Genomic DNA, 57,171 nt, shown 5'->3' on the forward strand with positions numbered 1-57,171 from the left:
TGGCGATGTACCAGCTGGCGGTGGCCGAGGGCCTGCTGCCCGCGGGCGACGAGCCCGGGGGCGCGCGGCTGGTCTACCTCGGCAAGACGGGGGCCGCGGGTGTCACCGTGCGCGAGCAGGATCCACTGACGCCGGCCGCCGGGGACGAATGGCGCACGCTGGTGCGCCAGGCGGCCGACGCGACGGCCGGCCCGCGGTTCGTCGCCCGGCGCAATGACGGGTGCACGCATTGCCCGATACGGCCCTGCTGTCCCGCCCACGCCGACGGGTCGGCGCCGTGAACCCGCGCTACGGCCCGGTCGAATTGGCTGGCGTGCTAGGGCTTTTCCCGCCCACCGACGAGCAGGCCGCCGTCATCGCCGCGCCGCCGGGGCCGCTGGTGGTCATCGCGGGGGCCGGCGCCGGGAAAACCGAGACCATGGCCGCGCGGGTGGTGTGGCTGGTCGCCAACGGCTACGCCGAACCCGGGCAGGTGCTCGGTTTGACGTTCACCCGCAAGGCGGCCGGCCAGCTGCTGCGCCGGGTGAGGACCCGGCTGGCCCGGTTGGCCGGTATCGGGTTAGGGGAAGGACGCGCGCCGGCCGCCGAACCGGGCGCGCCGACCGTCAGCACCTACCACGCTTTCGCGGGCTCGCTGCTGCGCGACTACGGGCTGTTGCTGCCGGTCGAGCCCGACGCCCGGCTGCTCGGCGAAACCGAGCTGTGGCAGCTGGCATTCGACGTCGTCAACGGGTACCGCGGCGAGCTGCACACCGACAAGACCCCCGCCGCGGTCACCTCGATGGTGCTGCGGCTGTGGGGTCAGCTGGCCGAGCACCTGGTCGACACCCGCCAGCTCCGCGACACCCACCTCGAGCTGGAACGGCTGATCCATACCCTGCCCGCGGGTCCGTATCAGCGCGACCGCGGGCCCAACCAGTGGCTGCTGCGGCTGCTGGCCACCCAGACCGAGCGCGCCGAACTGGTGCCGCTGCTGGACGCGCTGCACGACCGCATGCGCGCCGCGAAGGTGATGGACTTCGGTGCCCAAATGGCGTCGGCGGCGCGGCTGGCGGCGTCCTTCCCACAGGTCGGTCAGGATCTGCGGAGCCGCTACCGGGTGGTGCTGCTCGACGAGTACCAGGACACCGGGCACGCCCAGCGCATCGCGTTGACCGCGCTGTTCGGGGGCGGTGTCGACGACGGGTTGGCGCTGACCGCCGTCGGCGATCCGATTCAGTCGATCTACGGCTGGCGCGGCGCCTCGGCGACCAACCTGCCGCGGTTCACCACCGACTTCCCTCGCTCCGACGGCACCCCGGCGCCCGTCCTCGAGCTGCGGACCAGCTGGCGAAACCCGCCCCGCACCCTGCAGGTGGCCAACGCCATCTCCGCGGAGGCGCGGCGGCGGTCGGTCGCGGTGCACGCGCTGCGCCCGCGCCCGGACGCGCCACCCGGTACCGTCCGCTGCGCCTTGCTCGCCGACGTGCGGGCCGAACGGGACTGGATCGCCGACCAGCTCTCCGGGCACTACCGGCGAGCCCAAGCCGACGGCGTCAGCCCGCCGACCGCCGCGGTGCTGGTCCGCCGCAACGCCGACGCCGCCCCCATCGCCGACGCGCTTCGCGCGCGCGGAATCCCGGTCGAGGTGGTGGGCCTGGCCGGCCTGTTGTCGGTCCCCGAGGTCGCCGACATCGTGGCCATGCTGCGGCTGGTCGCCGACCCGACGGCCGGTGCCGCCGCGATGCGGGTGCTCACCGGCCCGCGGTGGCGCCTCGGCGGTCGCGACATCGCCGCGTTGTGGCGGCGGGCGGTCGCGCTCGGTGCGGACGGACGCGTCGGCGAGGCGTCCTCGCCCGAGTCGATCGTGATGGCCGCCGCTGGCGAGGCCGACACCGCGTGCCTGGCCGACGCGATCAGCGATCCCGGCCCGGCCGGCTCGTATTCTGCCGCCGGGTATCGGCGGATCACCGCGCTGGCGGCCGAACTGCGCACGCTGCGCGGCCACCTCGGGCATTCCCTGTCCGACCTGGTCGCCGAGGTGCGCCGCGCGCTGGGTGTCGATTGCGAAGCCCGTGCCGCGGCGGGGGTCTCGGCCGGCTGGACCGGCGCCGAGCATCTCGACGCGTTCGCCGACGTCGTCGCGGGCTACGCCGAACGAACGGGCGCTGGGGCCACCTCGGCGGGCGTGCAGGCGACCGCCACGGTCACCGGCCTGCTGGGCTACCTGGACGCCGCCGAGGCCGTCGAGAACGGTTTGCCACCCGCCGCGACGACGGTCGCGCGGGACCGGGTCCAGGTCCTCACCGTGCACTCGGCGAAGGGTCTGGAGTGGCAAGTGGTGGCGGTGGCGCACCTGTCGGGCGGAATCTTCCCGTCGACCGCGTCGCGCAGCACCTGGCTCACCGACGCCGCCGAGCTGCCGCCGCTGCTGCGCGGCGATCGCGCGTCGGCGGGCGCGCTGGGCATCCCGGTGCTGGACACCTCGGACGTCACCCACCGAAAGCAGCTGTCGGACAAGATCTTCGAGCATCGACGGCAGCTGGAGCAGCGGCGCGTCGACGAGGAACGCCGTTTGCTGTACGTGGCCATCACCCGCGCCGAGGACACCCTGCTGGTGTCCGGCCATCATTGGGGCACCACCGGCATCAAACCACGCGGCCCGTCGGATTTCCTGTGTGAACTCAAGGACATCATCGACCGTTCGGCCGCCGCGGGCGACCCCTGTGGGGTGGTGGACCGGTGGGCCCCCACGCCCCCCGACGGTGAGCGAAACCCGATGCGCGACAGCGTCGTCGAGGCGATGTGGCCCGCCGACTCGCTGGCGGCGCGCCGCGGTGACGTCGAGCGGGGCGCGACGCTGGTGGCCGCGGCCATGTCGGCCGACACCGCCGAGCACGGCGCCGACATCGAGGGCTGGGCCGCCGACGTCGATGCGTTGCTGGCCGAGCGGGCCCCTTCCGAGCGCCCGGCGGCGCGCGGCCTGCCCAGCCAGCTGTCGGTCAGCGGCCTGGTCGATCTGGCGCGTGACCGGGCGGGCGCGGCGCAGCGGTTGATCTATCGGTTGCCGACGCGTCCGGACCCGCATGCCCTGCTCGGCAACGCTTTTCACGCCTGGGTCCAGCGGTTCTACGGTGCCGACTCACTGTTCGACCTCGGCGACCTGCCGGGCGCGGCGGACTCCGACGTGGACGACACCCAGGAACTGGCGGCATTGAAGGCGGCATTCGCCGAATCGCCGTGGGCCGCCCGCACGCCCGTGGCCGTCGAAGTGCCCTTCGAGATGCCGATCGGCGACACCGTGGTGCGTGGCCGCATCGACGCGGTGTTCGCCGACCCCGATGGCGGCGCCACCGTCGTGGACTGGAAGACCGGCGAGCCGCCGCGCGGGGCGGAGGCCATGCGGCAGGCCGCGGTCCAGCTCGCCGTCTACCGCTCGGCGTGGGCCGCCTTGTCCGGGGTCCCGGAATCGTCGGTGCGCACCGCCTTCTATTACGTGCGCACCGGCGCCACGGTCATGCCCGACGAACTGCCCGATCCCGCCGCGCTGGCCGGGCTGTCCCCCGCAGGCGCCGGCCCGTGATCGTGGTTACATTGAGTCGTGCGTGTCTCGTGCGCGGGGATTGAGCCGGTGACGGAGCGCGGTGGGCAACGGTAGGTCGCGCAAGCTGAGCGGTCTGGACGAACGGCTGACCGCCCAGCCGGGACACCAGTTGGTCGGTGTGCTGCGCATTCCCGAAGACCACCCCGGCCCCATCCGGGTCATCACCCGCCGGGTGGCCATCGCGTTGGTGGTGCTCTTCGGCGCCGCCGTCATCGTCTACCTGGACCCCAACGGCTACCGCGACGTGCGGGGCGAGCCGCTGACCTTCCTGGACTGCCTGTATTTCGCGGCGGTATCGCTGTCAACGACCGGCTACGGCGACATCACCCCGTATACCGAAACCGCGCGTCTGGTCCACACCGTGGTCTTCACGCCGCTGCGGATCGCATTCTTGGCCGTGTTGGTCGGCACGACGCTCGAGGTGCTCTCGGAGCGGTCCCGGCAGGCGTGGAAGATCCAGCGTTGGAGGAACAAAGTGCGCAACCACACCGTCGTGATCGGCTACGGCACCAAGGGCAAGACGGCGGTCGCCGCCATCCTCGGCGACGAGGCCGCCCAGGGGGAGGTCGTCATCGTCGACACCGACCGGTCCGCCCTCGAACACGCGGCCACGGCCGGTCTGGTCACCGTGCACGGTGATGCCACCCGGTCCGATGTGCTGCGGCTGGCCGGGGCGCAACACGCGGCGTCGATCGTCGTCGCCACCAGCCGCGACGACACCGCCGTGCTGGTCACGCTGACGGCGCGCGAGATCGCGCCCAAGGCCAAGATCGTGGCGTCCATCAGGGAGGCCGAGAACCAGCACCTGTTGCAGCAGTCGGGCGCGAACTCGGTGGTGGTCTCGTCTGAAACCGCCGGACGGCTGCTGGGCCTGGCCACCACCACCCCCAGCGTCGTGGAGATGATCGAGGACCTGCTGACTCCGGACGAGGGGCTGGCGATCGCCGAACGCGAGGTCGAGCAGACCGAAGTCGGCGGGTCTCCGCGGCATCTGCGCGACATCGTGCTCGGTGTGGTCCGCGACGGCCACCTGCTGCGCATCGGCGCCCCCGAGGTGGACGCCATCGAGGCCAGCGACCGGCTGCTCTACATCCGAAACGCCGGACACTAGTGGCGATCGCGAGCGCGGCGGAGCCGGGCGAAGCGGGTCGCCGCGAAGCGGACTCGGTGGCGATCGCGAGCGCGGCGGAGCCGGGCGAAGCGGGTCGCCACGATGCGGACTCGGTGGCGATCGCGAGCGCGGCGGAGCCGGGCGAAGCGGGTCGCCGCGAGAACAGGATGCGAAGCGTTGATTTTCAGCTGCGGGAGGTTCCGTTGCTGTCGCGCATCGGCGCTGACCGGGCCGATCAGCTGCGCACCGACGTCGAAGCGGCCACCGCGGGATGGGCGGAAGCGGCGCTGTTGCGGGTGGATTCGCGCAACCAGGTGCTGGTCGCCGACGGCCGGGTGGTACTCGGCGCCGCGGCCGCGTTGGCCGACAAGCCGCCGCCCGACGCGGTGTTCCTGGGCCGCATCGATGGCGGCCGCCACGTCTGGGCCATCCGCGGCGCGCTGCAGGCACCCGAGGACCCGGACCTAAAAACCGAGGTACTCAACCTGCGCAGCCTCGGCCCGATCTTCGACGACACCAGCAGCCAACTGGTGTCCTCGGCCATCGCCCTGCTGAATTGGCATGACAGGTCACGATTTAGCGCGGTGGACGGCTCGCCGACGAGGCCGGCCCGGGCGGGCTGGTCACGGGTCAACCCGGTCACCGGTCACCAGGAGTTCCCGCGTATCGACCCGGCGGTGATCTGCCTGGTGCACGACGGCGCTGACCGGGCGGTGCTGGCCCGTCAGGCGGTGTGGCCGGAGCGGATGTTCTCCCTGCTGGCCGGATTCGTCGAGGCCGGCGAATCTTTCGAAGTCTGCGTCGCGCGAGAGATCCGTGAGGAAATCGGCCTGACCGTGCGCGACGTGCGCTACCTGGGCAGCCAGCCGTGGCCCTTCCCGCGCTCGCTGATGGTCGGCTTCCACGCGCTGGGCGACCCGGCCGAGGAGTTCTCGTTCAACGACGGTGAGATCGCCGAGGCGAAATGGTTCACCCGCGACGAGGTGCGCGCGGCGCTGGAAGCCGGTGACTGGAGCAGTGCTTCAGAGTCCAACGACTCAAAACTGCTGTTGCCCGGGTCGATTTCGATCGCGCGCGTCATCATCGAATCCTGGGCCGCGCTGGACTGACGCGCCGCGGCTACTTGATCCGGTCGGTGATCGTCTGAAGAACGGTGTTGGCGATCTGCTCGGTGGGCTCAATCCCGAGCACGCCCACCGACACCAACATCGCCGATTTCACGTGATAGACGTGGCTCCATCCCGCCGACCTCAGCCGCAGCGTCGAGGGGTCCGGCTTGTCCAGCGAAAAGTCGTATGCGCTGTCGTGCAGCGAAGCGCAGTCGTTCAATGTCGATTCCAGCCGGTCGAGGGCGCCGCGTGCGGCACCGGCGTCCCGGTACACGGCGACGGCATGGCTGACTTGGTTCATCGGGGACACCCCGCCCGGCTCCAGGTCGTCGGTCGTGCCGCTATAGGCCACACCGCGAAACTGCTTCCAGCCCGCCGCGAAGGTCACCTCGCTGCTTCCCACCGCCCGGCACGGAGCCGGGGCCCTCACGTCCGCCTGCGACGGAAGGTGCCGGTCCGCGTATGCATACGGTGACAGCCCCTCGAAATTGGCGATATGGCGCATGTCTTCGATGCTGACGATCAGTGACTCCACGTCAGCATCGTGGGTGGGCGTGGCGCCAGGGTGCACCGGTGCCGGCGAGCATGCCGACACCACTGCGACAGCAGCGGTAATGGCAAAAGCCTTGCTAGCGAGCGATACTCGGCTGAAAATCCGGGTTGATCGGTTCACGTGTGAACTCGATGCCATGGTCGATATCGTAAGCGAGGCTCGACGCCTTCGCAGACGCCAAAATCAGCCGCCGACCTCGGCCAGCTTCGCCTTGACCTGCGCCGCGCTCGGATTGGTCAGGGTCGACCCGTCGGCGAACTTCACCGTCGGCACCGTCCTGTTGCCGCCGTTGACCGAGCCGACGAACTCCGCCGAGGCCGGATCCCGTTCGATGTCGACCTCGTCGTAGGGGATTCCTGCGGACTTGAGCACCGTCTTGAGCCGGTGGCAGTAACCGCACCACGACGTCGTGTAGACGGTGAGCGAAGGATTGGCCATGGTGCAATTAACGTACCCCGGCGGCGACGCATTCCGCGCACGGCCAAGGTGTGGCGCTGCACCACCTTTGTCGGCGACCGCTGCGAAGATGGACGCCATGCCGTTGGCCGTTGACGCACTGACCGCCGAGCTGGACGACGAGCAGCGCGAAGCGGTGCTGGCCCCGCGCGGACCGGTCTGCGTGCTCGCCGGCGCCGGCACGGGCAAGACCCGCACCATCACGCACCGGATCGCCCAGCTCGTCGCGGGTGGCCATGTCGCGCCGGGTCAGGTCCTGGCGGTCACCTTTACCCAGCGCGCGGCGGGGGAGATGCGGTCGCGGCTGCGGGCGCTGGCGGCGAGCGGGCACACCGGCTCCGGGGTCGGCGCGGTGCAGGCGCTGACCTTCCACGCGGCCGCGCACCGGCAGCTGCGCTACTTCTGGCCGCGCGTGGTCGGCGGCACCGGCTGGCAGCTGCTCGACACCAAGTTCGCCGTCGTGGCCAGGGCCGCCAACCGCTGCCGGCTGAACGCCAGCACCGACGACGTGCGCGACCTGGCCGGGGAAATCGAGTGGGCCAAGGCGTCGCTGATCGGCCCCGAGCAGTACCCGTCCGCCGTGGCCGCCGCCGGCCGGGACGTTCCGATGGACGCCGCGCAGATCGCGGCCGTCTATGACGCCTACGAGGCCCTCAAAGTTCGCGATGAATCGGTCACGCTCCTGGACTTCGACGACCTGCTGCTGCACACCGCCGCCGCGATCGAGAACGACGCCGCCGTGGCCGAGGAGTTCCGCGACCGCTACCGCTGCTTCGTCGTCGACGAATATCAGGACGTCACGCCGCTGCAGCAGCGCGTGCTGGCGGCCTGGACAGGCGACCGCGACGACCTGACCGTCGTCGGCGACGCCAACCAGACCATCTACTCGTTCACCGGGGCCACGCCCCGCTTCCTGCTGGACTTCTCGCGGCGGTTTCCCGACGCCACGGTGGTGCGCCTGGAGCGCGACTACCGGTCCACGCCGCAGGTGGTGTCGCTGGCCAATCAGGTGATCGCCGCCGCCCGCGGCCGGGTCGCGGGCAGCAAGCTGCAGCTGTCCGGCCAGCGGGCCCCGGGCCCGGTCCCGACGTTCGACGAACATCCCGACGAGACCGCCGAGGCCGCCGCCGTCGCCGCATCGATCGCTCGGCTGATCGAATCCGGCACGCCGCCCTCGGAGATCGCGGTGCTCTACCGGGTCAACGCGCAATCCGAGGTGTACGAGGAGGCCCTGACCGAGGCCGGCATCACCTACCAGATCCGCGGCGGTGAGGGCTTTTTCAACCGCCAGGAGATCAAGCAGGCGCTGCTGGCCCTGCAGCGCGCGGCCGAGCGAGGGGCCGACGAGCCACCGGGCTCTCTGCCCGATGTCGTGCGCGCGGTCCTCGAGCCGCTGGGTCTTACGGCCGAGGAGCCCGCCGGCAGCCGGGCCCGGGATCGCTGGGAGGCGCTGACCGCGCTGGCCGAACTGGTCGACGACGAGGTCGCGCAGCGCCCGCAGCTCGACCTTCCGGGGCTGCTGGCCGAGCTGAGGATGCGCGCCGACTCGCGCCACCCGCCGGTCGTGCAGGGCGTCACGCTGGCGTCCCTGCACGCCGCCAAGGGGCTCGAGTGGGACGCGGTGTTCTTGGTCGGATTGGCCGACGGCACGCTCCCCATCTCGCACGCGCTGGCGCACGGCCCAGAGAGCGAGGCCGTCGAGGAGGAGCGTCGGCTTCTTTACGTCGGGATCACCAGGGCCCGAATCCATTTAGCGCTCAGCTGGGCGCTGGCGCGCAGTCCGGGCGGTCGGCAGGGCCGCAAGCCGTCGCGGTTCCTCAACGGGATCGCACCGCAAACACGCGCCGACACCGCGCCCGCCAGGGCCCGGCGCAACCGCGGCGTCGCTACCCGCTGCCGGATCTGCAACAACAGCCTGACCACCCCGGCGGCCATCATGCTGCGGCGCTGCGAAACGTGCGCGGCCGACATCGACGAGGACTTGCTGCTGCGGCTCAAAGCGTGGCGGCTCGACGTCGCCAAGGAACAAAAGGTGCCGGCCTATGTCGTCTTCTCCGACAACACGCTGATCGCCATCGCCGAGCTGCTGCCCGACGACGAAACGGCCCTGATCGCGATCCCGGGCATCGGCGCACGCAAGCTCGAACAGTACGGGCCGGACGTGCTGGAGTTGGTCCGGCAGGCCCGCTGAAGGGACAAAGGCGCAGGTCAGAAAATCGGTTGTGGACAGCTACCGGTAGCATCTACCCTCGAAACCGCATTCTGCTGCCGCCTGAGGTCGCGGACGGGCAAGTCGAGAGGAGGGTCGCCACGATGATCATCACCAATGCGTTCGGTGCAGGCGTGGCTGCCGCGGCGAAGGCCGCGGCGACCCTCCATGCCGCCGTGCCGGCGGCCGCGGTCAAGCACCGTTTTGCCGCCGCGACCGACGCGTCCGTGGATTGGGGCCATACCTAACTAGCCCGAATCTCCCCAGATGGCCACGGACCCGAAGTCACCAGGATCCGTGGCCATAGTTGTCAGGTCGACAGCCTGCCTGGTCCGGATCCCCGCAAGAGGACAGTTACCCCGACCAGGAAGCAGGTGAACAGGACATGACGGCACTGCCAGTCCCCAGACCGACCTTGCCTTGTCATGCCGACGACCCCGACCTTTGGTTCGCCGAGGCCCCCGCGGACCTGGAGCGCGCCAAGACGCTGTGCGCGGACTGCCCCGTTCGGCGCCAGTGCCTTTCGGCGGCGCTGGAACGGGCCGAACCCTGGGGCGTGTGGGGCGGCGAGATTTTCGAGCGGGGTTCGATCGTGGGCCGCAAGCGTCCGCGCGGCCGTCCCCGCAAGGACGCCGTGGCCGCCTAGCGCAAAGGAGGCGCTAGACGACCACGGTGTCGGGCTCGGCGAAACCGGGGATCAGTTCTTCCGACAGCGCCTTGATCGGCACATGCGCGTCCAGCTGGCACAGGATCGCGGCCACCGACGAGATCACCCGCATCGGGATGGCCAGCTTGACCGGCAGGTCCATCTGCCGCGCCGTCTTGATCTGCGAGACCGACCGGTCGATCTGGACGGCGGTCATCTTCTGCAGCCACTTGCGGGTGTAGTGGAAGACGTCGACCTGAATGGGCTCGACGTACTGGCGCAGCATTTCGTCGATGTCCCGCACCGATACCTGTTGGCCCTTCTGGATGAAGCCGGCCTTCTCCATCGTCGGCAACAGCAGGTCGTAGTTCTTCTCCCGGGCCAGCCGCATGATCATCCCCAGCTCGATGGGGAAGCCGCCGGGCAGTGGTGCCACGGCACCGAAGTCGATGACGCCCATCCGGTCGTCGGGCAGCAGCATGAAGTTTCCCGGGTGCGCGTCGCCGTGCATCATGCCCAGTCGGCGGGGCGCGTCGAAGGTGAGCTCTAGCAGGCGGGTGCCCATTAGGTCGCGCTGGTCGGGGGTTCCGTTGCGGATGATCTCGGCCAACGGCACGCCGTCGATCCACTCCTGGATCACCACCTTGGGCGAGCTGGCCACGATGCGCGGCACCGCGAAGTGCGGGTGGTCGTGATACGCCTTGGCGAAGGCGCGCTGGTTGTCGGCCTCCAGCCGGTAGTCCAGTTCCATCTCGGTGCGCTGGATCAGCTCGTCCACCACGCCCTGCACGTCGGCGCCCGGCGACAGCTGCTTGAGCACCCCGACCATCCGCTGCATCGTCTTGAGGTCGGCGCGCAGCGCCTCGTCGGCGCCCGGGTACTGGATCTTGACGGCCACCTCGCGGCCGTCGGACCACACCGCCTTGTGCACCTGGCCGATGCTGGCCGAGGCGACCGGGGTGTCGTCGAACGAACTGAACCGCTCCCGCCACTTGGTGCCCAGCTGGGCGTCGAGCACCCGGTGCACCTTGGCGGCGGGCAGTGGCGGGGCGTCCTTCTGCAGCTTGGTCAACGCTTCGCGGTAGGGCTCGCCGTACTCCTCGGGGATGGCGGCTTCCATCACCGACAGGGCCTGGCCGACCTTCATCGCCCCGCCCTTGAGCTCACCGAGCACGGTGAACAGCTGGTTGGCGGCCTTCTCCAACATCTCGGCCTGGACTTCGTCCCTCGACTTACCCGTCAACCGCTTGCCGAAGCCCAGCGCCGCCCGGCCGGCGAATCCGACCGGAATGCTGGCCAGCTTCGCATTGCGCGCAGCGCGGCCGCGTTTGATGTCTGCCACGCATCCATCATCCATGACGGTCGGTGCGAGGTGCTGTTGATCCGGCCACACCCGATTTCCGTGGTGTGGGCCGTAGGTTGTGTGCGGCCCGCCGAACGCGCAGCCAAAAGGTGGTAGCGGTCATCGAAACCGTTGACAAGAACCGCCAAGAACCGCAAGGAGGGCACCGTGACCGGAGACATCCTGGAGACCCTTGCCAGGGCATACGCAACAGCGTCGACGAAGGTCCCAGATCAGGGGCGGCTGGGCTAGCCGCACGAGCACAATGTGCACAGTGGGTGCTTTGCCCACCGGCGCGCGACGATGGAGCCCGCGTTGACGTCGAACTCCAGCGTCGCGTTGAGCGCGGCGGGCGGCGCCGGATCGGGCACCGCTTGCTGCCCGCGCACCGCCGCGATCACCCGGTTCACCTGGCTGAGCGCCAGCGCTGCGGTGGCCAGCAGGGTGGCCCGGTCGGCGACCCCAACGGTGTCGCGTAGCTGGGCGGCGATGGCCGGCCACGCGGCGTCGCGGTCGCTGCGATGCAGGTCGGCACAGCCGAGGCAGCTGGTGACCCCGGGGATCACCAGCGGGCCCACCAGGCCGGTGCCGTCTCGCACCCGGACCGGGAGGTGCGGCACGCCCTGGCGGTGCAGGTCGCGGACCATGCGCGGGTCGGCGATCAGGTAGTCCGACAGCACCACCAGGTCCACGGCGGCCGGCGACACGGCGGCGTGCGGCTGGCTGCTGTGCGCGACCCGGGCCCCCGAGCAGCGCAGCGCCTCCACCAGCAGTTGCGACAGCGGCCCGCGGCCGTGGATGCGGATCGACGCGGCCCGGCCCCGTGGGCGCCGGCATTCGGTCGCGACGCCGGCGCCGACGAGTTGCGCGACGAGGTTTGCCAGGCCGTCCGTGTCCGTCAAGCCGCGGTCGGTGGCCTGCCGCTGCAAATCGGCTATCGGTGTCGGCGAGCGCATGGAGCGCAGCAGTTTGGCCAGCTCGGCGGCGGCCAGGCCGCGCGGCGGACGGACCAGGACGGCGCGGCGCGGATCCCAGCCGACCTGCACGGCACCGTCGGGTCGCAGCAGCACGGGCAGCGCCGGGTCCAGCGCGTACAGCGAAACCACGGCCTTGGACAGGACCTGAGACATGGATTGACACTGTGCCAGGCCGACGGGGCGCGGCGCGCTCAGTGATCCACAGGATCGCCGGCAGGGTCTTCAGCCTTCTTCTGACCCTGGCGACAGCCTCGTCGATGCGGCGACTGCGTTTCACGCCACGGGTTGAGCCGGCACGACGGCGTCCTCGTGTGGCCGCGGTGAAGGGGCCTTCGTTGGACCTGCGGTCGAGGCATGGTGGACATGGCGACAGGCGTCGACACCAGGGGGGGAAGCGAAGGCCGAGCGGGTCTCAGCTGCCATAGGTGAAGTCGATGACGACCGAGTTCGCCATCGGCTTAGGCGATGTGCCCTAGCGCCGTTCTTTGAAGCGTCTTCGGCGATTCGCTAGCACCAGCAGCTCCAGCCGTTCTGCTTCGTTGCGGGTGGAGCCCGCCCTTCGTTTGGTGGTCGTCGTATAGGTCAAGCAGTGTCACGCGGAACCACCATGACGTGACTTGGAGGTGCAGCCAGTCGCGCAGTTCTTCTACGGTCATGTCGCGCCAGTCGCCGTAGCGGTGGCGTTGGTTGGGGTGTGTGTTCATCGGTGGTCATGTCCTTTCATTTGGGTTAGGCGTGCGAGACACCCGGAGTACCGGAGCACGTCGACGTAGCACGCGGCCGCCCCAGGTGCATAGAGCTTCAATGCCAGACTAGAAGTCTGGTATTTCGCATTAGACAATCGTTTAGTATCTAGAACGTTAATTTAAACGATTGTTGGTATGTTCGCACTCAAGAGCCGCCGCGTCAGCGCCGCGTCGGCGCGCACCCGGCTAAGGACCGGGTAGTTGTGCGACTGGTGTGACTTACAGCACGGTTGGGCACGTTGGGTGCACGAGGCTCAGCTCGAGCCTCAAAAACATGCTCTGCGCTGCGAGGATGCTTGTGCGATATTGGGATTGAACCAGCGGCAGATAGCTACTTGCGCACCGTCGGACCGCAGCAGTACCGGCATGGCCGGGTCTAGCGCGTAGGTGGAAAGCAGGGCCGGTGACACGGGTGCGCTGTGCCACGCGGCAGGCAGCCGCCTCGGTCAGTTATCCACAGGACCAGGCGCCGGGGCCTCGGGGTTTTCTCGAGCTTGGCGATCGCCTCGTCGATCCCGCTGGTGTCCCCGCCGATTGGCCCGGTCGATGAAACCGGCCGGGCTCGTCGCGGGCGTCGACACCGGCCTGGGTCACGCCGTCCTCGGCGATTGCACCGGGTATCTGAACGCCGTCGAGGACCATGAGCCTGGACGTTGCCGCCAATCTGGAACTCGAGGAACCGTTAGTGTTGTTCAGCCGGTGCGGGCGGCGGTGGGCATGGCTTGCCGCCGCGTATTCCAATGATCGTTCCCGTCGTCGTGGTTACCGGTCCGACCGTCACGCCACAGGGCCAGTTGGCCTGGTTGCCGGGATCATTCGGGTCCGGATCAGCTTGGGCGACCCCGGCGCTGAACGCCAGGGCGACTAGCGCCAGCCCCGCAGCGATGATTGGTGGTTTCCGCATTTTCTTCACCTCTAGCTATCCTCCGTAGCCAGTAGCCAGCATTCGCGTTCCTAGGCTAGTGCATCCTGGCCGGTGCGAGCGACCTCTGCCGGGCGTCGCCCACGCTGCTCGTAGACTTCGGAACGACGCCGTGCACTATGCGCGAATTGCGTTGTGCGCGTGTGCTTCGTTGTATGGGCTGGCCGTGAAAGCGGCAGCCTGCTCGCCCGGGGTGAAGGTGTAACCGCGTCGGGATTCCCGGTTGCGGTTGACGTCCCGCCGGTCGGTTGGCTGCTTCATGCGGTCCGCCGAATGCGGTAGTCGCGTGCTGGGCGTCACTTCACTAAACGTGGTCCCACTCAAGCGCAGCCCAGGCAACTGGTCACCGCGGGGATCACCAGCCGGGCCCACCAGGCCGGTGCCGTCTCGCACCCGGACCGGGAGGTGCGGCACGCCCTGGCGGTGCAGGTCGCGGACCATGCGCGGGTCGGCGATCAGGTAGTCCGCCAGCACCACCAGGTCCACGGCGGCCGGCGACAACACGGCGTGCGGCTGGCTGCTGTGCGCGACGCGGGCCCCCGCAGGCGGCGCAAGGAGTAAGCGCCGCACGTTTCCCGCCTCGCGACATCCCAAAATGATCGCCGTTGGGCGGTGGCAGAAGTGGGTAAGCAACGCAGTAGCGCGGCGTCATGTTATTTAGGTCACTGGTCGGAAGGCGGCATCGGATGGTTAGTCATGAGGGGGGCCGGTGGGACGTCGGCACCGAGGGCAACGCGGTTTACCTTGAGCGCATCTCCGAGAGCGACAAGCAGTTGTTCGAGGATTCGTTGTCACCCGAGGAGGCCCGTGCACTGGCTGGTCTCTTGACGAAGTACGCAGACAAGGCCGAAGAGTCCGAGGACTCCGAGACATCCGACAAGGACTCCAAGAAGTCCGACAAGGACTCCGACAAGTCCGACAAGGACTCCAAGAAATCCGACAAGGACTCCAAGAAATCCGACAAGGACTCCGACAAGTCCGACAAGGACTCCAAGAAATCCGACGAGGACTCCGACAAGTCCGACAAGGACTCCGAGAAATCCGACGAGGACTCCGAGAAATCCGACAAGGACTCCGAGAAATCCGACGAGGAGTCAGACAAGTCCGAGGACGACGAAGACGAGGACAAGGCGGATTAGACCGCGGAACCGGGGTTAGGCGGTGCGACGCCGCCGCCCCGATCAGTTATCCGCTGAACCGCCGGGGCCGGGGTGGTCCCGGTTGCCCTCATCTTCCAGCTTGGCGATCGCCTCGTCGATGCCGCTGGTGTCCCCGCCGATGACGCGGTCGATGAAGCCGGCCGGCTCGTCGAGGTCCTCGGCGCCGGGCAGCAGGTCGGGGTGTTGCCAGATGGCGTCGCGGGCGTCGGCGCCGGCGGCCTCGGTCAGCCGGTCCCACAGCGCCGCGGCTTCGCGCAGTTTGCGGGGCCGCAGCTCGAGGCCGACGAGCGTCGCGAATGTCTGCTCGGCCGGGCCGCCGCTGGCCCGGCGCCGGCGCAGCGTCTCGCTGAGCGCGGCCGTGCCCGGAAGCCGGTCGCCCAGCGCCGCGGTGACCACCACCTGCACCCAGCCGTCGATCAAGGCCAGCAGCGTCTCCAGACGCTCCAGCGCCTGCTTCTGCGCCGGTGTCGCCTTGGGCTCGAATACTCCTTGGCCGAGCAGGTTCTCGATGGCTGCCGGATCGGCCAGCGACGCCGGGTTGAAGTCGCGGGCCAGCTCCTCGATGCCGGTCATGTCGATCTGCATTCCCCGGGCGTAGGCCTCCACCGCCCCCAGCAACTGGCTGGACAGCCACGGGACGTGGCTGAACAGCCGGTGGTGTGCGGCCTCACGGGCGGCCAGGAAGGTCAGGATCTCGCTGCGCGGCTGCTCGAGCCCGGCGGCGAACGACTCGACGGCATCCGGCATCATCGCGGCGATCCCCTTGGGACCCAGCGGCAGACCGATATCGGTGGAGGTCAGCACCTCGCGGGACAACCGGCCCAGCGCCTGCCCCAGCTGGGAGCCGAACGCCATGCCGCCCATCTGCGACATCATCGCCAGCAGCGGGCCGGCCATGCTCTTGGCCTCCTCGGGCAACGAGGACGCCCACACCGTCGCGATCTGCTCGGCCATCGGGTCGCACAGCCGCTTCCAGGTCGCCAAGGTGTTGTCGACCCAGTCGCTGGGGCTCCAGCCCACCGACTTGGTGGTGCCGGCCGGCAGCGCGGTCGCCCCGTCCAGCCACGTCTCGGCGAGGTGCACCGCGTCGGCGATCGCCTTGCTCGTCGAGGCAGGGACGGGCGGGACGAACCCGATCGAGCTAGACGCGACCCGTCGCGCCAATTCGTAGTTGACAGGTCCCGACGTTTTGCCGCCGGCCATCACGGTGCCCGCGCCGCTGAACATCTGACCCAGCTGCGTGAAGATCTGGCCCAGGTCGCCCATGCCGAAGTCCCCGCCCATGCCGAATCCGCCCGACGGGTCGGACGACCCCGAGCCGGAGTCGGGATCTTTCTTCCCGCGCTTCTCGTGGTCGGGGTCGTCTCCCGAGGAGAAGCCGAAAGGCAGGTCAGACATACCGTCAACGGTACTCACCGCCGGAACGGAACGTGCGATGCCGGGTCACGCTCGTAGCTGAACGGCCCTGAGCAGGGGCCGGATAGGGTAAGCGGCGTGAACAGGCGGATTCTGACCTTGATCGTCGCGCTGGTGCCGATCGTGGTTTTCGGCGTGTTGCTGGCGGTGGTGACGGTGCCGTTCGTGTCGCTGGGGCCCGGCCCGACGTTCGACACGCTCGGTGAGGTCGACGGCAAGCAGGTCGTGGCGATCCAAGGCGCGACGACGCACCCGACGACCGGCCACCTCAACATGACGACGGTGTCCCAGCGCGACGAGCTGACCCTGGGCGAAGCGCTGACGCTGTGGCTCTCGGGCCAGGAACAACTGATGCCGCGCGATCTCGTCTACCCGCCGGGCAAGTCGCGCGAGGACGTCGACAAGGCCAACAACGCCGACTTCAAACAGTCCGAGGACAGCGCCGCCTACGCCGCCCTGGGTTACCTGAAGTACCCGCCCGCTGTCACCGTCGCCACGGTCACCGATCCCGGCCCCTCGGCGGGCAAGCTGAAGTCCGGTGACGCCATCGACGCGGTCAACGGCACCCCGGTGGCAACCGTCGAGCAGTTCACCGGCTTCTTGAAGAACACCAAACCGGGTCAGGTGGTGACCATCGACTACCGCCGCAAAAATGACCCGGCCGGCCCAATTGGCACGGCACAAATCACCCTGGGCACCAACAAGGATCGCGACTACGGCTTTATGGGCGTCGCGGTCCTCGATGCGCCGTGGGCGCCGTTCGCCGTCGACTTCAACCTGGCCAACGTGGGCGGCCCGTCTGCCGGATTGATGTTCAGCCTGGCGGTCGTCGACAAGCTCACTACCGGGGAACTCGCCGGCTCGAACTTCATCGCCGGGACCGGCACCATCTCCGTCGACGGCAAGGTGGGCCAAATCGGCGGCATCACCCACAAGATGGTCGCCGCCCACGCCGCGGGGGCCACGGTGTTTCTGGTGCCCGCCAAGAACTGCTACGAGGCCACCTCCGACAACCCGTCCGGGTTGCGGTTGGTGAAGGTCGAGACCCTCACCCAGGCGGTGGACGCCCTGCACGCGATCACCTCGGGGGGACAGCCGCCCAGTTGCTAGCCCGCTTCGCCCTGCGTGAGGTGCGTACAGTTGTGAGCTAGCAATCCTAGAAATCTCTACAGCCAGCAAGATCGATCAGGGAGCGTAGCCAGTGGGGATGCGGCCCACCGCACGGATGCCGAAGCTAACTCGGCGTAGCCGGATTCTGATCCTCATCGCACTCGGTGTGATCGTTTTGCTGCTCGCCGGCCCGCGCCTGATCGACGCCTACGTCGACTGGCTGTGGTTCGGTGAGCTGGGCTACCGCTCGGTGTTCACCACCGTGCTGGTCACCCGCATCGTGGTCTTCCTGGTCGCGGGCCTGCTGGTGGGCGGCATCGTGTTCAGCGGTCTCGCGTTGGCCTACCGCTCCCGCCCGGTGTTCGTACCGAACAACACCACCGATCCGGTGGCGCGGTACCGCGCGGTCGTCGTTTCGCGGCTGCGCCTGGTGGGCATCGGGATACCCACGGCGGTCGGCGTGCTGGCCGGCATCATCGCGCAGAGCTACTGGGTGCGCATCCAGCTGTTCTTGCACGGCGGCGACTTCGGCATCAAGGATCCTCAGTTCGGCAAGGACCTCGGCTTCTACGCGTTCGACCTGCCGTTCTACCGCCTGTTACTCAGCTACATGTTCGTGGCGGTGTTCCTTGCCTTCATCGCGAACCTGCTGGCCCACTACATCTTTGGGGGCGTCCGGTTGTCCGGCCGGACCGGGGCGCTGAGCCGCTCGGCGCGAATCCAACTGGTCAGCCTGGTCGGCGCGTTGGTATTGCTCAAAGCCGTTGCCTATTGGATGGACCGGTACGAGCTGCTGTCGCACACCCGTGGCGGCAAGCCGTTCACCGGCGCCGGGTACACCGACATCAACGCCGTGCTGCCGGCGAAGCTGATCCTGATGGCGATTGCGCTGATCTGCGCCGCCGCGGTGTTCTCCGCAGTCGTGCTGCGCGACTTGCGGATTCCGGCCATCGGCCTGGTTCTGTTGCTGCTGTCGTCGTTGATCGTGGGTGCGGCGTGGCCGTTGATCGTCGAGCAGATCAGCGTCAGACCCAATGCCGCGCAAAAGGAAAGCGAATACATCAGCCGGAGCATCGCCGCGACCCGGCAAGCTTATGGCCTGACGTCCGACGTGGTGACCTATCGCAACTACACCGGCGACGGCCAGGCCACAGCCCTGCAGGTGGCGGCCGACCGCGCGACCACCTCCAACATCCGGCTGCTCGACCCGACCATCGTCAGCCCGGCCTTCACCCAGTTCCAGCAGGGCAAGAACTTCTACTACTTTCCCGATCAGCTGTCGATTGACCGGTACCTCGACCGCAACGGCGCGCTGCGCGACTATGTCGTCGCGGCCCGTGAACTCAATCCCGACCGGCTGATCGAAAACCAGCGTGACTGGATCAACCGGCACACCGTCTACACCCACGGCAACGGGTTCATCGCCTCGCCGGCCAACACGGTGCGCGGGATCGCGAACGACCCCAACCAAAACGGTGGCTACCCGGAGTTCTTGGTCAACGTCGTCGGCGCCAACGGCGGCGTGGTGTCCGACGGGCCGGCGCCGCTGGATCAGCCGCGCATCTACTTCGGCCCCGTCATCTCCAACACTTCGGCCGACTACGCGATAGTCGGGCGCAACGGTACCGACCGCGAATACGACTACGAAACCAGCGCCGAAACCAAGAACTACACCTACACCGGGCTCGGCGGGGTCCCGGTCGACAGCTGGATATCGCGCAGCGTGTTCGCGGCCAAGTTCGCCGAGCGAAACTTCTTGTTCTCCAACGTGATCGGCTCCAACAGCAGGATTTTGTTCAACCGTGATCCGGCGAGGCGGGTGGAGGCGGTGGCGCCGTGGCTGACCACCGACAGCGCCGTGTACCCGGCGATCGTCAACAAGCGACTGGTGTGGATCATCGACGGCTACACCACGTTGGACAACTACCCGTACTCGGAGCTCACGTCGCTGGAATCGGCGACGGCCGACTCCACCGAGGTGGCGTTCAACCGGCTGGCGCCCGACAAGCAGGTCTCCTACATCCGAAACTCGGTGAAGGCCACCGTCGATGCCTACGACGGCACCGTCACCCTGTACCAGCAGGACGAACACGATCCGGTGCTGAAGGCGTGGATGCGGGTGTTCCCCGGCACCGTCAAGCCCAAGAGCGACATCACCCCCGAACTCGCCGAGCACCTGCGCTATCCCGAAGACCTGTTCAAGGTGCAGCGGATGTTGCTGGCCAAATACCACGTCAACGACCCGGTGACGTTCTTCTCGACGTCCGACTTCTGGGACGTGCCGCTGGACCCGAATCCGACGGCCAGCAGCTATCAGCCGCCGTATTACATCGTCGCGAAAAACATTGCGAAGAACGATAATTCGCCCGCGTACCAGTTGATCAGCGCGATGAACAGGTTCAAGCGTGACTATCTGGCCGCCTACATCAGCGCCAGCTCGGACCCGGCGACGTACGGCAAGATCACGGTGCTGACCATCCCGGGTCAGGTCAACGGCCCGAAGCTGGCCAACAACGCGATCACCACCGACCCGGCGGTGTCGCAGGACCTCGGCGTGATCGGGCGCGACAACCAGAACCGGATCCGTTGGGGCAACTTGCTCACCCTGCCGGTGGGCCAGGGTGGGCTGCTCTACGTCGAACCCGTCTATGCCTCGCCGGGGGCCAGCGACGCCGCCTCGTCGTATCCCCGGTTGATTCGGGTGGCGATGATGTACAACGACAAGATCGGATACGGCCCCACGGTGGGCGATGCACTCAACGGGTTGTTCGGCCCGGGCGCGGGCGCGACCGCGACGGGGATACAACCCACCGACGCCGGCGCGCCGCCGAACCCGCCCGCCACCGGCCCTAACGGCCCCCCCGCGCCCGCCGCGACACCCGGTCCGTCGCCGCCGGCCGCCGCGGCGGTGCCGCCGGCGCCCGACGGATCGGTGACGCTGTCTCCGGCCAAGTCCGCTGCGCTGCAGGAGATCCAGGCGGCGATCGGCGCCGCGAAGGACGCCCAGAAGAAGGGTGATTTCGCCGCCTACGGCGCGGCGCTGCAGCGCCTCGACGACGCGATCAACAAGTACAACGCCGCCAAGTAACCGCCACCGCGGCGCCACCGCGAGGGTGCGTGTTTGTACGCCGACACGCCGTAAAACCTGGCATTCTGCGCACCCTCGCAGGGCGCTAACCGGCGATAATCCGGCGCGCCACCTCGCCGTAGCGCTCGAATCGCTCGTGGTCGCCCAGGGCCCCAAGGGCGTTGTACAGCACCAGGCGCGTGGCGATCCCGGCGTACTTCTTCGTCAGCGCGTCGGCCAATCCGTCCCACGTCGACTCGGTGGCAAAGGCGGCGACGTGGTCGTCGCTGACCTGGGCCGCCATGCCGGCGAAGTCGCCGGCCTTCTGCCTCTCGCGGATCCTCGCGGTCGTCCCCTCGAAACCGGCCTCGTCCCAGATGAACGCGTAGTTCGGGGTGCTGCCATAAAAGGCCATGCTGGCTCGCACCGACTCCCGCTGCGTATCGCGCTCTTCGTCGGTGTCGCCGACGATCGTCATCACCGGCACTATCACCGCGAGGTCTGATGCGGAGCGCCCCGCCTTGGCCGCCCCCGCGGCGAGGTTGGGCACGACGTGCCGGGTCAGGTAGCCCGGCTCGCCGATCGGGTGGACGTGCACCCCGTCGGCCACCTCGCCCGCCATCCGCAGCATCCACGGATTAACCGCGGCCACATCGACTTTGGGGTCGGGCGCGTCGATCGGTCCCGCGCTCCACTGCGGGGTGATGAAGTCCAGATCGTAGAACTCGCCGTGGTGATCGAGCGTCCCCGTCCGGAAAGCGGCGAAACACGCCTTCACCGCGAGCACGTAGTCGCGCAGCCGGGGACCGGGGCGCTCGAAGCCCACGCCGTATCGCCGTACCACGTGCGTACGCACCTGGGTGCCCAGGCCGAGCCGGAACTTGCCGCTGGTCGCTTCCTGGAGCTCCCACGCAGCGGCCGCGGTGACGAAGGGGCTGCGCGGAAATGCCACCGCCACACCGGTGGACAGCTCGAGGCCGGGCGCGGCCTGCGAGGCGACGGCGGCGTTGAGGTAGGGCGTGCGGCCGGTCTCGGTGAACAACAGCCCGGAGAACCCGGCGGCCTGCGTGCGGCGGGCCAGGTCGCCCGTCTGGTCGAGCGGCCGCGGGCTCGTCATCACATCGATGTGCATGGCGGAACACTATGCCGCAGATTCGCGGGCCGATGGATGTCAGCCGCGCGATGCCGTGCGGAACCTCTCCCGGTAGGCCTTGGGGGAGACGCCGAGGTGGTCGACGAACACCCGCCGGAGGCTTTCGGTGCTCCCGAAGCCGGCCACCCGTGCGGTCTCGCCGACGGTGCGGCCGGCGTCCAGCGCGGCGCGGGCGGCGTCGATGCGCACCATTTCGACGTAGCGGGCCGGCGTCGTCCCGAGTTCGGACTGAAACAGCCGAGTCAGCTGCCGTGTACTCAACGAGGCCCGCGCGGCAAGGGTTTTCACGTCATGGTTACCCGCCGGGTCGGCCGCGATCGCGTCGGTCACCTTGCGCAGCGCGGACTGCGGCGGCGGGGCGGCCTCGACCAGTACCGAGAATTGCGATTGGCCGCCCGCGCGCTTGAGGTAGACGACCAACCACCGAGCCACGTCGCGGACCAGGTCGGTGCCGTGATCCATCTCGACCAACGCCAGCGCCAGGTCGATGCCCGACGAGACCCCGGCCGAGGTGAAGACGTCGCCGTCCCGGACGAAAATCGCGTCCGGTTCGACGGTGATGTCCGGGAAGGCGCGGGCAAACAATCGGGCGTCATGCCAGTGCGTGGTGGCGCGCCTGCCGTTGAGCAGGCCGGCCTGCGCCAGGACGAACGACCCGGTACAAATCGACGCCAGGCGCCGCGTCCGGCCCGCGATTGACTTGATCGCGTCGACGAGCTCGGGATCGATCCCTCGCCGCGGCAAGTTGTCGCTTCCGGCGACCATGACGGTGTCGGCGGACTCGATGGATGACAGAGCGTCGGTGACACCCAACCGCGTCCCGATCGAGGTGATGACGTCGCCACCGTCCACCGACGCGATCTTGAGCCGGTAGTCGGCACCGAAGCGGTTGGCCTCGGCGAAGACCTCACCCGCGCCTGCGACGTCCAGCATGGTCACTTCGTCGAAGACGACGATGACCATCACGCGCGACGGCGCATCCGCTTCAGCCACGGACCCATTGTGTCGCAATTCGTGGGAAAGATGGCACATCGGACGGTTGCGGCAGGTTGACGACTGCCGGCTGCGTCGCTTTCTGTGGTGAAGACGGCTCAATGGTCCCGGGCGGACGCAAGCGAGCGCCCGGATACTACCTATTAGCGTCGCCCTACTCAGGAGGTTGATCATGGTCACTCAGCCGATGGAAAGTATCGCCGACATCGTCGTACCGGACACCCCTCTTGTGCGCGAGGTCACCGAGTTCATCCGCGACGCCGAAGACGACTTGCTCTTCGACCATTCCCGGCGGGTGTTCCTGTTCGGCGCGCTGCAGGGCCGGCGCCGCGGACTGCAACCAAACCTGGAGCTGCTTTACGCCGGGGCGATGTTTCACGACCTGGGCCTCACCGAGCGCTACCGCACGTCCACCCTGCGCTTCGAGGTGGACAGCGCCAACGCCGCGCGCGATTTCCTTTTGCAACGCGGCGTCGACAAGGCCGACGCCGACAAGGTGTGGCTGAGCATCGCGCTGCACACCACGCCCGGCATACCCGAGTTCCTCGAGCCCGAAATCGCCTTGGTCACAGCGGGAGTCGAAACCGATGTGCTGGGGATCGGCCGCGACGACCTTGCCCCCGAAGTCCTCGCCGCGGTCACTGCCGTCCATCCACGACCCGATTTCAAGCGGCGCATCCTCGCGGCGTTCAACGACGGCATGAAGCACCGCCCGCACAGCACCTTCGGCACGGTCAACGCCGACGTCCTGCAGCACTTCGATCCGGCATTCGCCCGGGACAACTTCGTCGACATCATCCTCAACAACACCTGGCCCGAATAGCGCCGCTGCCGGCTTGGACCGACTTGTGCCGATAGCATCCCGCCGACCGTGTCAGATTCTGTGGGAAAGACGGCTGGAACGGCGTCGGTGAAATGGCCGTCGGCGCCGCAAAATGAACTGAGCCAAAGAGGAGAAGCGATCATGGCAATTCAGTCGATGGAAACCATTGCCGGCATCGCCATACCCGACACCGCGCTCGTCCGCGAAGCGACCGAGATCATCCGCAGCGCCGAAGACGACGTGCTCTTCCACCACTCCCGGCGGGCGTTCCTGTTCGGCGCGCTGCACGGGCGCCGCCTCGGCTTGCAACCAGACCTGGAATTGCTCTACGTGGCGGCGATGTTCCACGACCTCGGCCTCACCGCGCGTTATGGTGCCTCCACCCAGCGCTTCGAAATTGACGGTGCCGACGCGGCGCGCGACTTCCTGGTGGAACACGGCGTCGACAAAGCCGACGTCGACAAGGTGTGGCTGGGCATCGCCTTACACACGACGCCCGAGGTTCCGGCCCGCCTCGACCCCGAAATCGCTTTGCTGATCGCCGGTGTCGCCACCGACGTCGTCGGTGCCGGCCGGGAGGCCCTCCCATTGGACGCCATCGAGGCGGTGACCGCCGCCCACCCTCGTCCCGATTTCAAGAATCGCATCCTGGTGGCCTTCAACGACGGCATGAGGCACCGCCCACAGACCACCTACGGCACGATGAACGCCGACGTACTGGGGCACTTCGATCCGAACTTCAAGCCCCGAAGCATGGTCGACGCAATCCACAACAGTCCTTGGCCCGAATAGCGGAGAGGGTAGAAAAATGGAAATCCACGAAGCGCTGTACACCACCAGGATGATGCGCCGGCTGCGGCCGGACCCGATTCCGCTGGACGTGCAGGCCCGCATCCTCGATGCGGCCGTTCGCGCCCCCAACGGGGGCAACACCCAACGCTGGCACTTTGTGGCCGTCGACGATCCGGAACTGAAGCGCGAGTTCGCCCAACTGTTCCGGCAGGCCCGCGCCATCGAATACGAGAAGTTCAGCACCGGGACTGGACCGATGGTGGCGCCGGCGCCCGGTGCGGACCCGGCCGCTCACGCCGAAACGATGCGCCGAATCAAAGGCTCGGGGGATTACCTGGCTGACCATTTCGAAGAGGTCCCCCTGTTGCTCTTCGTCTTCGCCATCGACGACCTCGGCGGTGCCAACATCTACCCGGCGATCTGGAGCATCTTGCTGGCCGCCCGTGCCGAGGGCGTCGGCGGCGTCATGACGATGGTGCTCCGCAATTTCGAGGACCGGGTGAACGAGCTGCTGGGCGTGCCCGCTGACGAAGGCTGGAAGATGTCGGCCATGCTGACCCTCGGCTACCCAAAGGGCAAATGGGGTGTCGCAGCCAATCGCCGTCCCGTGCACGAGGTTTCGTCCCGAAACCGCTGGGATGCGCCGTTCGGTGTCGAGGTGCCGCAGCCGCTGTGGTCGCCTCAAGACGAGATGACGACCGGCCTGTCCGCGGTGGGATGAATCTGCGGCACAACGGGACTCAGGCCGCCAGGATCGCTGCGGCTATCTCGTCGGGGTGGGTCAGCAGGGCGTTGTGCGTGCCGGGAACCGGGATCGGTTCGACATCGAGCCGCGCGGCGAATTCGCGTGCCGGCCACTGCAAGGCGTGATCGCACTCGCTGGCGAGGTAGGCGGTGGGAATTGCCAGTGCCGCGGCACCGACGTCGGGGGCGTCGGTGAAGTAGCGACCGGGTTGCGGCGCAAGCATGTCGGCCACCAACCGCTGCAACTCGGGCGCAACATCTTGCATCAAAGCCTGCTCAACGTCTTTGAATGTCGCTGGAATGGAGCCGGTCGGCGATTCGGCGATCGACCGCAAATTTGACTCGCGCAGCTCTGGTGGATCGTCATCAACCAGGCTCCTACCGCGAACCGGCACTTGCGCATTCAGGTAGACGATCTTGCTTACACGGTCCGTGAGCGCATGTGCTGCCTCGGTGGCGGGGTAGCCACCCCAGCTATGGGCGACCAGGACCACGTCGTGGTGGGGGAGGCGACGCACTTCGCCGACGATGTAATCGACCGCATCCTTGAGTCGGTAGCCCGATGGGTCATCACCATGGCTGAGGCCAGGAAGGGTCAGGGTAATTGCTTCATGGCCCTTCGCGCGGAGTCGCTTGGCGACGGGCTGCCAGGACCATCCCCCGTGCCAGCTACCGGGGACGAGGACATAGGTTGCCGGGTGCTTCACGTTATCTTTTCAACCTTCATTCTCGACATGCCGCACACCAATCACGTTGCGACGCTGCATCATTGTACCGCCATCGGGTCGACTGCCCGTGTCTCTGGCCGCCATCATGTACACCGAACGCGCATGGTATCCCGGAAGCGCGACGCGTCGCGTTGCGATGTCGCAATCTGTGGCAAGGATGTCCGAATTCTGAGCGTGGCTGGGTCGGCACGTAACCCAGACTGATACTTGTGATTTCGCGAAATCTCAGCGGCTGGATCGCGCCCAGGAGTGCGGCGGTGAGTACACCAGCGGCGGTCGCGGCCGAGAATGTCGCGTGCGCAATGGGTTTCGCGCCAGAACGGCGGACCACAGCTCTGAGCAAGACCTTGTCAGCGGCCATCTGGCGGTTCCACGGCAAATCGCCCTACGAGCTACAGGCGCCGGCGCAACCGATAGACCTGTCGGACGATGTCGGCCTCACCGAGCTAGCCGAATCGGTGGGTCTGTCAGCGGCGCGCGTTGCGACGCTTTTCCGGCAGGGCACGGGCGAGCCGCCGCATCGGTGGCTGATGAGCCGCCGCGTCGCCAGGGCCTGCGAGCTGCTGCGCGACCCTTCATTGAGCATTGGCGAAATCGCGCACCAGTGTGGGTTCGCCAGTCCCCAACACCTGGCCACGGTGATGCGCCGGCGCCTCGCCACGACGCCGACCGCGTATCGCGCGCACCTCCTCGGTTGACCCACCCTGGCTCCGCACCCTGCTATGGGGCAGGGCGGAACGGATGCCCCATCAGTTGCCGATCACACGACAGTTTGGAGATGAGCTTGTCTGAATCTAAAGGTACCGCTGTAGTTCTCGGGGCCAGCATCGCTGGATTGCTGGCCGCGCGGGTCCTCGCCGACTTCTACGGCGACGTGACTGTCGTCGAACGCGATCTCCTCCCGGGCGGCCCGCTGACGCGTCGCGGGGTGCCGCAAGGCGGCCTGCCTCACATCCCGGCAGCCCGGCTGACGCGGACCCTGGACCAGCTGTTCCCCGGTTTCCTCGATGAGCTGGTCGTCGGCGGCGCGCGCGTCTGGAACGACGGCGACCTGTCGCGGCTGTGCATGACATTCGGCGGACACCAGCTGCTGCGTTCCGGCAGAGTCCCCGATCCCGAGTCCATCGTCATCCACTACGCGCACCGGCCGTTTCTCGAGTGGAGTTTGCGTCGCCGGGTGCATGCCATTCCCAACGTGGAGTTTCTGCAGGGTTGCGACGCGGTGCGGCTGACGTCGACCCAGGAGCGTGGCCGTGTGACGGGCGTCGTGGTGGCGCGGCGTGACTCTGGCGCCGAAAACACCCTGACGGCAGATCTTGTCATCGACGCCACCGGGCGGGGCTCGCGGACACCGATGTTTCTCGAGGAACTCGGCTACGGTCGTCCACGCGAAGACCAACTCAAGGTGCACGTCACCTACGCCGGCCTGCCGGTTCATGTAGAGCCGGGCAAGTTGCTGGAGAACGTCACCCTCACCGCGGCCGAACCCAGCCGCCCGGTGGCATTCGCGATGTTCGCCGGCGAGAACGACGCCTACATGATCGCGGTGCAAACGCTGACCGGGCGTCAGGCACCCACCGATCGCGCCGGGCTGTTCAATTGTCTGACCGACATCGCGCCCCCGCACGTGCTGGCCGCCGCGCGGTCCGCGGAACCACTCGCAGACGTCACGCAGTACAAGTTTCCCTCAAACCGGTGGCGACGCTACGACAAGCTGGCGCGCACGCCCGACGGCCTGATCGTGATGGGCGACGCCATGTGCAGCTTCAATCCTCTTTACGGCCAGGGAATGTCGGTTGCCGCCATCGAAGCGCTGATCCTGCGTGATTGTCTTGAGCAGGGCGACGAAAGCCTACCGCGGCGCTTCTTCGGTCTCGCTGCCAAAGAGATCGCCGTGGCGTGGCAGACGGCCGTGAGCTCCGACCTGGCGTTGCCGCAAATAGCCGGGAAGCGAACCGCGTCGGTGCGGCTCAGAAACGCGCTTGTGGAGCGCATGGTGTCCGCCGCGGAGACCGATCCGGTAATGGTCCAGCGATTCCTGCAGATGATGAACATGGTCGGTCCTCGCGCGGAGTTGTACCGCCCATCGACGATGCTGCGCATGGCAGCGAAACCACGAAATGCACGTAACGCGGACGCCGCAGCTTGACGAGGTTCGCCGCCTTCTTGTCTTCCGAACCGGTATTCGACCAGAGAAGGAAACGATGGAACGAACTGAGAACGACACCTGGGATCTGGCCACCAGTGTGGGTATGACGGCCACCATGGTTGCCTCGGCCCGGGCGGCGGCCAGCAGACAACCGAACCCGATCATCAACGATCGGTTCGCCGAACCGCTGGTGCGCGCTACCGGTGTGGAGCTGTTCGCACGGCTGGCGAGCGGAGACCTCGAGTTCTCCGACATCGGAACCGGTTGGATGGCCAATTTTTTCGCCGTCCGCGCCCGGTTCTTCGACAGCTTTTTCCCCAAAGCATCGGCGGCCGGCATCCGACAGGCGGTGATCGTCGCATCGGGACTGGACTCGCGCGCCTACCGGATGGCATGGCCGACCGGCGTCGTCGTCTACGAGATCGATCAACCCGCGGTGATCGCGTTCAAGAGTGCAACGATGTCCGACCTTGGCGCGGAACCGGCCGCCGAACTGCGCACGGTGGGAACCGATCTGCGCCATGACTGGCCAACGGCCCTGCAGCAAGCGGGTTTTGATGTCGCGGCGCCCACCGCGTGGATGATCGAGGGGTTGATGATTGGATATCTTCCGGGCGACGCGCAGAATCGCATGCTGGACCACATCACCTCGCTCAGTGCGCCGGGCAGCCAACTGATCGCCGATCATTTGCCGCGCGGTTCGGAGTCCCTCGGATCGTTGCTGCAGAACGTCGCAGCGACCTGGCGGCAGCACGGCGTCGACGCCGACTTCGCCGGCCTGACCTATTCGCATGACCGCAACGACGCGGAGAAGCACTTGCAAACGTGCGGATGGACCACCAGTTCCCGCAGTTTGACCGACCTGCTCAGCGCTGCCGGGGTGCCGGCCGGCGACATGGACGCCAGCCCGAACGGACCGGGAGCGATCAAATACCTGATCGCCACCCGACAGTGAGCACCGTGGCTGGCCAAGCCCAGTCAAGCGCCTTGGCGCTGGCCGGTTGGTCGACTCGAGGGGGTCAGGACCCCGGTGACCGTAAATATGGAAAATAAGTCTCATTAGCACCAGCCGGCAGGCCGACCGGGAGCCCATACTGAACGCACGACTTCCCAGCTGGGCTTCGCGCGACGACGGCGCATCCCCCCTTTAAGGAGGTGCAGCACATGGCCGAGATGCAGACAAGTGACCGCAGATTGGTGTGGCACGGCATGTTGTTGTTTCTGCTCGGATTGGTGACCGGCACGCAACAGCGGCGCTTCACCAACATGCGCATGGCGCTTTCGGCCCACCTCGAGGGCGTCATGAATGGCACCTTCCTGATGGCGCTGGGCGCGATATGGGGCCAGGTCGAGCTTCCGGATCCGCTACGCCGGACGGCCCGATGGACGGCGCTCTACGGCACCTACGGCAACTGGCTCTTCACCACGCTGGGCGCCGCGCTCGGTACCGCCGCCGCAAACCCGACGCTGTCGGAAGGACACCACGGAAACCCCCGGCAGGAGCGCGTCGTCCTGCTCGGATTCCGTAGCATGCGCTATGCCTTCCTTACTTCGGTGGTCCTCATTCTCTGGGGGCTTGGCCGTCGAAAATCGCCGCAAGGCACACCCGTCGCACCGCCGCCCGACGTCGCGTCGCTTGACGTCGACGACGTCGCACCGGTCGGCGCCGGAACCATGGGCACGTCCCGCTTGCCCCGCTGAAAGGACAGAACGATGCGCTTAGTGATTGCCATGACCGGAGCGACCGGCGCCGCGCTGGGCATCCGGCTGCTGGAAGTCCTGAGGGAGCTCGAGGTCGAGACGCACCTGGTTCTCAGCGACTGGGCGCGCGCGACGATCAAGCTCGAGACCGACCACACCGTCGGCGAGGTCGGGGCGCTGGCTTCCCATTCCTACAGCGCCCGCGATCTCGCGGCCGGCATCTCGAGTGGTTCCTTCCGCACGGACGGCATGGTCGTCTGCCCGTGCAGCATGAAGACGTTGAGTGCCATCCGAATCGGCTTCAGCGACAACCTGATCACCCGCGCCGCCGACGTCACGCTCAAAGAACGCCGCCGGCTTGTCCTGGTCGCCCGGGAGGCTCCGCTGAGCGAGATTCACCTGGAGAACATGCACTACCTGGCGCGCATGGGCGCGGTGATCTTCCCGCCCACGGTCTCTTATTACTCGCGCCCCACCACCGTCGAGGAGGTGACGAACAGCGTCGTCGGCCGGGTCATCGATCAGCTCGGCATCGAGCACTCGCTCATCAAGCGCTGGAAGGACGACGAGCCTTCCATGAACGGCAGCCCGCTGCTTCCCTCCGTCAGAGGAGCGAAATGAGCACCACCACAAGCACTCTCGCGAATCGGCGGGAACCCGACCAGGATGGGCCCGATCTGCGAAGCTGGTTGGCCACACTGGAAGCCGCCAACCAGTTACGCCGCGTCACTGCTCGCGTCGACTGGGACGAGGAGATCGGCGCGATCACCCGTGCCAATCTTTCACTTGGCGGGCCTGCGCTGTTGTTCGAGAACATCGTCGGGCACGAGAACACCCGGTGCACAAAGTTTTTGACCTCGGCCATCGGCAACCGGCGCCAGATCCAGCTCATGCTGGGCCTGCCGGAAGACACCAGCGATTCGGCCGTCGTGCGCCACCTGAAGGACGCTTTCCAGAAGCCCATCGCACCGCGCATGGTCGAGACGGGCCCCGTCAAGGAAAACATCGTCGAGGGCGGTGACATCGACCTGTGGCAATTCCCGGCCCCGAAATGGCATGCCACGGACGGCGGTCGATATATCGACACGTTCTGCGGTGTGGTCACCGAGGACAAGGTGACCGGGCGAGACAACATCGGCGTCTATCGCGGAATGATCGTCGACCGCGACAAGATCGCCAAACTCATGGTGCCCACTCAGGGCTGGGGCGGCCACTTCCAGCAGTACAAGCCCGAGCCGATGCCCGTCGCCGTTGTCTACGGGTGGCACGACGTATTGCCGTTCTGCGCGGGCAGCCCATTCCCCAAGGAAGTCTGCGAATGGGACATGATGGGTGCCCTGCTCGGCCGGCCCGTCGATCTGGTGGCCTGCGAAACGGTGCCCTTGCACGTCCCGGCCAGCGCCGAGATCGTCGTCGAGGGCTACCTCGACCCCGACCCGGCCACCTTCATCGAGGAAGGCCCGTTCGCCGAATACCCCGGCTACCTCGACGGCCACCCCGCGCCGACACCGGTCCTGCGGGTCACCCGGATCACCCACCGCACCGACCCCGTGCTGCGCGGCACCCTGGAAGGGATGCGGCCGGGCTTCCTCGTCGAGGACTCGATGTGCAACTACGCGCGCTCGGCGATCGCCTGGAACATCCTCGAGGGACTCGGGGTCGGCGGCATCACCGACGTATGGATGTCGCAGGTATCCAACGGGACCAATATCGTGGTGCAGATCCACAAGGCCTACCGCGGCCACGCCCAGCAGGTCGCCGCGGCCCTGTGGGGGACCAGCGGGTCGGGCTGGTTCTACAAGCACGTCATGGTCGTGGAGGAGGACATCGACATTCACGATCCCCAGGCCCTCGACTGGGCCGTGGCGTATCGGGTCAACGCAGGCCTCGGCGACATCACCTTCTACGGGCCAACTCTGGGTTCACCGCTGGACCCGTCCACGCCGCCCGAGAAGGCGAACATGGCCAAGTACGGCAGCGGTGAATGGCACCGGGTGCTGATCGACGCCACCCGAAGCTGGGAGTTCGAACCGCGGCCGGAGTGGGGCGGCCGCCACTACCCGGCGATCAACAAGATCACCCCGGAGCTCGAATCCCGCGTGGCCGCCCGCTGGGAGGAGTACGGGATCGGCATCCCCTACCTCGATGACGAGCGCCGCGAACTGCTGACGATGGAGAAGCTGAGCAAGCGGCTGCCCGACGTATAACTAGAGCCACAGTCGCCAAGCAACTGACAAATCGGCCGAAAGGATCCCCATGCCCGTCTATCAGTGTTACAGCCCACCGGGACTGTTGAGCAGGTCTGCAAAAGCCCGAATTGCCGACGAGATCACCACCATTCACACCAACGCAACCGGAGCTCCGGAGTTGTTCGTCAACGTGCTGTTCCAGGAGATCGCGGCAGGCGACTGCTTCGTTTCACGCAAACCGGCAACCAACTCTTACCTGTTCGGCGCTATCCGCTCGGGACGCGACCTCGAAACGCGCCAGGCGATGCTGCGCGAATTCTCGCGGATGTGGACGCGTGTCACCGGCCAGTCCGAGGCCGAATTTCTCGTCGCACTGACCGAAGTCGATCCCGTGAATGCCATGGAGGCAGGGTTGGTCTTGCCCGAGCCCGGTCACGAACAGGATTGGTTCGACGAAAACCGCGACCGGCTCGCCGAATTGGGAGTGATGGCCTGATACGTCCTTCGGCTTCCGATATGCCGACACTCGACTGGTCGTACGCAGGCCCATCTACGTTGAGATGTAACCGAAGCCGAGCGCCGAACCGGAATCGTCGATGACAATGACATGCCGCACGGCATCGCTGATTTGATCACCGATTACGGTCAACCTGTGTGGTTGCCTCTGATTTGATCGACGTCGGTCCGCAATGACAATCACTGTTGTCTAGCGAAATCGCCATCGCCGCAGTAGAACTCGCGTTCCCGATGGCGTTAGCCTTGCGGGGGGCAACGAGCGGCAGGCATCTTACGCTTCGCTGCCGATCGCATGGGACTAGGAGGAGTTGATGCAATACGGGGAGCGGAACAACGCCGTTGTTTTGGGGGCAAGTATGGGCGGCCTGCTGGCTGCACGTGTTCTGGCCGACTTCTATCGGACCGTCACCGTGGTGGAGCGCGACCGGCTGCCCGATGATCCGGTAAACCGGCGTGGCGTACCGCAGGGCAGGCATCCGCACGCGCTACTTGGCAAGGCGGTGGAGATAACTGGCGACCTGTTTCCCGGCATATTCGATCAGCTGGTGGCCGATGGCGCAGTGAGGTGGAACGACGGCGACCTTTCGAGATTCTGGTCAATGTTCGCGGGTCATCTGATGGTCCGCTCGGCGATTCCGGACCCCGCCTCGCTGACCGACTACCACGTGAGCCGACCGCTTCTGGAATTCGCGGTCCGGCGCGCGGTGCGCAAGATTCCGAACGTAGAAATTCTTGAGGAACACGACTTCGTCGGCGTCACGGCTGACGCCGATCACGCTCGTATCACCGGCGCACGCGTGCATAAACACGGAAGTACAGGCGAATCGGTCATCGCGGCAGATCTCGTTGTGGATGCCACTGGGCGAGGCTCGCGAATGCCGGTATTCCTGGAGGAACTCGGCTACCGCCGACCTCGGGTCGACGAGGTCGAGACGCAAGTCGCCTATGCCACTTTGCCCGTTCGCATTCCGCGTGGCACGCTGCATGAACTCGTCGCGGCTAACTATCCCATTCCGTCCCGCTCGACGATGTTCGCGATGTTCGCGTGCGAGAACGACATGTATCTGGTGCTCGGCGGCACCATTGGTGGTCAAGAACCACCCGCCGACCGCACCGAATTGCTCGACCTTGTTGCCACACTTGCCCCTCGCAACATTACGGCGGCCGTTCGGTCGGCTGAGCCGCTTGCCGATATCGCACAGCATCGGATCCCGTCCAACCGCTGGCGGCGCTACGACAAACTATCCCGCACACCAGAAGGGCTGTTGGTGTTTGGCGATGCAATCTGTTCCTTCAACCCCATCTACGGCCAAGGCATGACTGTTGCTGCACTCGAGGCCGAGGCGTTGCGTGACTGCCTACGCAAGGGGAATCGCAATGTCCCACGACGGTTCTACCGCAAATCGGCCAAGGGGATTCAGGTGGCTTGGCGGACGGCGGTCAGCTCTGATTTGGCGCTCCCGCAGGTGCCCGGCCGGCGGCCGCTATCCCTGCGGGTCATGAACTCCTACATGGACCGGGTTCTGATCGCCACCGAGACGGATCCGGTTGTCGCGCAGCAATTCTTCCGGGTGGTGTGGATGCTGGACGGCCCTGCAGCGCTCTTCCGTCCCCACATTGTCTCTCGCATCGCGAAGGTGAACCGTGCTCGAGCGCAAAACCATGAGCAGCTGGAGGAGTGCAATAATTGAACAAATCGGATTCGCCCCAAACAAGGCAGCTACGCCGCCGGCGGCGTCGTGTGAAACCGTGTCCGATGGGTTGTGTTTCCATCTCGCTGCGTGCCCAGCATCGTCGACAGGTGGCTGTTTCGGGTGAAGTATCACCTGCATCCCTCGAAGGACACAGCGGGCGAGCGTTGATCGCAAGACCAACCGGTCGATGGAATCAACGACGTTCAATCGGCCATGGTAGGCAGCGGCGGGATCGGTGGCCGGGGTTACCTCGACTTCGCGGATGTCGACAGCTTTGTCGAGACCACGGGCGGCCCAGCCGCGTCTAGCCGGCGGCTTCCTTGTCGAATTCCGAGGCGATGTCGCGGGCGACGCGCTTGAGCAGCGGGGTGACCTCCGTGGCGGATTTCAGCGTGACGCGCGCCGCTGGGCCCGAGATCGAGATCGCCGTCAGCGACGGCGCGTCGGGCACCGGCACGGCGAAGCAGCGCACGCCGACCTCCTGCTCACCTTCGTCGACGGCGTAGCCGCGGGAGCGGCACAACTCGATATCTTGGAGCAACTCCTCGGGGGTCGTATGGGAGTTCTCGGTGGACGCGGGCATCCCCGTTCGCGAAACCAGTGCGCGCACCGAATCGTTGGGCAGCTGCATCAGCAAAGCCTTGCCCACGCCGGTGCAATGCGGGTACACGCGCCGGCCCACCTCGGTGAACATGCGCATCGAGTGCGGCGACGGCACCTGGGCGACATAGACGGCCATGTCGTTGTCCATCAGCGCCATGTTCGCCGTCTCGCCGGTCCGTTCCACCAGCTCCAGCAAATGCGGCCGTGACCACATGCCGACGAGATGACCGGCGCTCTCGCCCAGGCGGATCAGCTTGGGCCCCAAGGAGTAATTGCGGTTGGGAAGCTGGCGCACATAACCCATACCGAGCAGGGTGCGGGCGAGCCGGTGAATCGTCGGCGCCGGAAGGTCCGCGCGCGCCGCCAGGTCCCCCAGCGCACCCGTTCCCCCCATGGTGGCCAAGATCTCCAGCAGCTCGAATGCCCGCTCAACCGACTGAACACCGCCCGTGCCCCGAGTTCCGCGAGTGTCGCGAGCCATCACCGCTTCCGATCCAGCCCCGCCTGGAGCCCGTCATTTTGACTGGGCTTTTTCGTATCACGAAATACACGCCAGCAGCAAGGCGCGCCGCGCGGCTAGTCGTAGAGCAGCGCGGCGGTGGGGGAGTCGTCGATCGATGCGGCTAGTTCGCCGTGTTCGGTGATGTTGTCGATGTCGGTGCCCATCGCGATGTTGGTGATTCGTTCCAAAAAGATCTCCACCACGACGGGGACCTTGTGTTCGCGCGCGAGTTGTTGCGCGCGGGTGAGCGCCGGCCCGATCGCGTCGGGCTCGGTGACCTGAATGGCCTTGCAGCCCAGGCCTTCCACCACGCTGCGGTGGTCGACGCCGTATCCCTTGGGCATCTCGGTGTTGCCGGACTCCTGGGCGTTGATGTTGTCGAAGGCCAGCGAGACGAAGTAGTTCATGTCGAAGCTGAGCTGGGCCTGGCGGATGAGCCCCAGGTAGGAATTGTTCACCAGGACATGGACGTACGGCAGGTTGAACTGCGCCCCGACGGCCAGCTCCTCGATCAGGAATTGGAAGTCGTAGTCGCCGGAGAGGCCGACCACCGTGGCGGTGGGATCGGCGGTGACCACGCCCAGCGCGGCGGGCACGGTCCAGCCGAGCGGTCCGGCCTGGCCGCAGTTGATCCAGTGGCGCGGCTTGAACACCTGCAGGAACTGCCCGCCGGCGATCTGGGAGAGCCCAATTGCGGTGACGTAGCGGACATTGCGGCCGAAGGCCCGGTTCATCTCTTCGTAGACGCGTTGCGGCTTGATCGGAATGTCGTCGAAGTGGGTCTTGCGGTGCAGTGTCTTCTTGCGGTGTTGGCAGTCAGCGACCCAGCCACTCCAGTCCGGCAGCGTGCCGGCGGCGGCGCGCTCGGTCGCGAGTGCCACCAGCAGTTCCAGGGCCGCCTTGGCGTCGGAGACGATGCCCAGGTCGGGGGCGAAGACGCGGCCGATCTGCGTGGGTTCGATGTCGATGTGCACGAAGCGGCGGCCGCGCCGGTAGGTGTCCAGCCCACCGGTGTGGCGGTTGGCCCACCTGTTGCCGATTCCGAGGACGAAGTCGGATTCCAGCAAGGTGGCGTTGCCGTAGCGGTGCGCGGTCTGCAAGCCGACCATCCCGGCCGCCAAGCGGTGGTCGTCGGGAATCGTGCCCCAGCCCATCAGCGTGGGCACCACCGGGACGTTGAGCAGCTCGGCCAGCTCGACGAGCAGGTCGCAGGCGTCGGCGTTGATGATGCCCCCGCCGGCGACGAGGAGCGGTCGTTGTGCCGTTTGCAGCATGTCGAGCGCTTTGGCTATCTGGGCCGGGCTGGCCGCGGGTTTGTAGACCGACAGGGGAGCGTAAGTCGCAGGGTCGAAATCGATTTCGGCCATCTGAACATCGATGGGCAAGTCGATCAGCACCGGTCCTGGCCGCCCGGAGCGCATCAGGTGGAAGGCCTGGGCGAACGCGCCGGGAACCTGTCCGGGCTCCAGAACCGTCATCGCCAGCTTCGTCACCGGCGCGGCGATGGCGGCGATGTCGACGGCCTGAAAGTCCTCCTTGTGCAGCTTGTTCACCGGCGCCTGGCCGGTGATCGCCAGGATCGGAATGGAATCGGCGCTGGCCGAATACAATCCGGTGATCATGTCGGTGCCGGCCGGTCCCGAGGTGCCGATGCACACGCCGATGTTGCCGGGCGCTGCCCGGGTGTATCCCTCGGCCATGTGGCTGGCGGCCTCGACGTGGCGGGCCAGCACGTGCCGGATCCCGCCGTGGGCGCGCATGGCCGAGTAAAACGGGTTGATGGCGGCGCCCGGCAGGCCGAACGCCTGTGTGGCACCCTCGATTTCGAGAATCCTGACGGCCGCGTCGACCGTGCGCATCCGCGCCATTGCGCTAGCCTTCCCCGCGCCCGGATAACCGCTCGACGCCCAGCAGCAGGCCGGAATGGTCCAGAGCCCCTTCGCCGTTGGCGAGCGCGGCAGCCATCAGCTGAGCGACCACCGCCCCCAGCGGGATGACGACGTCGGCCTCGCGGGCCGCGCTGGTCACGATGCCCAAGTCCTTGTGGTGCAGTTCGATCCGAAATCCCGGATCGAAATTGCGGGCCAACATCTTTGCGGCCTTTTGATCCAGCACCGCCGAACCGGCCAGGCCGCCGCCCAGCACCTTGACCGCCGCGTCGAGGTCGACGCCGTAGGCGCGCAGGAAAGTGATCGCCTCGGCGAGCAGTTCGATGTTGCCGGCCACGATGAGTTGATTGGCGGCCTTGACGGTCTGGCCCGCTCCGTTGGGGCCGACGTGCACGATCGTCTTGCCGACCATGTCCAGAATCGGCTTGGCAGCGGCGAAGTCGTCGTCCGTCGCCCCAACCATGATGGACAGCGATGCGTTCTTGGCGCCGACCTCTCCGCCGGAGACGGGGGCGTCGATGAGGCGCAGCCCGCGCCGCTTGGCCTCCTCGGCTAGTTGCACGGTGACGTCGGGCCGGATCGAGGAGAAGTCGATCACCAGGGTCCCCGGCTGGGCGTGCGCGAAAACGCCGCCTTCCGAGAGCAATACGTCCTGCACGTCGGGGGAGTCGGGCACCATGACGGCCACCACGTCGGCATCCTTCACGGCTTCCTCGATCGACTCGGCCGCGGCGCCGCCCGCCTCCACCAGTGCAGCGGTGCGCTCGGGCGAACGGTTGTAGCCGACGACGGCGAGGCCGGCGCCGGCCAGGTGGCATGCCATGGGGCTGCCCATGATGCCCAACCCGATGAAGGCGATGGTGCTCATTGATTCCTCGTTCCTGCCGGTGTCGCAAGGGATTCGATGTTGACGCCGCCGCGCCCACGCTCGGCCGGCGGCAGCCAGTCGAAGGTGTCGGGCCGGGTGGGCTTGTACTCGAGACCGATGTACCCGCCGTAGCCGTGCTCGAGCAGCATCCCGATATGGTCGTCGAGCGGGATCGCCCCGGTCCCCGGCTCGCCGCGGCCGGGGGCATCCGCGATTTGGACGTGGCCGATCCGATCGGCATGTGCACGAAGCGCGCCGGCCACGTCGTCGCCGTTGACGTGCAGGTGATACAGGTCGGCAAGCACCCGCAGATTGTCGTGACCCGCCCGTTCGCGCACTCGATCGACGACTGCAACGGCATCCGCCGCGGTCTTGATCGGGTAGCGGGGCGCACCGCTGACCGGCTCGATGAGAACCGTCGCGCCGATGCGTCGGGCGGCTTCCGCCGCGTATGCAAGACTGTCGGCCGCCACGTCATCCTGTGTCGCGGGCGACAGGCCCTCGATGCGGTTGCCGTAGAGCGCATTAAAGGCTCGAGTGCCCAACCTTTCCGCGATGCCGACGGCGACGTCGACATTGTCACGGAACGCGGTCAGCAGCGCGGGGTCGGAGAGGATGCCCCGGTCGCCGGCCGCCATGTCACCTGCCATAAAGTTCAGCCCGCTCAGTTGGACCCCGGCGTCTTGGATGGCTCGAACGAATGCGTCGACGTCGGTATCCGGCGGTGTCGGTTCGGCGAACGGCCACCAGAATTCGACCGCCTCAAAGCCCGCCACCCGCGCCACCGCCGGGCGGTCCAGCAGCGGCAGATCGGTCAAGAGGATCGAGCAGTTAACCGTGTAGGTCGCAGTCGCCACGGCAGTCCTTCCTAGTGCGCCGGCGCCGGTGCCGCAGGTCCCCGCAACCGAGTATCAGCCGGGGTTACGAGCGGTGCGGATGGATTTCACAATACGGAATTATCAAACCGAACTACGGAATAAGTGAAGGCGATCCAGGGAGGCATGTCAAGCCCGCGCGGTGGGTTGTTTCCGCAGAACATCGCCAGGCCGGAACGATAATTCACCCCAGATTTACTGACAACATGGGTTTCCTTTGACAGGAAAACGTGAGCTGTGACACGTTGAAACGGCCGAAATCATGATTCCGTAATACGGAATACCCCCGGAAGTGGGCGCCGGCTTGCGTGCCAGAGGAAAGGAACTTGCCAATGACGGCACTAGACGAGCGCAGCGGCGACCTCGTCGTCAGCATCCCGGACGTCCAGGTCATAACCGATCCGGATGTGACGGAGGGCTACCGACGCGACCGGGCCGGTGACCCGGACGCCGGGCACCCGCTGGCGGTGGTGCGCGCCAAGAGCACGGCGGACGTTCAGGCGGTGATGCGGTGGGCCAGCGCGGCCGACGTTCCGGTGGTGCCGCGCGGCGCGGGCACCGGGCTGTCGGGCGGTGCCACCGCGGTCGACGGCGGCATCGTGCTGTCCACCGAGCTGATGCGCAACATCGAAATCGACCCGGTCACCCGGACCGCGGTGGTGCAGCCGGGACTCATCAACGCCGAGGTCAAGCGCGCGGTCGCCGAGCATGGGCTGTGGTATCCGCCCGACCCGTCGTCGTTCGAAATCTGCTCGATCGGGGGCAACGCCGCAACCAATGCGGGCGGTCTGTGTTGCGTAAAGTATGGCGTGACAACCGATTACATCCTAGGGTTGGAAGTCGTCCTCGCCGACGGAACGGTGGTGCGTCTCGGGGGACCCCGCCTGAAGGACTCCGCTGGGCTCTCGCTCACCAAGCTGTTTGTCGGAAGCGAGGGAACGCTCGGTGTCATTACCGAGCTCACTCTTCGATTGCTGCCGCCGCAGCCGCCCGCCAGCACCGTCGTGGCGTCATTCTCCTCGGTGCGCGACGCCACGAACGCGGTTTGCGAGATCACCCGCGTCATGCGCCCGGCGATGCTCGAATTCATGGACCGCGCCTCGATCGCCGCGGTCGAAAAGCACCTCAAGATGGGCCTGGACCTGGAAGCCCACGCGATCATCATCGCCCAATCCGACTCACCCGGCGATCGTGGCAACGAAATCGCCTTCATGGCCGAGGTCCTCGAACACAACAACGCCACCGACGTGTTCGCCACCGACGATCCCGCCGAGGGCGAGGCGTTCACCGCCGCACGACGATTCGCCATTCCGGCCGTCGAGCGTCTGGGTCACCTCCTGCTCGAGGACGTCGGCGTTCCGCTGCCCAAGCTGCCCGCGCTCATCGAGGGCATCGAGGCTATTGCCGACAAGCGTGACATCGTCTGCGCGGTCATCGCCCACGCCGGTGACGGCAACACCCACCCCCTGATCGTGCACGACCCGGCCGATCCCGACCAATCACGGCGCGCACACCTTGCGTTCGGCGAAATCATGGAACTGGCGATAGAACTCGGCGGCACCATCACGGGCGAGCATGGCGTGGGGCGGCTCAAGAAGGGCTGGCTGCCGGATCAGGTGGGGCCCAACGTGATGGATCTGACCCGTCGGATCAAGCGGGCATTGGATCCGCAGAACATCCTCAATCCCGGGGCGGTGCTCTAGATGTTCCAGCCCGACTACACACCGGTCGCCCATTCCCTTGGCTGGAGCGCCGCCGTCGCCGCGCTGCCACTGGTCATCATGTTCGTGCTCCTTGGTGGGCTTCGGGTACGCGCGCCCATCGCGGCCGCCGTCGGCGTCGCGACCGCAGCGCTGATCGCGTGGGGTGTCTACAACATGCCCGTGGCCCAGGTCGCCGACTCGGCCGTACTGGGGTTCACCTACGGGATGTTTCCCATTATGTGGTTGGTGCTCAACGCAATCTGGATCTACAACCTGACCGTCCAGACCGGTCATCGCGACGTGCTGTGCAGGTCGATGGCTTCCATCTCACCGGACCAGAGGATTCAGGCCGTCATCGTCGCGTTCTGCTTCGGCGCCCTCATCGAGGGCTTGGCCGGCTTCGGCACCCCGGTGGCCATCACGTCGTTGATGTTGGTCGCGCTGCGATTCTCACCGCTCAAGGCCGCCTCCGTGGCGCTCGTGGCCAACACCGCCCCGGTGGCGTTCGCCTCCTTGGGAATTCCGATCGTCGCGCTGTCGGGCGTCACCGGACTTTCCCTTGACACGCTCGGCGCCATGGTCGGTCGGCAAACCCCGATACTGGCGTGCATCGTCCCCTTCATCCTGATCTTCATGGTCGACGGCCGCAGAGGCCTCAAGCAGGCCTGGCCAGCGGCCGCGATGGGCGGCGGCGTCTACGCGATCATTCAATTCTTCTGTTCCAACTTCTTTTCCGTCGAACTCACCGACATTGCCGGATCGATCATCAGCGCGGGCTCCATTGTGGCTTTGCTCCGCGTCTGGCGTCCGAAGGCTCCGCTGGACGGCGCAACCGAGGAGGAAGCGGCCCGGCCACAATCCGAAAGCATGACAGCGCCTTTGGGCCCCATGCACGTTGACCGTTCGGACGTTTCCGTGCTGACCGCCCCGCCGGCAAGCGGAGTGCGCGAGGAGGTGGCCGACTCGCGTCGGGACGTCCTGCTTGCCTATGCGCCGTACGTGATGGTCACCGCGATCTTCACGCTCTCGATGTGGAAGCCGTTCACCGCCCTCCTCAAGCACGGCGGCACCAGCTTCGCCTGGCCCGGCCTGCACGTGGCCAACGCCGCGCACAAACCCTCCGCCCTGGCCGTCTTCAAGTTCGACTTCCTGTCCAGCGCAGGCACATTGCTGCTCATCAGCGGGCTGCTCACCATGCTCGTCCTGCGTACCTCCGCGAGCCAGGCGGCACGAGCATACGTAAGCGCGGCGATCCAACTGCGCAGCGCCGCAATAACTGTCGGTTTGGTATTGGCGCTCGCCTACCTGCTGAACCTGTCCGGTGAGACCACCACATTGGGCCTGTGGATCGCCGGGGCCGGTGCCCTGCTGGGGGTCGTTTCGCCGATCATCGGCTGGCTCGGTGTCACCGTCACCGGTTCCGATACCTCCTCCAACTCGCTGTTCGGAGTGCTGCAGGTCAGTGCGGCGCACGCGGCCGGCATCAGCCCAACCCTGTTGGCGGCGGCGAACTCCTCGGGCGGGGTGATCGGAAAGATGCTTTCGCCACAGAGCTTGGTCATTGCCACCGCCGCGGTGCAGATGAAGGGCAAAGAAGGCGACCTGTTCCGCAAGGTGTTCAAGTGGAGCCTGCTCCTGCTCGGTCTGATGTGCGTGCTGGTGTACCTGCAGAGCACCTCGTGGCTCGGGTGGATGGTCGTCTGATGGGCGGCCATATCGTGCTGGCGCCCGACAAGTTCAAGGGGTCCTTGACGGCCCAGCAAGCCGCGCGGGCGATGGCGCAGGGCGTGTGGCGGGCCGATCCGAGGGTGACCACGAACGCCTGCCCCGTCGCCGACGGTGGGGAGGGGACCCTCGATGCCGTCCTGGCCGCCGGTTTCGAACGAATCCCCGCCTATGTCAAGGGGCCAACCGGCACGGCGGTGCAAACCGCCTACGCCCGGATGGACAAGCGTGCGGTCATCGAGATGGCCGACGTCTGCGGCCTCCAGCGGCTGCCCACCGCGACACCGGCGCCGATGACCGCGACCAGCTACGGGCTGGGAAGCGTTGTGGCCCAAGCGCTCGACGACGGCTGCCGCGACATCGTCATCACCATCGGGGGCAGCGCGAGCACCGATGGCGGCGCCGGGATGCTCATGGCGCTGGGCGCCGCGGTCCTCGACCGCCGCGGCAGGCCGATCGGTCCCGGTGGCCGCGGGCTGGGCGAGGCGGCTCAGGTACATCTCGGCGGGTTGCATCCGGCCATTGCGGAAAGCGCGTTCACTCTGGCCGCCGACGTCGACAGCCCGCTGTGCGGACCGCACGGGGCCGCGACCGTCTACGGACCGCAGAAGGGCGCCGACGACGAGCAGGTGGCGGCGCTCGAGCGCGGCCTTTCCCGATGGGCCAACCTGGTAGACCGGGCCAGCCGCACCGACTGTCGGGGCGCGCCTGGCGCCGGCGCGGCCGGCGGCGTGGGATTTGCCGCGCTGTCCGTCCTGGGCGCGCGCATGCGACCCGGCATCGAGATGGTCCTCGAGCTCATCGAGCTGGACCGAAATATGTTGGGCGCCAAGGTCGTCGTGACCGGCGAGGGATCCCTCGACGCTCAATCCCTGCGCGGCAAGGCGCCCATCGGGGTATCCCGATGCGCCCACAAATACGGCGTACCGACCTTCGCCATCGCGGGGGTGTCGACCCTGAGCAGCGCCGAGGCTCGCGCGGCGGGCTTCGCCGTGGTCCGCACTCTCACCGAACTCGAACCCGATCCCCGACGGTGCATCAGGTACGCCGACGAGCTGCTGACGCAGGTGACCGAACAGCTCATCCGCGAATGCAGCGCAAACCATGACGATCCGCAAGACCGCAGGGAGGGCGTAAGCCATGAGTGAGTACTGGCATGACGATGAGCGGCGCCGGGTGCTGCATTGGTATGACTTTGCTTGTCCGTTTTCCTATGTCGGGCAGTGCCGTAACGCGCTTCTGATCGAGGCGGGGTTCGAGGTCGTGGCGTTGCCGTTTCAGGCGCACCCGGGCATGCCCCGCGGGGGCCTGCCGGTCAACCCGGGCGGCGGGCCGAGGTACTCGCTGCTTGAACAGGAGGCCCGAGCGGCGGGGCTGGAGCTGCGTTGGCCGCGGCGAATACCGCACACCCGACGGGCGCTGGCGGCCGCGGAGTGGGTGCGACGCAATCAGCCCGCTGTTTTCGGCGAGTTTCAGCGCAGCCTGTTCGAGGCCCATTTTGTTGACGGGGATGACCTTGATGATCAAACGGTCATCGACAGGCACGCGGCGGCGACCGGTGTCGATGTGCGCGGCCTGCATTTCGCGCTGGCCGACGGCAGCGCTGCCGGGGCGGTCAGTCAGGCCGAGTGGATCGGCCGTCAACTCGGGTTGGACGGCACACCGGCCTGGCTGGTCGACGGGCGCTTGATGATCGGGCTGCAGCCCGCGTCGGCCTTCGAGCGCCTCACCCCGATGACCGTGCGGGTCTCTCGGTAAAGACCGGCTGGTCAGCGCGCGATTTGGCCGCCGCCACGCGTGTTCGGTAACCTGTCATTTACCAACGCGGGGTGGAGCAGCTCGGTAGCTCGCTGGGCTCATAACCCAGAGGTCGCAGGTTCGAATCCTGTCCCCGCTACCAGCGGAAATGGCCCCCGGAGACGCCTCCGGGGGCCGTTTTCATGCCACTTGTGAATGGGTTTGTGAACCTTAGCGTTGCTTATCGTCTGATTCCGGACCTGATTCCGGATCCCAGCCGGCGCCTATCAGGAACGACGCTGCCTGCTCAGCGGCGGCGCGGTCGTCGTTCTTGAGGACGTGGGCATATGTCTCGAGAAAGAACCCCACGGTGGCGTGTCCGATCCGCTCGCTGACCACTTTCGGGCTCAGCCCGGCTTTCAGCGCGCTGGTCGCGTAGGAGTGCCGCAGATCATGGAATGCGACCCGTGAAGGCCGGTGCGATGAACACCTTGCATCCAACTCGTAGGATCGCGACCGGCATTTGCGGCAGCGCCCCCCGCGCGTTCACTGGGTCGGCATCGTGATGGTTTCCGCGCACGCGTTCTGATCGGAGGTCGTTGTCGGCAGTCGATCAACGTCTACGAGGGCCCATGAAAGACCACGGCGCCAGCGACGAAGAACTGGCCCATGCAACACACGAGTGGCACGATGAATGCCAGTTGTGGGCGCTTGCGCCACACAATGATCGTCAGGACGATGTCGAGGATGATCAGGACCGCACTACCAATTAGACCGGTCAAGATATCGTGCTGAAGGTGGGCTCCTCGACCGCAGTCTATTCCGTGAATTTTGCACTGGTCATGTGGATCGTCGACGGCGACGAAAACAGCGAACACAGTCAGCAGCGCCGTTCCCGCCGCCAAAACGCAATGGAGCCCGGCCAGCGCGATCGCCGCGGCCTTCTCACCCGAGCCCCTTGGGGGTGCGGGCCGCCAGGGGCCCGGCGAAGGTTGCCAAGAACCTGCGGGAAAGCCCGGGGGCGGTACGGGGGGCCAAGGTCCGCGCGGTGGTGGTGACTGAGACACGGAACTTTCTCCCTTTCACCGGCGACCAACCTTGCCACAGCCTATAGGGAAATACGGGGCTTAAGAGGGCAATGGGTCGCCGACTTCTGAGTCATTTTTCCTCAGTGGTGCAGCGCGGCGGCCAGAATCCCGGTGTACAACATGGTGATGGTTTACCGGGTCGTCCCCCTAGTTGACCATAATATCTGTTATGGGTTGAAAGATGCTGTCCGGCAACGTATATCGATTCACGCGTCCTTATGGTTTGCCAAACAAGTGGATTCATCTTGCGTGCTAAAGCACTGATGGCTCATCGACGGGGATTTGTCAGCCGAGTTAGGTGAAAGCTTGAACGCGTCTCAGGGCGCATCGCAGTGGAATCCGGTCACGGCACCGATGTCTTACTGGCCTTGACCGGCCGCGGGGGGCTGGTGCCGGGACTCGCGGCACCGTAGGGATTGACGCTTAGAAGCTGACCCACTACCCGCGCCACGCCGAGTTGACGAACCACCCAACGCCACGTCACCATCAGCACGGCCTGCGACCGGGCAACCCCGGTCCCATGCTCATGGCAAACCGGTGGTCCCTTCACCGTGGCAAGCGACACCTGGGTCGCGTTGCGGAGTTTGACGAACATGCAACGACACAACACCCACACTCCGCCGGCACACTGAGCGAAATTCCATGGGGGCCAGCTCGTCAATCCGCGCGGTGGACGGCGGCTGGCCTTCTACCTCACGGATATCTGGCGAATCACCACGCAGCAGCCGAATCTAAGAGTCGATGGCCTCGATGTCGCGCATGCGCGGAGCTGAGATCCGCGACAGCACTTCCGGTACTTCACATCTCGGCGAGGCTGGGGAAGCGTACGGAGCTCGTTGGGTTAGGCTATTAGCTGCGCTGATCCGTACCGTTAGCGACTGTTGCGAGGGTGTCAAGTGAGCTTGAGTGATTTGGCAGCCAGGTTTGTGGCGTTCATTCTCGCTGCCTACCCCCACGGCGTCCCCAAGACCGACTGCAGAGCGCTGCTGGCATTGCTGCGGCGTCGGTTATCCGAGGACGAGATAGCGGCAGTGGCCAGAGACCTGGTGGCTCGCGGCGAGTTGAAAATCGCCGATATTGGCGCGACCATCACGTGGTTCAGTGACAAACCGCCAACAGCGGCAGATCTTGAACGTGTCCAACGTCGCCTTCGAGGGGATTGGCTGGCCCGTTGGCCCTGACCAATTAGCGTGGGTGTTGCTCGGCGGGTTTCCACCGCCTGTGAGCTTCGCAGTCATCACGCCAGCAGGGGGGCCGCGTCGCTGTTGATCGCGGTGGCCCATGCCACAAGTTGGCTCCCGGAGATGCTCCGGGAGCCATTTTCATGCCAGGTGGACCAGGCGGCCTGCCACGCTTCGCAGATGCAGTCCCCGGTTCCTGGAGGACAATGAGGAGCTATGCCTGGCGCCCGCGAACCTGCACCGACAGCCGAACCGGTGACACGGTCTTCTGCGCCCTGGATAACGATTACCGGGTTGGACGGCTCCGGCAAGACGACGTTGCTGCAGGACTTAGTAGGCGAGCTGGGCGGATTCCAGTTCCGGTTGCCTTATCACCAGTTCGTGCGCCAATTCTTGAACGTATCGGGTGCAGGGACCGCGTTCGGTGACGTGCATACGGATCGCTTGCTGTTCGCCGCGGACGCCCGACTAACCAACTGTCTGATCGGGGAATGGCGGCAGTCGCACCCGCTTTTGCTGTCCCAGCGGGGTTGGATGGACAACTTCATCTTCGGGGCCGTGCAAGGCGTCAGTTACGAGGAGGCTGATGAGCTGCTGCGGCCTTCGGAGCTCGAACGCCCATCCGCGATCATCTACCTGACCGCCGAACCCCAGGTCGCCTTTAGCCGGATCGCCGCGGACCGGAACGGCGACAAATACGAGACGCTCGACTTCATTGCTGAGCAGCATCGAGAGACATCGCGGTTTTATGAATCAGTGAAGGCAGGCCTGCAGGTCTTGGCGCCTTTCGCGGGCATCCCGGCCATCTTCATCGACACGACCACAAAGACGAGGGAGACGGTGCTTCGCGAGGGGCGCGCTTTCCTGGCCCGTACGCTTGCCGCCAAGCCAGAGTCGGAATGAATCAAAGTTACTGTAGGCGTTGAGCTTTGACGTCGGCCGCTCGGTCGACGGTGAAGCGGCCAAGGCGGGCGTTAATTGCGTCGCTTTGCGAACAGCGCGGCTGCTGACTCGACGGTCGGAGCCCTCGGGTCACGGGCGCCGCGGGTGTCACAATGACGTGATGGCAAGCCGCGGTACCGACAACATCGTCCTGGTTGACATGGACGGGGTGCTGGCCGATTTCGACGCCGCGGTACTGGATCAGCTTCCGCCGGACATCGAACGCGTCGTTCGCACACATTTTTATATCGCCGAGGACTACCCGCGCCATGTCGCCGACGTCGAGTACATCACCGGCCATCCAGATTTCTTTCTGAACTTGCCGCTGGTCGATAAGGCGTTACTGGGCTGGCAGCGCCTGATCGACGCCGGATACCAACCGCGTATTTGTACGGCACCGCTGTCGCGAAACAGCCAGTCCGTTCAACACAAACTGGCATGGTTGCGGCGCCACTTCGTGCCCCGCTTCGGTGAACACGTGGTCAGTGACGCGATCATCGATAGAGAGAAATACCGCTACACCGGACTTGCTTTGATCGACGACCGGCCGGAAGTCGACACCAACAACGGCCAGGCCAACTGGTGCCACATCGTGTTCGACCGGCCCTACAACAAGCACTCCAGCGCTGCACTGCGAATACGAGGCTGGGACGATCCCCATCTGAACAGCACCCTAGAAGCCGCGTGCCGACGCACTCAGGCCTGACAAAAGCTCGGCTCAAAGGTCGGTCCTCACGCGATTAACCGCACTTACCTGTACTAGGTCTACGCCTCGGGGTATTCCATCGCGGCGGTAACCGGGCCCAGCGCAATCACCACCACCGGTCGTTCTAGACAGGCGCGCGGCAAGGCGAGAATGAGACGCCACGGCCTGGACTACAGCCCGGAGGTGCTGGCCGCGGTCTGGCTGATTTTCACGTATTCGAGGCGGGGGCGCCGACGCGGCGAATAGAGTAGCCGCCGGGACGGGCGTGGCCGTACCAAGCCATCATCGATGGACCTCCTAGGCCGGCGAGGTGCACATGAAAAAAGTTCTACTTCTTGTCGGGATCGCGATCGTAGTGGTGATCATCGGCGTGCTCGCTCTGCCAACCAAGGATCGGTGCGGCGCGGCGCGCTCCGCGTGCGCTACGGCACCTGATGCGCAGGGCTACATTCACTACTACTACGAGATCAAACCGCTCGGCGCGGTACTCATTGAATACGTGACAGGTTTGAAATTGGCGTTTCATTACAGTTCGGGCAACGAGAAGGTTCATTAGTAACCTTCCGATTCATCGGGATCCGGCGGCCCCGTCGGCTAGTGTTCGGCGCATGGGCCAGCCGGAGCCTCCGATGCCACCGCCATATGCTTCTGGGTCCTGGCCGACGACCAGCCGGCATCAAAACGGGTCCGCAATCGCTTCAGTAATCTTGGGCGTGATCGCGCTCGTCACCAGTTGGCTGCTGATCGGGATTTTTTTCGGTATCGCCGCGGTAGCGACTGGCTTCGTCGCCCGCTCTCGATCCACCGCGGGTGCAGTGAGCCCGCCTGGAATGGCCGTGGTCGGCATCGTGATTGGAGCGGTGGCCATCGTCGTGGGAATCGGTGCGCTGGGATTCCTCGTCTGGCTGATCGTGAATGTCCAGACCGACCCGTGCTTTCCGGTTAAGCATCACACGGGCTGCTACTGAGGCTGTACGGCTCGACAGTTGCCGATCGACACAAAGAAGACGCGGTTCAAGGGCTCTTCGTAAATAAGAGCGCCCCGGGTCTTCTTCGACCGCCATGCCTCAAACAGACTCGCCGAAGCCATCAACGGACGCCTGGAAGCGCTGTGCCGCAACGGATTCGGCAACCACCCACTACCGCTGGCGCTCACTCCTTCACAGCGGCGACCTGCACTCACTCGACAATGCACTCTGAATTACGAAGAGCGCAATTAGCCAACCGCGCTGTGCGACACGTGCGGAACCGGCGGTGTGCTGGGTAGCCGCGATCGCGTTGACCCCAATCGTTTTCGGCTGCACGTTCAGCAAGGCGCTGTCACAAGCCCTGAGACTGTCAGATCCGCAACGGTGTTCGCCGCGGGGCAGCCGCCGCTGACGAGCGCCGTACCGCTGCCGTTTACACCAATGGAGCTGACTTTTAGTCCGTCGGCGAACAGTAGAAGAGCGGGATGCGTTCGCAGCCGATCGATTTCCCCGATGAGACGGTCGGTGGTATTGGCACGTCGGTGGTGACCTTGTCGAGCCTGCAGGGACGCTTCAGGCGCGACCGCGAGGTCGGGGTCCGCGCTCGCGCACCGCCGGGCCCGCTCCCAGGAATTTTCGCGATTCTCGGAAACCTGGTGCCTTTCCGGCTTGTCCAACGTTGTTGACGACACCCACCCGACAGAGGAGAAAGTCATGGACGTTGCGAACTTCGGCCGGATGCTCATCGAGCACTACTTGCGTGAGCGCCGTCTGGTGTACCTCGTCGGCGGCGACGGGGAGTTCTGCGTGAAATTCACGAACAGCGAGCGCACCTCCGTCACGGCAATCATCTTCTCCATGGAGGGACCAGACGGCAACATTGCTGTGGTGCGCGCCCGCACCTCGGCGGTTTTCGTGCCGGACCAACACGCGAGGCTGACGGAGTTCGTCGACGAGTGGAACCGCACGAAACGCTGGCCGAAGGCGTACACGGTGGTCGGCGCCGACGGCGTACCGGAGATTATCGGCGAGTGCAGCTGGTTGATGGACAGCGAGTTTCCCTCGGATCTGTTTGACCGGTGGGTATCACTCGTTGTGGACGCCGCGGCGACGCTCTTCGAGGAGCTGACGGCGCGTCCACTGTCGCCGACTGCCGCCGAACTAGACTCCTGGCTCATGGGTCGGAGGTAGCCCGATGGCGATCATGCCGCACTGCGTGGTCTGCGGATTCGAACGCGGCTACCAGGAGGTAAAAGAAGTGACCTTCGCCGACTACGTGACCGATTGGCCGCATCCGCGGTCTGCAGACGGATCACTGATCGTCGGGTGGTCGAACTCGCTGGGCATCACGGCACCGCCCGGGGTAGGTCTGTTCTGCCGCGCGCATCTCAGGCGGGCGCGGCGCCTTCGGCACCTGACCAGTGCCGCAGCCGTCGAGATGATCTGTACCGACGCCGACCGCGGATTCAGCGGCCTGCTGCGGCGACTGCGGCTTCGCAGGCGACGGGCGCGACCGTGAAACGCAGTGGGACAACTGCAGCCCGGATACGGCTAAGGCGTGGGCTGCGGCCCGGTCAACGCCAGTAGTTCGGCATGCAACGCATTCCACCTGCCCCGCAGCGGCCCGAGCGACAACGCGAGTTTGTCGATGTGTTTGTGGCGGTCCACGTCGGCTTGACCGATCGCCTTTCGTTGCTCCTCCGCCTCGGCGATAGCAGCATCGACCGCCTCATCTATGGCGTCTCTCAGCTTCCATTTCAGGCGTTCGAACCGACGCAAGGTGTCGGTGCTGATGAGCTCTGTCGCCTCGCTGATCGCGTCTCGAACCCGTCGGGCAAGATCGTCACGCTTCTGGGCCTGGATGCGGAAGAACCGCTGCAACAGATACCAGCCCAGCCCGGGCAACATCATAGGCCCCAAAGTCACCCCGGCAGCGATGCCAATAGTGTGGGCGACAGCGTTGCCGATATTGTTCGCCATCATGGTGGCGAGGTATGACTGCTGCAGCGCGGCCATGGCGTTGGCACCGTTGCGGGCGGTGCGGGTGGCCTCGGCCAGGCAGTCGGCGGCGCTGCTGCCAGGGGCGGCCATGTGATGGGTCAGTGCGTCGATATCGACGAAAAACAGTCCCTGGATGAGATTTTCGGCGAGTTCCTCTACTCGACGATGCACCTCCGCAACGGTGTCTTGCTGCCACTCGCGCAGGTCGTGGACGATCTGCGCTTCCAGTGCCGCAAAATCGTCGCGAGCGTTGGCGGCAACTGCGCGGTCGGCGTACTCGCGGTCAAGCTCCTTCGCCCGCTGCTTACGCGCGTCCTGAGCGGCCCACTCCGCCTCGCTCATCAGTCTGTACATCAGCGTCTGCCAGGCCCCGCGATGTTGGCGCAGCGTCGACAGCCGGCCGGTGACGACGTCAAGACCCTCGGCCTCTCCGGTGCGTTCCTTCAAGACGCTACGGCGTTGTGCGAGTGCACCATACGCGGTCGCCAGAGACTGCTTGATCTGGCGCAAGGCGTTGCGCTGGGTGTGGACATGCTGGCTGGCGGCAATCTCGCGCAATACCGCGCGCAACGGCTCGATGCCGGATTCGGCCAGCGACTCGGCATCACCGAGCGCCGCCTCGGCGGCCAGCTCCGCGGATACCGCAAGGAACGTCAGGCCCCTGACCTGGTCCGGCGGTAGGCGCTTTTTGATCACGGCGATGTTCTCTTCGAGATTCGCGGTCCCGCCGTCGTCGGTGTTGTCCACCTTGGACAGCACGAACACCACGTGGTCAATGCAGGACGCGGCTTCGACCAGGAATCCGGCCGCGGCCAGGGAAAGCTTTTCGCCTGCAGCGCACACGAAGACCAGCGCGGCGGCACCTTCGAGCGCCGCCAACGTCATCGACGTCGTCGTGGGATCAAGGCCGCCGACACCCGGGGTGTCGAACAATGTCACCTCCGCCAACATCGGATGGTCGATCACCACTTCCACGAAGTCGACGGCGACATCGGCCGGATCTCGTTGCACCGTCACCGAGGCGAGCTCCTCCACGCCGACGGTTTCGGTGCGGCCATCGACGAGGCCCAACCGCACGTGTTCGGGGCTGCCGCCCCCCACCGCGAACGGCTGCTTGGTCGGAAGCACAGGCAGGTCCGCGCGACCCAGTACCGCGTTGATCAATGCGGTCTTGCCTGCACCCACCTCTCCGACGAACACGATCTTGGCCCGGTCCGCCGGTTGCGTTGTCGCCGAGGGCAACTGGCGCAGGGCGAGCTGAATCTCGTGGTTGGTGTAAACGGTGCCCAGGTCGGCGGCCAACGCCTCAATCCTGTCGCCCATCGACGGCTCCGTCATGGCACCCACTTGTATACGACCACTTCGGCCGGCGCGAGCAGCCGGTCGCCGTCGAGATACCCGGGAGTCAGCGTGCGCGCAACCAGGCCGTCGTCGGCAGGTTCGGGGGCCGGCAGGGTGTGATCGACGCGGTGGCGGGCGGAGTCCTTGAATTGGCCGGTCGGGTCGAACACCGACACGCCAGCGTCGCGGAGGGCCTCGTCGAGGACATCGGCCAGCAGAGGATCATCAAGCAGACCACGGACTTTCACACATCCACTGACCAGTGTGCCGCGGTGTTCGGCGATCGCGGGGACAGGCTGCTCTTGGGATCGCCGAACAACGCGCCGGACGATGAGGCCGATCAGGACACCGGCCGCCACCAGCAGCAGTGCCGCGAAGGCCAGCAACGACAGTGTCGGAACCCAGTCGATGCCGGCGGCGAAGCCCGCTGATGCGACGAGTGAGGCACTGAATTGAGTCATCGCGAATGCTCGAGGCTGCGGCGGATAATCGAAGCGGAACGCACAGCGGTGCGGGCGATTTCGCGCGCACCGCTATCCACAGCGGTGTTCGCGTACGCCTGCCAGACGTTGACCGCCGTAGCGGCGGCACTGGCGAACTGCGCAGGATCGTCTGTGGCGCAGCCTAATCGGCTTGCCGGGTCGACTTCCTCGAAGAGCCTCAGCAGGGCGCCGCGCGTGGAGTCATCACCCACCGTGCACGCTCCGGAATACAGGGCGGCCAACGCGCGCAGTTCGTTCAGCGTGTGCAGGGCGTCGCTGGACCGCAGAACCTCAATTCCGTCGAGTACCTCGTCTCGGACATGCTTGGTTACCTCGGGCCGCCGCGCGAGCCTTTCCACTTCGGCGAGGATACGCGTCGCCTTGTGGACTGCGCCTGCGTTCACGAAAAGGCTGTTGATGCGCCGCAGCAACACGGCCATCCCGGAAGTCCTGCGCATCGCGGAGTACAACGCCGGTGTCGAGCTAGACGCGTAGCCGGGTGCGCTGAACTCGCGGATACCCTGTATCGCAAGCCTTTCCACGAGTTCTGTTCTGCGAGCCCGGGGCAGCTGGGCTTGGGTGAGAACCGCGGACTCCTGAAAGCGCGAAGCGGTGCGCAGCATCCGCAGGCGTTGGTCCTGCCGCAGTGCCGCGATCGTGTGCAGCGCGTCGGTGTGAGTTTGGTTGAACGCTGCGCTCTCGGTGGTTTCGGCGAGGCGGCCCATCACGGGCAACACACCGGCGAGCTGGCGCCTGAATCTGGCCGCATGGCCGTCCGCCACGGCAGTCGCGGTGGTGAGGGGATCCGGACCGGGATAGGTGTCAGCGCGGCTGAGCGCTCCGATCGCGTTTGCGGGGAAGGTGTAGCGCGAGCGGGTTCGTCGGCGGAAGTCGTTGATGACGGCGCTTTCGGTTTCGCGGATCTCGGCACCGCCGAACACGAAGAGCAAGACGTCGGCGGCACCGCTTGCCAGCAATGTCTCGGTCTGCCGGGCAAGTCCCTCATCCCCGGACAGGCCGGGAGTGTCGATGACGGTCAGCTGCCGCAGCCGCTCGAACGACAAGGGGACATCGAGGCGCTCGATGGTGGCTTCGGGGACCGGCAGATCGTCAGGCAATCGAGGCTCACTGGACTGCGGATCGGCGACAAGCCACAGCGGGCGGCGACTACCGTCACGACAGATGACTTCGCGCTGTTGCTGCCCGAACCGGTACCAGGTGACCACCCGGGTGCATTCGGTGGCGGCGGTGGGCGCAACCCGGTGACCGATCAGGGCGTTGACCAACGTCGACTTGCCGGCGCTGGTATGTCCTGCGACCGCCAGCGTCAGCGGCTCCTCGAGAGTGGCCTCCAAGCTAGCCAATTCACCGTCCGGGTCGCCGAGCAGTCGAACGGCGTCGGCGATCAGTTTCGATACGTCCGACCTCAGCGCCCCCGTCACCGCGGCCCCCGCGTCGTCCACATACGTGCCATGCCCGTATTCGACAGCGCCAGGCGCACCAAAGTTCCCCGGATCGGCGTGCGCGCGTGTACAACCGGCATAGCGGAATGATAGGGGCGAACCGTCGAGGGGGCCTGGTTTTGCGCACCGCCCGGTGGGCTCCTCGCCGGCCGTGCGGCGCGAATTCGCCAGAGCGTCGGCGATTGTCTACCACCCGAGGACGCGCGCCGTATGCTACGGGAGACGTGCAGCCGGGCCTGTGGGCCGCTCGCCGCAGGTCGCACAGTGCGGAGGCACCGATGAGCGAGGTGTCCGGAGCGGACATGCCCGACGAGGGCGCCCTGGTCGAGGCCGCCCAGCAGGGTGACCGGCAGGCGATGAACCAGTTGCTGGCCAGGCACTGGAAGACCGTCGATACGCTGTGCCGCCGCATGTTGCGCAATGCGCTGGACGCCGAGGACGCGCGACAGGAGGCGTTGTTACAGGCGGCGCGGCGGATCTCGACGTTTCAGGGCCGGTCGTCGTTCGGCACCTGGATCTACGCGGTGACGCGCCATGTCTGTTTGAACGAAATCCAGAAGGCCACCCGCCACCCCACGACACCGTTCGCCGACCAGCTCGACGGATCAGTGGCCCCCGCCGGCAGCCTGCGCCATGACCGCAGACAGGTGCCGCGGCGCCCCGTATCCGCCGACGACCTCGGACGCGCCTCGCAGCGCCTCGATATCGACGCGGCCATGCGCGAGGTCAGTCCGGCCTACCACTCGGTGCTGGTGATGTGGTTCTTCGGAGACATGACCCTCGCCGACATCGCCTCCCGGCTGGATATCCCGGTGAACACCGTCAAGACGAGACTGTTCAAGGGAAAGGCACAACTGGCTCAGCTGTTGGGGGAACCTGACGACCCGATGGCATTGTCCAACCAGGGTTCGCGATGAACCGGACTTCCGAACAGCGCAACGAACCGCGACCAGCCGAGGTGATGATCCGATGAGCGATCACGACGACGGTGGCTTCGACGACGAACTCGTCCCCCCCGACGACGCCATCGCCGATCAGGTGCTGCGCGACCTGCTGACCCGGATCCCGCACGACCCCGACGCGATCGGTGAGATTCCCGCCGATGCGCTGGCCGAGATCGATCGCGCCGTCACCGCGGCCTGGCCCGATGACCGTCCGCCGAACGCGGAGCAGATCGCGCGGGAAGACGGCGATGATCCCTTCCTGCCCCACGACGTCGCGCCCGATCATCCGTGGTCTGATGACGTGCACCCCGGCCACGACGCCTACGGGCACGAGGACTCCCACGGCGGGCACGAGCAGCCCGACGACCGCGGTCACCACGGACACGACGACGGCTGGCATTTCTGACCCGGCTGCGCGTGAAGGGAAACCTTTCACCGCTGTCGCGCTGTCTACCAAGCAGCGGGCACACCAGCGGCCCCACCCACCACCGAAGGGATGCGTTCGATGAGCGATCACGCCGAGCACACATTTGGCGCCGGAGCGTCTCACGGGGCTTTTCACGAGGCCCATGACGACCACTCCCACTTTGGCTCGCACGACCCGCACGACAGCCATGACTTCGTGCCCGGCATGCCCTACGCGCAGCCGGTCGGCCCCGGCTTCGAGCACGGCGATCCGGCGCAGGCCGTGACCTATTGGTTCGCCCAGCACGGCAGCGACTGTGTGCCCGCCTCGGTGACCCAGGTCCTCAGTGAAGCCGTCGGTCATCGGGTGCCCGAGTCCGAAGTACTGCAACGGATGACAACGCTCGGCATGGACCTGCCGACCAGCACCCAAGGCGTTCCGTTCGCCGACGCCGAAAGGCTGCTGGACAGCTTCGGGATTTCCTCGCACGAGGAGCACCACGTCACGCTGGCTCGGCTGGAGGGCTACCTGGACCAGGGGCGCAGCGTCATCCTGGGTGTGGACGCCAATCCGATCTGGCACTATCAGGACGGGGAATCCCAGGGCCCTGCCCCGCACGCGGTGATGATCACCTCGATCGACGAATCGACCGGCACCGTCACGCTCTCGGACACCGGCAACCCCCATGGCAACGAGGAGCACGTGCCGCTGAACGTCTTCATGTACGCGTGGGGTGAACAGGGCAATCAGCTGGTGGTCACCGACTCCGCGATCGACCATCATCCGGGACCGGCGCTGATGCCGCTGACGCTGCACCCGTTCCCCCCGGACCTCCCGACGCACAGCGTTCCGCCACTCGCAAACCCCGAAATACCTGACGGACTGGCGCGGCCGGGTCAGAGCTACGCAGTACTGGCGGGTGACACGTTGTGGGACATCGCCGAACGCGCCTACGGCAACGGTGCCGACTACACCGTCATCGCCGCGGCCAACGGCATCACCGATCCCGATCACATCGCGGCGGGCGTGGTGCTGACGATTCCCGAACGCACCGAGTAGCCGGCAGGCGTTGTGAAGACACGGATCGCGCGCTTGTCAGCTCAGGCTACGGTGGCGCTGGCGGTAGTCGCCGGCGCACCCGCGGCCCACGCCGACACCGACTACCAGTTTTTCCAGTCCCCGTCGGGAAACATCGCTTGCCTGTTGGGCACCGTCTCCGAAAACGGCGGACCGCGGGCGACCGCAAGCTGTCAGGTCGGCGAACACACCTTCGCCGCACCGCCTCGCCCCGGCGCTTGTGCAGGCGGCTGGGGCGACAGCGTCGTCGTGACACAGGGACGGCCGGCGTCGATGCAGTGCCACACGGACACAATGCTTCCGTCGCACGATCCGGTGCTGCCGTACGGCCACAGCCGCTCGGCCGGCCCGATCACCTGTGCGAGCGAACCGTCCGGAATCACATGTACCGATACGACGACCGGGCACGCCTTTTCGCTCTCGCACGACGGTTATCGGCTCAGCTGATCGCTGCGACGCCGTTCGCCGGAAGGCACGCCGGATCGACCGGGCCGACCTATATTTCAGTCATGCCCGATTGCCAGAGGAGTCGCTGAGATGTGGTCGTTGGGGGTGGACTTCGGAACCACCGCGACCGCGGCGGCCGTCGGGATACCCGGAGCTGACCCGGCGTCCGTGGTACTGGCCAATGGCGCCCCGACCATGCCCTCGTCGGTCTTCGCCGAGCGCGGCGGCGCACTGCTGGCCGGAGACGACGCCGACAACTTCGCCGCCGACGACTGGCGAGCCTATGAGCCGACGCCCAAACGGTGCGTCGACACCGACCCTATCCTCCTGGGCG

At 66.5% G+C, this 57,171-nt stretch carries 55 protein-coding genes, 1 tRNA gene and 1 pseudogene (2 of these 57 only partly in view); 39 read left to right on the top strand and 18 right to left on the bottom strand.

Translation table 11 applies throughout. The features are described 5' to 3' along the window. From A5764_RS02945 to nudC, 4 genes are all read left to right on the top strand, one after another. Positions 1-281, top strand: the final stretch of a protein-coding gene (locus tag A5764_RS02945) for an ATP-dependent DNA helicase (RefSeq protein ID WP_067108262.1). 2,830 nt of this gene lie to the left of the window's left edge; 281 of the gene's 3,111 nt are visible here — the last part of the coding sequence; its start codon lies off the left edge, out of view; its stop codon occupies positions 279-281. Beyond that, the gene (locus tag A5764_RS02950) at positions 248-3,562 is read left to right on the top strand and encodes an ATP-dependent helicase (protein WP_369807271.1); all 3,315 of its coding nucleotides are present in this window, start codon (positions 248-250) and stop codon (positions 3,560-3,562) included. The genes A5764_RS02945 and A5764_RS02950 overlap by 34 nt, the downstream gene beginning before the upstream one ends. 61 nt (positions 3,563-3,623) lie before the next feature. After that, complete coding sequence (locus A5764_RS02955; RefSeq protein WP_067108264.1) at positions 3,624-4,694, top strand: TrkA family potassium uptake protein; 1,071 nt, start codon at positions 3,624-3,626, stop codon at positions 4,692-4,694. Between the two features lie 167 nt (positions 4,695-4,861). Further along, entirely contained in the window at positions 4,862-5,803 is a 942-nt protein-coding gene (gene nudC, locus A5764_RS02960; protein ID WP_067108733.1) for an NAD(+) diphosphatase, read from the top strand. 10 nt (positions 5,804-5,813) lie between these two features. On the opposite strand, the gene A5764_RS02965 is transcribed toward nudC, so the two are convergent. Both A5764_RS02965 and mrx1 read right to left on the bottom strand, forming a co-directional pair. Continuing rightward, positions 5,814-6,338 carry a sensor domain-containing protein gene (locus A5764_RS02965; RefSeq protein ID WP_197501181.1) on the bottom strand — a complete coding sequence of 175 codons (525 nt, stop codon included), beginning with the start codon at positions 6,336-6,338 and terminating at the stop codon, positions 5,814-5,816. Between the two features lie 201 nt (positions 6,339-6,539). Then, complete coding sequence (gene mrx1 / locus A5764_RS02970) at positions 6,540-6,794, bottom strand: mycoredoxin Mrx1 (RefSeq protein ID WP_067108271.1); 255 nt, start codon at positions 6,792-6,794, stop codon at positions 6,540-6,542. 97 nt (positions 6,795-6,891) lie between these two features. Here mrx1 and A5764_RS02975 point away from each other — a divergent pair, with 97 nt between their 5' ends. The 3 genes from A5764_RS02975 (at position 6,892) to A5764_RS02980 (ending at position 9,667) form a co-directional block, all read left to right on the top strand. After that, on the top strand, positions 6,892-9,003 hold the full coding sequence (locus tag A5764_RS02975; RefSeq protein ID WP_197501182.1) for an ATP-dependent DNA helicase UvrD2: 2,112 nt from the start codon (positions 6,892-6,894) through the stop codon (positions 9,001-9,003). A 122-nt stretch (positions 9,004-9,125) separates the two neighbouring features. Continuing rightward, positions 9,126-9,269 (top strand): hypothetical protein, encoded by a 144-nt coding sequence (locus A5764_RS28030; protein WP_156664466.1) that lies wholly within the window; start codon positions 9,126-9,128, stop codon positions 9,267-9,269. Positions 9,270-9,406: 137 nt separating this feature from the next. Beyond that, positions 9,407-9,667 (top strand): WhiB family transcriptional regulator, encoded by a 261-nt coding sequence (locus tag A5764_RS02980; RefSeq protein ID WP_067108277.1) that lies wholly within the window; start codon positions 9,407-9,409, stop codon positions 9,665-9,667. 13 nt (positions 9,668-9,680) lie between these two features. On the opposite strand, the gene A5764_RS02985 is transcribed toward A5764_RS02980, so the two are convergent. The 4 genes and pseudogenes from A5764_RS02985 to A5764_RS27110 form a co-directional block, all read right to left on the bottom strand. Next, entirely contained in the window at positions 9,681-11,024 is a 1,344-nt protein-coding gene (locus A5764_RS02985; protein ID WP_067108280.1) for an AarF/ABC1/UbiB kinase family protein, read from the bottom strand. 233 nt (positions 11,025-11,257) lie between these two features. Continuing rightward, entirely contained in the window at positions 11,258-12,139 is an 882-nt protein-coding gene (locus tag A5764_RS02990) for a TOMM precursor leader peptide-binding protein (RefSeq protein WP_067108282.1), read from the bottom strand. A 1,275-nt stretch (positions 12,140-13,414) separates the two neighbouring features. After that, positions 13,415-13,636, bottom strand: coding sequence for a hypothetical protein (locus tag A5764_RS28035; RefSeq protein WP_156664467.1), 222 nt, complete (start codon positions 13,634-13,636; stop codon positions 13,415-13,417). A gap of 341 nt (positions 13,637-13,977) precedes the next feature. Next, positions 13,978-14,197: pseudogene (locus A5764_RS27110) on the bottom strand (cyclodehydratase); the annotation flags it as partial. A 143-nt stretch (positions 14,198-14,340) separates the two neighbouring features. Here A5764_RS27110 and A5764_RS03000 point away from each other — a divergent pair. Further along, positions 14,341-14,793 carry a hypothetical protein gene (locus A5764_RS03000; RefSeq protein ID WP_067108286.1) on the top strand — a complete coding sequence of 151 codons (453 nt, stop codon included), beginning with the start codon at positions 14,341-14,343 and terminating at the stop codon, positions 14,791-14,793. A gap of 42 nt (positions 14,794-14,835) precedes the next feature. Here A5764_RS03000 and A5764_RS03005 read toward each other — a convergent pair whose 3' ends face one another. Beyond that, positions 14,836-16,230 (bottom strand): zinc-dependent metalloprotease, encoded by a 1,395-nt coding sequence (locus A5764_RS03005; protein WP_197501183.1) that lies wholly within the window; start codon positions 16,228-16,230, stop codon positions 14,836-14,838. Between the two features lie 78 nt (positions 16,231-16,308). Here A5764_RS03005 and A5764_RS03010 point away from each other — a divergent pair, with 78 nt between their 5' ends. Continuing rightward, complete coding sequence (locus A5764_RS03010) at positions 16,309-17,340, top strand: PDZ domain-containing protein (RefSeq protein ID WP_067108290.1); 1,032 nt, start codon at positions 16,309-16,311, stop codon at positions 17,338-17,340. Between the two features lie 91 nt (positions 17,341-17,431). Beyond that, complete coding sequence (locus A5764_RS03015) at positions 17,432-20,428, top strand: UPF0182 family protein (protein ID WP_067108292.1); 2,997 nt, start codon at positions 17,432-17,434, stop codon at positions 20,426-20,428. 85 nt (positions 20,429-20,513) lie between these two features. On the opposite strand, the gene A5764_RS03020 is transcribed toward A5764_RS03015, so the two are convergent. Beyond that, entirely contained in the window at positions 20,514-21,539 is a 1,026-nt protein-coding gene (locus A5764_RS03020; RefSeq protein ID WP_067108295.1) for a TIGR03617 family F420-dependent LLM class oxidoreductase, read from the bottom strand. A gap of 39 nt (positions 21,540-21,578) precedes the next feature. Beyond that, positions 21,579-22,523 carry a GlxA family transcriptional regulator gene (locus tag A5764_RS03025; RefSeq protein WP_231989593.1) on the bottom strand — a complete coding sequence of 315 codons (945 nt, stop codon included), beginning with the start codon at positions 22,521-22,523 and terminating at the stop codon, positions 21,579-21,581. Between the two features lie 202 nt (positions 22,524-22,725). Here A5764_RS03025 and A5764_RS03030 point away from each other — a divergent pair, with 202 nt between their 5' ends. From A5764_RS03030 to A5764_RS03040, 3 genes are all read left to right on the top strand, one after another. Then, positions 22,726-23,376, top strand: a complete 651-nt coding sequence (locus A5764_RS03030; RefSeq protein WP_067108299.1) for an HD domain-containing protein — start codon at positions 22,726-22,728, stop codon at positions 23,374-23,376. 141 nt (positions 23,377-23,517) lie between these two features. Then, positions 23,518-24,168, top strand: a complete 651-nt coding sequence (locus tag A5764_RS03035; protein ID WP_067108312.1) for an HD domain-containing protein — start codon at positions 23,518-23,520, stop codon at positions 24,166-24,168. A 16-nt stretch (positions 24,169-24,184) separates the two neighbouring features. Beyond that, on the top strand, positions 24,185-24,889 hold the full coding sequence (locus A5764_RS03040) for a nitroreductase family protein (protein ID WP_067108314.1): 705 nt from the start codon (positions 24,185-24,187) through the stop codon (positions 24,887-24,889). Between the two features lie 19 nt (positions 24,890-24,908). On the opposite strand, the gene A5764_RS03045 is transcribed toward A5764_RS03040, so the two are convergent. After that, on the bottom strand, positions 24,909-25,619 hold the full coding sequence (locus A5764_RS03045) for an alpha/beta fold hydrolase (protein WP_067108317.1): 711 nt from the start codon (positions 25,617-25,619) through the stop codon (positions 24,909-24,911). A gap of 278 nt (positions 25,620-25,897) precedes the next feature. Between A5764_RS03045 and A5764_RS03050 the strand changes: the two genes are divergently transcribed. From A5764_RS03050 to A5764_RS03085, 8 genes are all read left to right on the top strand, one after another. Then, positions 25,898-26,338, top strand: coding sequence for a helix-turn-helix transcriptional regulator (locus tag A5764_RS03050; protein WP_231989583.1), 441 nt, complete (start codon positions 25,898-25,900; stop codon positions 26,336-26,338). Positions 26,339-26,424: 86 nt separating this feature from the next. Continuing rightward, positions 26,425-27,789, top strand: coding sequence for an NAD(P)/FAD-dependent oxidoreductase (locus A5764_RS03055; protein ID WP_231989584.1), 1,365 nt, complete (start codon positions 26,425-26,427; stop codon positions 27,787-27,789). Between the two features lie 55 nt (positions 27,790-27,844). Continuing rightward, positions 27,845-28,744 carry an SAM-dependent methyltransferase gene (locus tag A5764_RS03060; protein ID WP_067108322.1) on the top strand — a complete coding sequence of 300 codons (900 nt, stop codon included), beginning with the start codon at positions 27,845-27,847 and terminating at the stop codon, positions 28,742-28,744. A 209-nt stretch (positions 28,745-28,953) separates the two neighbouring features. Next, entirely contained in the window at positions 28,954-29,490 is a 537-nt protein-coding gene (locus A5764_RS03065) for a hydrogenase (protein ID WP_231989585.1), read from the top strand. Between the two features lie 12 nt (positions 29,491-29,502). Then, positions 29,503-30,111 carry a UbiX family flavin prenyltransferase gene (locus A5764_RS03070; protein WP_067108325.1) on the top strand — a complete coding sequence of 203 codons (609 nt, stop codon included), beginning with the start codon at positions 29,503-29,505 and terminating at the stop codon, positions 30,109-30,111. Continuing rightward, on the top strand, positions 30,108-31,697 hold the full coding sequence (locus tag A5764_RS03075) for a UbiD family decarboxylase (RefSeq protein ID WP_067108329.1): 1,590 nt from the start codon (positions 30,108-30,110) through the stop codon (positions 31,695-31,697). Before A5764_RS03070 ends, A5764_RS03075 begins: the two co-directional genes overlap by 4 nt. A gap of 49 nt (positions 31,698-31,746) precedes the next feature. Further along, the gene (locus tag A5764_RS03080; RefSeq protein ID WP_067108333.1) at positions 31,747-32,175 is read left to right on the top strand and encodes a tautomerase family protein; all 429 of its coding nucleotides are present in this window, start codon (positions 31,747-31,749) and stop codon (positions 32,173-32,175) included. Positions 32,176-32,506: 331 nt separating this feature from the next. After that, positions 32,507-33,886 carry an NAD(P)/FAD-dependent oxidoreductase gene (locus A5764_RS03085; protein WP_197501185.1) on the top strand — a complete coding sequence of 460 codons (1,380 nt, stop codon included), beginning with the start codon at positions 32,507-32,509 and terminating at the stop codon, positions 33,884-33,886. A gap of 307 nt (positions 33,887-34,193) precedes the next feature. Here A5764_RS03085 and A5764_RS03090 read toward each other — a convergent pair whose 3' ends face one another. From A5764_RS03090 to A5764_RS03105, 4 genes are all read right to left on the bottom strand, one after another. Then, on the bottom strand, positions 34,194-34,973 hold the full coding sequence (locus A5764_RS03090; RefSeq protein ID WP_067108339.1) for an IclR family transcriptional regulator: 780 nt from the start codon (positions 34,971-34,973) through the stop codon (positions 34,194-34,196). A 95-nt stretch (positions 34,974-35,068) separates the two neighbouring features. After that, a complete protein-coding gene (gcl, locus tag A5764_RS03095) occupies positions 35,069-36,862 on the bottom strand; it encodes a glyoxylate carboligase (protein ID WP_067108342.1) in 1,794 nt (597 codons plus the stop codon). 4 nt (positions 36,863-36,866) lie between these two features. Continuing rightward, positions 36,867-37,784: a 2-hydroxy-3-oxopropionate reductase gene (locus tag A5764_RS03100; protein ID WP_231989594.1), complete on the bottom strand. Its 918-nt coding sequence runs from the start codon at positions 37,782-37,784 to the stop codon at positions 36,867-36,869. Next, positions 37,748-38,608 (bottom strand): hydroxypyruvate isomerase family protein, encoded by an 861-nt coding sequence (locus tag A5764_RS03105; RefSeq protein WP_067108350.1) that lies wholly within the window; start codon positions 38,606-38,608, stop codon positions 37,748-37,750. The genes A5764_RS03100 and A5764_RS03105 overlap by 37 nt, the downstream gene beginning before the upstream one ends. 350 nt (positions 38,609-38,958) lie before the next feature. On the opposite strand from A5764_RS03105, the gene A5764_RS03110 reads away from it, so the two are divergent. From A5764_RS03110 to A5764_RS03130, 5 genes are all read left to right on the top strand, one after another. Then, positions 38,959-40,329, top strand: coding sequence for an FAD-binding oxidoreductase (locus tag A5764_RS03110; protein WP_067108353.1), 1,371 nt, complete (start codon positions 38,959-38,961; stop codon positions 40,327-40,329). Further along, positions 40,330-42,033 carry an L-lactate permease gene (locus A5764_RS03115; protein WP_067108356.1) on the top strand — a complete coding sequence of 568 codons (1,704 nt, stop codon included), beginning with the start codon at positions 40,330-40,332 and terminating at the stop codon, positions 42,031-42,033. It begins immediately after the preceding gene. Continuing rightward, a complete protein-coding gene (locus tag A5764_RS03120) occupies positions 42,033-43,202 on the top strand; it encodes a glycerate kinase (protein ID WP_067108359.1) in 1,170 nt (389 codons plus the stop codon). Before A5764_RS03115 ends, A5764_RS03120 begins: the two co-directional genes overlap by 1 nt. Then, on the top strand, positions 43,195-43,812 hold the full coding sequence (locus tag A5764_RS03125; protein WP_067108362.1) for a DsbA family protein: 618 nt from the start codon (positions 43,195-43,197) through the stop codon (positions 43,810-43,812). Before A5764_RS03120 ends, A5764_RS03125 begins: the two co-directional genes overlap by 8 nt. A 65-nt stretch (positions 43,813-43,877) precedes the next feature. Then, positions 43,878-43,954 (top strand) — tRNA-Met (locus A5764_RS03130). A gap of 68 nt (positions 43,955-44,022) precedes the next feature. On the opposite strand, the gene A5764_RS27115 is transcribed toward A5764_RS03130, so the two are convergent. After that, positions 44,023-44,292, bottom strand: a complete 270-nt coding sequence (locus tag A5764_RS27115; RefSeq protein ID WP_231989586.1) for a tyrosine-type recombinase/integrase — start codon at positions 44,290-44,292, stop codon at positions 44,023-44,025. Between the two features lie 131 nt (positions 44,293-44,423). Between A5764_RS27115 and A5764_RS28040 the strand changes: the two genes are divergently transcribed. From A5764_RS28040 to A5764_RS03170, 8 genes are all read left to right on the top strand, one after another. Next, positions 44,424-44,564, top strand: a complete 141-nt coding sequence (locus A5764_RS28040; RefSeq protein WP_156664469.1) for a hypothetical protein — start codon at positions 44,424-44,426, stop codon at positions 44,562-44,564. Between the two features lie 1,241 nt (positions 44,565-45,805). Beyond that, the gene (locus A5764_RS27120) at positions 45,806-46,060 is read left to right on the top strand and encodes a DUF3349 domain-containing protein (RefSeq protein ID WP_231989595.1); all 255 of its coding nucleotides are present in this window, start codon (positions 45,806-45,808) and stop codon (positions 46,058-46,060) included. Between the two features lie 216 nt (positions 46,061-46,276). Beyond that, complete coding sequence (locus A5764_RS03145; protein ID WP_082951444.1) at positions 46,277-46,963, top strand: AAA family ATPase; 687 nt, start codon at positions 46,277-46,279, stop codon at positions 46,961-46,963. A 160-nt stretch (positions 46,964-47,123) separates the two neighbouring features. Continuing rightward, positions 47,124-47,708 carry a hypothetical protein gene (locus tag A5764_RS03150; protein ID WP_067108373.1) on the top strand — a complete coding sequence of 195 codons (585 nt, stop codon included), beginning with the start codon at positions 47,124-47,126 and terminating at the stop codon, positions 47,706-47,708. Between the two features lie 316 nt (positions 47,709-48,024). Continuing rightward, entirely contained in the window at positions 48,025-48,264 is a 240-nt protein-coding gene (locus A5764_RS03155; protein WP_067108377.1) for a hypothetical protein, read from the top strand. A 157-nt stretch (positions 48,265-48,421) separates the two neighbouring features. After that, on the top strand, positions 48,422-48,676 hold the full coding sequence (locus A5764_RS03160; protein WP_067108380.1) for a hypothetical protein: 255 nt from the start codon (positions 48,422-48,424) through the stop codon (positions 48,674-48,676). 714 nt (positions 48,677-49,390) lie between these two features. Beyond that, a complete protein-coding gene (locus A5764_RS03165; RefSeq protein ID WP_067108383.1) occupies positions 49,391-49,867 on the top strand; it encodes a YbjN domain-containing protein in 477 nt (158 codons plus the stop codon). Between the two features lie 4 nt (positions 49,868-49,871). Further along, positions 49,872-50,195 (top strand): hypothetical protein, encoded by a 324-nt coding sequence (locus A5764_RS03170; protein WP_067108387.1) that lies wholly within the window; start codon positions 49,872-49,874, stop codon positions 50,193-50,195. 32 nt (positions 50,196-50,227) lie between these two features. Here A5764_RS03170 and A5764_RS03175 read toward each other — a convergent pair whose 3' ends face one another. Genes A5764_RS03175 through A5764_RS03185 form a run of 3 tightly spaced genes read right to left on the bottom strand, consistent with a single transcriptional unit; the run spans position 50,228 to position 53,963 of the window. Next, the gene (locus A5764_RS03175; protein WP_197501187.1) at positions 50,228-52,000 is read right to left on the bottom strand and encodes a dynamin family protein; all 1,773 of its coding nucleotides are present in this window, start codon (positions 51,998-52,000) and stop codon (positions 50,228-50,230) included. 11 nt (positions 52,001-52,011) lie between these two features. Then, positions 52,012-52,479 (bottom strand): nucleotide exchange factor GrpE, encoded by a 468-nt coding sequence (locus A5764_RS03180; RefSeq protein ID WP_067108393.1) that lies wholly within the window; start codon positions 52,477-52,479, stop codon positions 52,012-52,014. Continuing rightward, positions 52,476-53,963 carry a GTPase gene (locus A5764_RS03185; RefSeq protein ID WP_067108397.1) on the bottom strand — a complete coding sequence of 496 codons (1,488 nt, stop codon included), beginning with the start codon at positions 53,961-53,963 and terminating at the stop codon, positions 52,476-52,478. The genes A5764_RS03180 and A5764_RS03185 overlap by 4 nt, the downstream gene beginning before the upstream one ends. A 278-nt stretch (positions 53,964-54,241) precedes the next feature. Between A5764_RS03185 and A5764_RS03190 the strand changes: the two genes are divergently transcribed. The 5 genes from A5764_RS03190 to A5764_RS03210 all read left to right on the top strand — a co-directional run. Continuing rightward, positions 54,242-54,880 carry an RNA polymerase sigma factor gene (locus tag A5764_RS03190; RefSeq protein WP_067108400.1) on the top strand — a complete coding sequence of 213 codons (639 nt, stop codon included), beginning with the start codon at positions 54,242-54,244 and terminating at the stop codon, positions 54,878-54,880. 52 nt (positions 54,881-54,932) lie between these two features. Further along, positions 54,933-55,313, top strand: coding sequence for a hypothetical protein (locus tag A5764_RS03195; protein ID WP_067108403.1), 381 nt, complete (start codon positions 54,933-54,935; stop codon positions 55,311-55,313). 99 nt (positions 55,314-55,412) lie between these two features. Next, the gene (locus A5764_RS29160; protein ID WP_231989587.1) at positions 55,413-56,372 is read left to right on the top strand and encodes a LysM peptidoglycan-binding domain-containing protein; all 960 of its coding nucleotides are present in this window, start codon (positions 55,413-55,415) and stop codon (positions 56,370-56,372) included. 33 nt (positions 56,373-56,405) lie between these two features. Next, positions 56,406-56,837 carry a DUF6636 domain-containing protein gene (locus A5764_RS03205; protein WP_156664471.1) on the top strand — a complete coding sequence of 144 codons (432 nt, stop codon included), beginning with the start codon at positions 56,406-56,408 and terminating at the stop codon, positions 56,835-56,837. A gap of 90 nt (positions 56,838-56,927) precedes the next feature. Next, a protein-coding gene (locus A5764_RS03210) for an Hsp70 family protein (RefSeq protein WP_067108410.1) crosses the window boundary here: on the top strand, positions 56,928-57,171 show its beginning. The gene runs 2,198 nt beyond the window's last position; 244 of the gene's 2,442 nt are visible here — the first part of the coding sequence; its start codon is at positions 56,928-56,930; its stop codon lies beyond the right edge, outside the window.

It is taken from the genome of Mycobacterium sp. 852002-51057_SCH5723018 (genome assembly GCF_001667035.1).
Lineage (GTDB): Bacteria > Actinomycetota > Actinomycetes > Mycobacteriales > Mycobacteriaceae > Mycobacterium.

What these genes read in the sequence shown, in the direction of transcription:
- nudC (WP_067108733.1), top strand. Translation starts at nt 4,862, where the DNA reads ATGCGAAGCGTTGATTTTCAGCTGCGGGAGGTTCCGTTGCTGTCGCGC.
- A5764_RS03025 (WP_231989593.1), bottom strand. Translation starts at nt 22,523, where the DNA reads ATGGTCATCGTCGTCTTCGACGAAGTGACCATGCTGGACGTCGCAGGC.
- A5764_RS03065 (WP_231989585.1), top strand. Translation starts at nt 28,954, where the DNA reads ATGGCCGAGATGCAGACAAGTGACCGCAGATTGGTGTGGCACGGCATG.
- A5764_RS03000 (WP_067108286.1), top strand. Translation starts at nt 14,341, where the DNA reads ATGGTTAGTCATGAGGGGGGCCGGTGGGACGTCGGCACCGAGGGCAAC.
- A5764_RS03150 (WP_067108373.1), top strand. Translation starts at nt 47,124, where the DNA reads ATGGCAAGCCGCGGTACCGACAACATCGTCCTGGTTGACATGGACGGG.
- A5764_RS03180 (WP_067108393.1), bottom strand. Translation starts at nt 52,479, where the DNA reads ATGACTCAATTCAGTGCCTCACTCGTCGCATCAGCGGGCTTCGCCGCC.
- A5764_RS03090 (WP_067108339.1), bottom strand. Translation starts at nt 34,973, where the DNA reads ATGGCTCGCGACACTCGCGGAACTCGGGGCACGGGCGGTGTTCAGTCG.
- A5764_RS03075 (WP_067108329.1), top strand. Translation starts at nt 30,108, where the DNA reads ATGAGCACCACCACAAGCACTCTCGCGAATCGGCGGGAACCCGACCAG.
- A5764_RS03155 (WP_067108377.1), top strand. Translation starts at nt 48,025, where the DNA reads ATGAAAAAAGTTCTACTTCTTGTCGGGATCGCGATCGTAGTGGTGATC.
- A5764_RS03195 (WP_067108403.1), top strand. Translation starts at nt 54,933, where the DNA reads ATGAGCGATCACGACGACGGTGGCTTCGACGACGAACTCGTCCCCCCC.
- A5764_RS03170 (WP_067108387.1), top strand. Translation starts at nt 49,872, where the DNA reads ATGGCGATCATGCCGCACTGCGTGGTCTGCGGATTCGAACGCGGCTAC.
- A5764_RS03145 (WP_082951444.1), top strand. Translation starts at nt 46,277, where the DNA reads ATGCCTGGCGCCCGCGAACCTGCACCGACAGCCGAACCGGTGACACGG.
- A5764_RS03080 (WP_067108333.1), top strand. Translation starts at nt 31,747, where the DNA reads ATGCCCGTCTATCAGTGTTACAGCCCACCGGGACTGTTGAGCAGGTCT.
- A5764_RS03165 (WP_067108383.1), top strand. Translation starts at nt 49,391, where the DNA reads ATGGACGTTGCGAACTTCGGCCGGATGCTCATCGAGCACTACTTGCGT.
- A5764_RS02980 (WP_067108277.1), top strand. Translation starts at nt 9,407, where the DNA reads ATGACGGCACTGCCAGTCCCCAGACCGACCTTGCCTTGTCATGCCGAC.
- gcl (WP_067108342.1), bottom strand. Translation starts at nt 36,862, where the DNA reads ATGGCGCGGATGCGCACGGTCGACGCGGCCGTCAGGATTCTCGAAATC.
- A5764_RS03125 (WP_067108362.1), top strand. Translation starts at nt 43,195, where the DNA reads ATGAGTGAGTACTGGCATGACGATGAGCGGCGCCGGGTGCTGCATTGG.
- A5764_RS03070 (WP_067108325.1), top strand. Translation starts at nt 29,503, where the DNA reads ATGCGCTTAGTGATTGCCATGACCGGAGCGACCGGCGCCGCGCTGGGC.
- A5764_RS02990 (WP_067108282.1), bottom strand. Translation starts at nt 12,139, where the DNA reads ATGTCTCAGGTCCTGTCCAAGGCCGTGGTTTCGCTGTACGCGCTGGAC.
- A5764_RS02985 (WP_067108280.1), bottom strand. Translation starts at nt 11,024, where the DNA reads ATGGATGATGGATGCGTGGCAGACATCAAACGCGGCCGCGCTGCGCGC.
- A5764_RS03085 (WP_197501185.1), top strand. Translation starts at nt 32,507, where the DNA reads ATGCAATACGGGGAGCGGAACAACGCCGTTGTTTTGGGGGCAAGTATG.
- A5764_RS03110 (WP_067108353.1), top strand. Translation starts at nt 38,959, where the DNA reads ATGACGGCACTAGACGAGCGCAGCGGCGACCTCGTCGTCAGCATCCCG.
- A5764_RS29160 (WP_231989587.1), top strand. Translation starts at nt 55,413, where the DNA reads ATGAGCGATCACGCCGAGCACACATTTGGCGCCGGAGCGTCTCACGGG.
- A5764_RS03035 (WP_067108312.1), top strand. Translation starts at nt 23,518, where the DNA reads ATGGCAATTCAGTCGATGGAAACCATTGCCGGCATCGCCATACCCGAC.
- A5764_RS03060 (WP_067108322.1), top strand. Translation starts at nt 27,845, where the DNA reads ATGGAACGAACTGAGAACGACACCTGGGATCTGGCCACCAGTGTGGGT.
- mrx1 (WP_067108271.1), bottom strand. Translation starts at nt 6,794, where the DNA reads ATGGCCAATCCTTCGCTCACCGTCTACACGACGTCGTGGTGCGGTTAC.
- A5764_RS03020 (WP_067108295.1), bottom strand. Translation starts at nt 21,539, where the DNA reads ATGCACATCGATGTGATGACGAGCCCGCGGCCGCTCGACCAGACGGGC.
- A5764_RS03190 (WP_067108400.1), top strand. Translation starts at nt 54,242, where the DNA reads ATGAGCGAGGTGTCCGGAGCGGACATGCCCGACGAGGGCGCCCTGGTC.
- A5764_RS03120 (WP_067108359.1), top strand. Translation starts at nt 42,033, where the DNA reads ATGGGCGGCCATATCGTGCTGGCGCCCGACAAGTTCAAGGGGTCCTTG.
- A5764_RS02975 (WP_197501182.1), top strand. Translation starts at nt 6,892, where the DNA reads ATGCCGTTGGCCGTTGACGCACTGACCGCCGAGCTGGACGACGAGCAG.
- A5764_RS03175 (WP_197501187.1), bottom strand. Translation starts at nt 52,000, where the DNA reads ATGGGCGACAGGATTGAGGCGTTGGCCGCCGACCTGGGCACCGTTTAC.
- A5764_RS03030 (WP_067108299.1), top strand. Translation starts at nt 22,726, where the DNA reads ATGGTCACTCAGCCGATGGAAAGTATCGCCGACATCGTCGTACCGGAC.
- A5764_RS03040 (WP_067108314.1), top strand. Translation starts at nt 24,185, where the DNA reads ATGGAAATCCACGAAGCGCTGTACACCACCAGGATGATGCGCCGGCTG.
- A5764_RS28040 (WP_156664469.1), top strand. Translation starts at nt 44,424, where the DNA reads ATGAAAGACCACGGCGCCAGCGACGAAGAACTGGCCCATGCAACACAC.
- A5764_RS28035 (WP_156664467.1), bottom strand. Translation starts at nt 13,636, where the DNA reads ATGCGGAAACCACCAATCATCGCTGCGGGGCTGGCGCTAGTCGCCCTG.
- A5764_RS28030 (WP_156664466.1), top strand. Translation starts at nt 9,126, where the DNA reads ATGATCATCACCAATGCGTTCGGTGCAGGCGTGGCTGCCGCGGCGAAG.
- A5764_RS03115 (WP_067108356.1), top strand. Translation starts at nt 40,330, where the DNA reads ATGTTCCAGCCCGACTACACACCGGTCGCCCATTCCCTTGGCTGGAGC.